The organism is Kitasatospora sp. NPDC096077, assembly GCF_040303245.1.
Lineage (GTDB): Bacteria > Actinomycetota > Actinomycetes > Streptomycetales > Streptomycetaceae > Kitasatospora.
In genome coordinates this window covers 1-44321 of sequence record NZ_JBEOSV010000072.1, presented here as the reverse complement: position 1 = coordinate 44321, position 44321 = coordinate 1, and the positions used below count along the sequence as shown (strand labels likewise).

Below are 44321 nucleotides of genomic sequence, written 5' to 3'. Positions count from 1 at the left end.
ACATGCCGGTGATCTTCGCGGGTCCCCAGACCGCGAAGATCACCGGCATGCATCACGCCACGGAGTTGATCACTTACCCAACACTTTCTCAGTCGTCCACGACGGCCCCCACCTCGACGCCGACCGGACCTTCCAGTCCGGCCTCGACTTCCTCCTCGACGGCATCGCAGCCCGCATCCCGAACTGACGCGCCGTCGGGGCCAGCGAGAGGGGGCGTGAATCAGCCACCACGTGCCGGTCCGGGCTCGGCCCGGTGGAGCAGGGGTGTCCGGCGAGTCAGCAGTGGATGTGCTGTGTCCAGGAACGTCCGGCTGCCGTCTAGGCTGGTCAGGAGCGGTGTCCGGGATCGTCCGAGTGGTGGGGCCTGGCCGGAAAACAGCTCCCTGTCCCAGGGCGGGCCGCCACTAGTATCTCGACTGCGTGGCGAGGGGGCGCCACTGCTGCCGCTCACGCTCGGGAAGCCGTGCGCCCTAGTCATCTTCGCGCCAGCGTCAGGGAATCTCCCTGGCCTGCCGCTCTGACATGTCGTCACGATTCCAGCGCTTTCCGTGTCTCGCCGAGCAGGAGCAAGGACTTGACTGAGAAGCAACCCATTCGTTCGGATCTCTCGCGCCGACGCGTGCTCGCGGCCATGGCCACCGTGGCCGTCGGTACCGGGCTCAAGCTGGGGCTCGACCTGGGTGATTCACCGGCCGCGTCGGCAGCCGGCGGCCGGTTGGGTCTGGACTTCAACACCTACCCGAACCCGAGCCCTTCGACGATCAGCGCCAACGGCTACAGCTTCGTCTGTCAGTACCTCGCCGGACCCGGTGCCCTCACCCGCAGCAGCGCACTGGCGTTCATCGGCGCCGGCATCGACGTGGTCTGCAACTGGGAGATGGCTCAGTACGCGCCGTTGAACGGCTACTCCCAGGGCGTCAGCGACGCCCAGCGGGCACAGAGCGCGGCAGCAGCGGCCGGGATGCCGACCGCGCGCCCGATCTACTTCAGCGTCGACTGGGATGTGCAGTCCGGCGACCTGGCGGCGGTCGAGGCGTACTTCGACGGCATCGCCTCGGTGATCGGCCGGGACCGTACCGGCGCCTACGGCGGCTACTACGTGATCCAGCAGTTGTTCAACACCTCTAAGATCAGCTGGGGTTGGCAGACCTACGCCTGGTCCGGCGGCAGCTGGGACTCTCGTGCCCAACTGCGCCAGGTCCAGAACAACATCCAGGTCGGCGGCACGTCCGTGGACAAGGACCAGTCCGTGACCGATGACTTCGGTCAGTGGGGCGTTTCCTCGCTCTCCCACGTCTACGCCCTCTCGCCCAGTGGAACCGGGGTGTTCCAGTGGAACGGTTCTGGAATGGGCTGGACCCAGATCGGCGGGCCGGCCGCGGACATCTTCGCGGGTGGGGCGAGCCTCTTCGCGACCAACCCGACGTCGGGGAACATCTACCGGTACAACGGGACCCCGAACAGCTGGAGCCAGGTCGGCAGCCCGGGGTACACGTTCGCGCTGTCGAACGACACCCTCTACGGCCTGACGCCCAACCGTCAGGGCGTGTTCCAGTGGAACGGTTCGGGCAGCGGCTGGACCCAGATCGGCGGACCGGCTTCCACCCTGTACTCCGGTGGCTTCGGACTGTTCGCGACCAACCCGACCACGGGAAACATCCACCGGTACAACGGATCGCCGAACAACTGGAGCCAGGTCGGCGGGCCCGGCTTCACCTTCGCCGTCTCCAACAATGCCCTGTACGGCCTCTCATCCAACCAGCAAGCCGTGTTCCAGTGGAACGGTTCCGGCACCAGCTGGACCCAGATCGGAGGGCCCGCCACCTACCTGTACGGCGGCGGACACGGGCTGCTCGCGGTCAACCCCACTGGCGGGAACGTGTTCCAGTACAACGGATCGCCGAACAACTGGAGTCAGATCGGTGGTCCCGGCTACACCTTCTGCTCGACGGGCGGTACCTGGTTCGGCCTGACGCCGAACCAGGACGCCGTGTTCGAGTGGAGCGGCAACGGCACCGCCTGGTCGCAGATCGGCACTCCCGCTGACCTCATCGTCGCGGGCTCCTGAGCCTCAGGGAGCCGGTCCCGACCTGGTCGTCGGGACCGGCGTCCCCTGGGGGGAGCGGCCGGTATCTGCAGGGTGATCAGATGTTCAATCGGCTGGAGATCAGGGTGGTGCCGCCCGGGCGACGGTGGGGTGCACAGGTGCGGGTGTGGGTGGATGGCGAGGACCTGGTGGCGGGGCGGGCCGGGGAGGGTGGGGGCAGCGCTAACAGGAGAAGGAGGGCCGGTGAGATAGTTCGCCAGGTCGCAGCACTCGGCTTCCGCGTACGGCTCCTACGCGCCATCCGAGGCGCGTAAAACAGGCGATGGAGGCCTGCCCCGGCCGCGGGCCCGGATCGGGGTCGTCGTGGTTCTGACCGTGCCAGGCCGGTCAGGGCGCCGCGCTGCGCGGCCCGCCGGGCCCTTCCTGGCCAGGGCTGTGACACACCCGCCCGGGAGTGCGTGCGCAAGGGGACGGCCTGGCGGTCGGTGCGCAGCCTGCCGGCAATGACGTGCGAGGACGCCCTGCGGGTGCTGGAGTTCGCGGACGGTCCGACGACCGCGAGGTAGTCGCCGTGGTGCACGGTCAGGTCGAAGGGCCGCAGGGCCTCGACGGGCGGGGGCCCGGATAGGTGAGGCCGACTCCCCGCATCTCCATGACGGGTGCGCCCGGACTCATGGACGGCCGCCCGCGCCGGTGGGGCGGTTGCCCACCACGACCCGGTCACCGGGCGGGAGCGCGGTGCCCGCCTCCGGGGCGACTTCGACGAAGCCGCTGCCGGTGGCGGCGGCGGCGCGGACGACGAGGCGCCGTACCGTGCCGTCGGCGCCGAGCACGCCGACGGAGGCGCGGCCGTCCGCACCGGCCGCCGTCGCGGGCGCCCGTTGGGCGATCGAGGAGAGTATTCGGCACATCACGCCAAGTCCGGGTGCTGCTTTTCATCGAATTCGCCAGAGTGCCACGATGCTCCGGATGCGAGGTTGTAGAAGTATGACCGAAAAGCGCCGATGAAATGCCTGACAATAGTGCATGAAGCGCACAATCGACGATGGCTTGAAATCAGTTCCGCGTATGCGGAGTCTTTGATACGGTCTTTCCCAGGAAATGCTACTCAAGGCATTCCGTGTACCAATGTGGAGGGGACTCGTGATAGTCAAGCGGCTCGGTTTCGTCATGGCGGCTCTTGCCGCAAGTGCGGCATTCCTCCCTGTGGCTGGCGCGTCGGCCACAGGTGCTTCCGTCCGCGACGTGGTCAACCCGCCCGGCCACTACGGGCTGTGCAACCAGAACAGCAACAAGTGCCTGGTCGTCCTGGCGAGCGGCGCCTACGGCTCGCGGGCGACCCAGACCACCGCGGGGAACTTTGCAGATCAGAGCTGGCACCTCAATGACTCGGGTGCTGTCACCGAGATCAGGAACGCCTACAGCGGCCAGTGCCTCACCGCCCAGGGGTACGACGACGGCGCCCCCGTCTTCCAGTACACCTGTACGGGACAGGATGACCAGAAGTGGTACCCCCGCAGGCTCGGCGCCAACTCCACGTGGTGGGTGAACTACCACAGCGGAAAGTGTCTCCTGGTCCAGGGGATGGAAGAGGGAAACCCTGCCAAGCAGACCACCTGCGGCTACTTCCAGGACCAGTACTGGGACATCTGATCCGTTCGGATGGGTAGCCGGAAGGCCGTAGGCGGAAAACCTTCTGGGTGAATTGCCGCAGACGGCCTGCAGTTTGCCGAGCGCGGCGGTCTGCCGCGCTCGGCAAACGTTTGACGGAAATCCTTTTCCCTGCCCCCTGGAACTTCCGTGCAGGCTTCCTTGTTGCCTCTCTTGTCCAAAGTACGGTCGCTGACCTGCCATGGACTCAGCAATGCGTCGCCACCTGTGCGCTCTCCGTCTCATCCTTGCCGGGCCGATGCTCCGGAGGCCCGGTGGCGCCCGTGTTGAACGGGCGGACCGACCGGGGGAGAGGGCGCTGCCTGAGTGAGGTGGTCGGCCTCCGCGTGGCAGTCTCGCATCCCACCCACTCGGCGCCACAAGGGACCTGAGAATCTGAACGCTAGAACCTGACAGACATCCCATGAACCGGAGAGTCAAGCGGCGAGTGCGTGGGCTTGCTGAGACCAGGCTGTCGCCTCGTCGTACGGTGTACCGGTCCTGAGGCAGTCGTGCAGGATGCCGACGAGCCGGTTGGCGAGTTGGCGAGTTGGCGCAGGGCGGCGTTGGACTCGATGCCGCGGTACCGCTGCTTCTCGTAGTAGGCCCTGGCGCCGGCGGAAACCCGAAGTGCGGAGAAGGCGTGGGCGATCAGGGCGTCGATGAACCGGTCGTTGCGGACGTGTTGCGCAGTCACGACCTTCTTCCTCCCGGAGGCACAGGTGACCGGGCTGGTGCCGGCGTAGTTCTTGCGGACCTTGGCGTTGGCGTAGCGGTGCGGGTCGAGTGACGTCGCCGCCGTCGACGTCGCTCGGACCGCACCGCCACGGTCTGGACAGGGCCCCGGCTCAGGCCGGCACATCCTCGCCGCACTCGCGCACCAGCTCGTAGGAGCGGCCGCGAAGCCGTCACCTGGACGGGCCCGGGCGCGGGGCCGTCCGTCTCCGCACGGCTCGCCGGTCAGCTCCGGCGACCGGATTCCCCGGTGCCCGGGGCGGGGCGTTCCCGCAGGCCGCGGAAGAAGGTGCGGATGTCGGCGACCAGCAGGTCCGGCTGCTCCATGGCGGCGAAGTGGCCGCCGCGGTCGAACTCCGACCAGTGCACGATGTTGTCGATGCGTTCGGCGAAGGCGCGGACCGGCAGGGTGATGTCGTGCGGGAAGACGGCCACGCCGGTGGGAACGGTGGAGGGCGCGGCCTCGGTCCAGCCGTTGCGGGCCGACTCCTTGTACAGCCGGGCCGAGGATCCGGCGGTGGCGGTGAGCCAGTACAGCATCACGTTGGTGAGGATGTGGTCCCGGCCCACCGCGGTTTCTGGGGTGTCGCCGCAGTCCGTCCACTCGCGGAACTTCTCGACGATCCAGGCGAGTTGGCCGACCGGGGAGTCGGTCAGGGCGTAGCCGAGGGTCTGTGGTCGGGTCGCCTGGACGGCGGTGTAGCCGGAGGTCTCGGCCTGGTGGCGGGTCCAGGTGTCCAGCCGTTCGCGGTCGAGGGGGCCGAGGGTGGCCGGGTCGCCGGTGGGGAAGGTGGGGGAGGTGTTGACGTGGACGCCGATCACCTGCGCGGGGGCGGCCAGGCCGAGTTCGCGGGAGATGCCCGAGCCCCAGTCGCCGCCCTGCGCGCCGTAGCGCGGGTAGCCGAGGCGGGCCATCAGCTCGGCCCAGGCGCGCGCCACCCTGCGGTAGTCCCAGTCGAGTTGGCTGGTCGGGCCGGAGAAGCCGTAGCCGGGGATGGAGGGGGCGACCACGTGGAAGGCGTCGCGCGGGTCGCCGCCGTGGGCGCGGGGGTCGGTCAGCGGGCCCAGGATGTCCAGGAACTCCGCCACGGAGCCGGGCCAGCCGTGCGTGATGATCAGCGGGGTGGCTTCGGGTTCCGGTGAACGCACGTGCAGGAAGTGCACGTTGGTGCCGTCGATGGTCGTGGTGAACTGCGGGAAGGTGTTGAGCCTGGCCTCGTGTTCGCGCCAGTCGTAGCCGGTGCGCCAGTGCTCGGCCAGGTCCTGGAGGTAGTGGAGCGGGACGCCGTAGTCCCAGTCGGTGCCGGGCGGCGAGTCGGGCCAGCGGGTGCGGGCGAGGCGCTCGCGCAGGTCGTCGAGTGCGTGCTGGGGGATCGCGACGCGGTAGGGCCGGATGGCGGGGACTTCGGCTGTGGTGGCTGCGGCGGCTGTGGCGGTCACGGTGGGGCCTTTCGTCGTTGGGTGGGGTGAGGGACGGCGATGGTCCGGTCAGGTCGGCAGGACGTGGTCGAGCAGGGCGGCCTCCAGGTCGCGCAGCGGGAAGGCCGGGTCCTCGGCGGCCAGGGTGAGGCCGCCGCGGATGCCGGCCAGCAGGAGCAGCCGGGCGCCCTCGGGGTCGGGGGTGCCGCAGGCCGTCAGTGCCTCGTCCAGGGCGTGCAGCAGGTCGGCGGAGGCGAGGTCGGCGCCTGCGGCCACCAGGACGGAGCGGGCCTCGGGGTCGGCGAGCAGGGCGGAGACGGCCCGGCTCTCCTCGACCTCCTCGGGTGCGGTGTCCAGGCCCAGCAGGGCGGAGCGGATCAGCAGCCGCAGGGTGGCGGCGGGGCTGTCGGCCGGCTGGGCGGCGAGTGCCGCGCGGGTGCGCTCGCGCCAGCCGTCGGCGATGTCGATCAGCAGGCCGTCCTTGCTGCCGAAGTAGCGCGAGGGCAGTCCGTCGGCGACGCCGGCGCGGGCGGCCACCTGGCGCAGTGTGGTGGCCCGGTAGCCCTGTTCGGCCATCAGCAGGACGGCGGCGCGCCGGATCCTGGCCCGGGTCGCCTCGCGGACCGCCGCCGAGGCCTCAGGAGTGCGGGGCATGGGGATGCGGGTTTTTTGGTTGAACCATTGTTCAATATAAACATGGGAGGGGCCGGCTCGGCCAGCGCCCGGGTCAGGGCAGGGGGCGGATGAGCGGTCCGAGGGCGGCGACGGCGGCCTCGTGGGTGATGAAGTCGGCGGAGGGGATCTGGATGAACTCCGCGCGGTCGGGGTGTTCGTAGTGGTGTTCTTCGAGGAGGCGGGCGTCGGCGTCGTAGCGCCAGTGCATGGCGATCCGCTGGCGCCTGATCCAGGTCCGTCGGGGATCGCCGTCGGGGTTCGACTCGGGCGGCAGGTGGAGGTGGTAGGTCGCCTCCGAGGCGAACCCCCAGTCGGCGACCGCGAGTTCCTCGCCGTGGACGGTGACGACCGTGGCGCGTCGGCGCGCCATCCGGTCGTAGAAGTCGGCGACCTGCTGCTGCCCGTCCAGGGTGACTCCGCGCCCGTCGGGGTCGATGTAGTGGTAGACGGGGTGCGCCACGGTCATGGCGGGGTCGTGGACCACCTCGCGCCAGCGGCCGGTGACTTCGAGCAGGGCGTGGCGGCGGTAGTTCTCCAGGATCCGTCGGTGGAGCGGGTTCTCGGTCCGGTCGAGCAGCAGGTCTGCTCCCCGCGTCAGGGCGGTGATGTCTTCCTTCGCGGTCATGATGTCTCTCCTCAGTGGTGTCGAGGGGCCCGAGGGGCGGGCGTGCGGATCAGTCGACGGTCAGGACGGCCTTGCCGCGCAGCCGGCCGCGGGCCATCTCCTCCAGGAGGGCGGCGCTGTGACTCCAGTGCGCCCGGTGTCCGATCTCCGCGCGCAGCCGACCCTGTGCGGCGAGTTCCAGCAGGTCGGCGAGGTCGTCGGCATCCTGCCGGTCGTCGGTGGCCAGGTAGACGAAGTGGTGCAGGGTCAGACCCCGGCCGCCGTCCAGCAGAGCGAAGAAGTCGAGGGTGAGGGGTTGGGCGGCGGCCTGTCCGAACCACAGGAACAGGCCGCCGGGGGCCAGTTTTCGGGCGGCGGCGGAGCCGAGGGGGCCTGCGACGGAGTCCAGCACGATGTCGAAGCTCCCCTCGTCCAGGTCCTCGATGTCGTGGGTGACGGTGGCGCCCAGTGCGGGCAGGTGGTGCCACGGCTCGCTCCTGGCGGCAACGGCGGTGACCCGGGCGCCTTCGGCGGCGGCGAGCTGGACGACGAACTGGCCGACGCCGCCGCTCATGCCGGTGGCGAGGATGGTGCGCCCTGCCAGTGGTCCGGCCTCGGCGAGGAGCCTGCGGGCCACCAGCCCGGCCAGCGGCAGTGCGGCGGCCAGGTCGCAGGACACGCCGTCCGGGACGGGGACCAGGCGCTGGGCGCGGACCGCGGCGTACTCGGCGGCCGCACCTCCGGCAGGCAGGTGCAGGACGACGCGGCTGCCCGCTCCGGGGCCGCCGCCGTCGTCGGCGGCCCGCTCGACCACGCCCACGGCGTCGATGCCGGGACGGTAGCCGGTCCCGGGACTGCTCAGGTGCAGGAAGTCGGGACGGTTGAGGGAGAAGCAGGTGATCCGGACCAGGGCCTCGTCCGGGGCGGTCTCGGGGGGATCGACCTCGCCGATCTCCACGAGGTGGCCGGCTCGACCGGTGGGGATGAGTGCGCGCACGGGAGAACCACTCCTCGAAACGGTAGTGACACTTTCGTTTCAAGCTAGCAGGTGAAACGGTAGTATCGCTACCGTTTCGTTTCTGGAGGGCAGACCATGACCACCCCGCCGCGGCCGCTGCGCAAGGACCAGCTCCGCAACCGCCGCCTCCTGCTCGACGCCGCCCGCGCCGCGTTCGCCGAGGAGGGGCCCGACCTCGCCATCGACGCCATCGCCCGCCGCGCGGGCGTGAGCCCCAGCACCTTCTACCGGCACTTCCCCACCAAGGACGCCCTGGTCGACCAGCTCCTCGAAGAACTCACCGACGGCGCACGCCGGATCGCCGCCCGGGCCGCCGAAATCCCCGACCCGTGGGAAGCGTTCCGCACCGTCTTCACCCACGGCTGCGTCCTGGAGGACACCGAGCTGCGCCTGTTCGACATCCTCTGCCGCACCAGCCCGCACGCCGCCCGGCACGGCCACCGCGCCACCGCCGACCTCATCGCCCCCGCCGCCGACCGGGCCCGTGCCGCAGGCCGGCTGCGACCGGACGTCAGCGTCGAGGACATCGCCGCCTTCATGCGCATGGCCGACTCCGCCACCGGTCTCGAACAGCGCCGCAGGACCCAGGACGTCATGCTCGCCGGAATGCACCACTCCGGATGATCCCTGAACCGCGCGCCGCCGACGGCGCGATCCCGCCGGACCGGGGGTGGGGCTAACCCCACCCCCGGTCCGCCAGCGGCCACCATGGTCCGCCGCGGCCCGCTTTCCTAGCGTGGAACCCGTCGACGACTACTGACGATTTCCGAAGGAAGGCCCCTTCATGGCACGCCGGCACGACCGCCCGACCCCCGATCCGTACGCCGCACCACACGCCGTTCCGCAGACCGTCGCGCAGGCCGGCCCCGCGATCGAACTGCTCGGGGTGCGGCGCAGTTACGGTCGAGGCGGCGAGGCCGTGCACGCGCTGCGCGGGATCGACCTGGCGCTCGCGCACGGCAGCTTCACCGCCGTGATGGGGCCCTCCGGATCCGGCAAGTCCACCTTCCTGCAGTGCGCGGCGGGCCTGGACCGCCCGGACGCGGGCCAGGTCCGGCTCGGCGGCGAGGAGCTCACCGGGCTGAGCGAGAACCGGCTCACCATGCTGCGCCGCAGTCGGATCGGCTTCGTCTTCCAGTCCTTCAACCTGCTGCCCTCGCTGAGCGTCGAACAGAACGTCCTGCTCCCGCAGCGCCTGGCGGGCGAGCGCCAGGACCGCGCCCGGGCCCGGGAGTTGCTGCAGCAGGTGGGTCTCGGTGAGCACGCCCGGCGGCGGCCCGGACAGCTGTCCGGCGGACAGCAGCAGCGGGTGGCGATCGCCCGGGCACTGATCACCCGCCCGGACGTGGTGTTCGCCGACGAGCCGACCGGCGCGCTGGACACCCGTACCGCGCACGAGGTGCTCGCCCTGCTGCGCCGGGCGGTGGACGACCTGGGGGCGACCGTGGTGATGGTGACCCACGACCCGGTGGCGGCCTCCTTCGCCGACCGGGTGCTGTTCCTGGCCGGCGGTGCGATCGTGGACGACCTGCCGTACCCGACCACGCAGGCCGTGGCGGACCGGATGGTCGCGCTCACCGCCCGTCCGGTGGGAGCGGCGGCGTGACGAACGGACTCGCCCGCGCCTCCGTGCGCTTCCGCCCCGCCTCCTTCGTGGGCACCATGGTCGCCCTGCTGGTGGGCGCCGCGGTGGTGGTGGCCTGCGGCACGCTGCTGCAGACCGGGCTGACCGCGAGCCTGCGGCCGGTCCGCTACGCCGCCGCGCCCGTGGTGGTCGCGGCGGAGCAGCGGGTGGCCATCAAGACCACGTTCGGCAAGGACGACACCGAGACGGTCGAGCAGGCCACCCCGGAGCGGGCCAGGGTGGACGCCGCGCTGGTGAGCCGGATCGCCGCCCTGCCCGGGGTCGCGGCCGCCCGTCCGGACACCGCCTTCCCCCTGCCCGCGACCGCCGGTACGTCGGCGACGGCCGGTTCGCCCGCCACGGCCGCCACCCCCGCCACGGCCGCCACCCCCGCCCTGACCGGCCGGCCCTACGCCGCGCTCGGCATCGCCGGGTCGCAGGACGTCCTGGTCGAGGGCCGTGCCCCCGGCGTGAACGAGGTCGTGCTGGACGCCGACACGGCGCGCGCCGCCCACCTTGCGCCCGGCGCGAGCCTCACTCTGACCGCCCCCGGCGGCACCGCGGGCTACCGCGTCTCCGGCCTCGCCGCCGCCCAGGCCGCCGGCCCCACCGCCTGGTTCGCCGACGCCACCGCCGACCGCCTCTCCGGCCACCCCGGCCGGATCGACGCCGTCGCCGTCCAGCCCCGCGAGGGCGTCACCGCAGCCGCCCTGGCCTCGCAGGTCCGCCAGGCGGTCGGCGCCGACGCCGAAGTCCTCACCGGCGACGAACGCGCCACCGTGGAACAGCCCGCCCTGCGCGAGGCCCGCTCCATGCTCAGCGTGCTCGGCGGCATCTTCGGCGGCTACACCACCATGACCGCGATCTTCGTGGTGATGAGCACCGTCGCCCTCGCCACCGGCCAGCGCGCCCGCGAGTTCGCCCTGCTGCGCGCCATCGGCGCCACCCCGCGTCAGATCCGCCGCACCATCGCCACCGAGGCGATGCTGGTCGCGCCCGTCGCCGGGGCGCTCGGCATCCTGCCCGGAGTCGCCCTCGCGCACTGGTGGTTCGACCAGCTGGTCGAACGCGGCGCCGTCCCCGCCGGGATCCGCCTCGACGTCGGCCCGCTGCCGATGCTGGTCGCCGTCGCGACGTGCACCCTCGCCGCGCTCACCGCCGGCTTTCTGGCCGCACGCCGCCCGTCCAGGCTGCGCCCCGGACAGGCGCTCGGCGAGGCCGCCGTCGAGCCGCCCCGCCCGGGGAAGGTCCGCACCGCCATCGGGCTGCTGTTCGCCGCGGTCGGGGTGGTGGCCGCCGCCTTCGCGTCCGCGCTGGACGGCGCCGCGGCCGCCCAGACCGCGCAGGGCGTGGTGATGTCCTTCATGCTGGCCGTCGCCCTGCTCGGCCCCCACCTGGCCCGGATCGCCGCCGCCGTGCTCGGCGCCCCGCTGCGGGTCTGTGGTGCCACCGGCTCGCTGGCCGCGGACAACTCCCGTGCCAACGCCCGCCGGATGGCCTCCGCGTTCACTCCGATCGTGCTGGTCACCGCCTTCTGCGGGACCCTGCTGGTGATCCAGAGCACCCTGAGCCACACCACCGGCGAGAACGTCCGCACCGGCACCACCGCCGACCACGTCCTCACGACCACCGGCCCCGGCCTGCCCAACGGCACCACCGAGCGGACGGCCAAGGTGCCCGGCGTGGACACCGCGGTCGGCGTGCTGCGCACCGCCGTCGTCCACCGGCAGAACGGGCAGCTCGGCTCCGCCCCGGCCCTCGGCGTGGACGGCGACCCGGCCCGGCTGCCCAAGGTGCTCGACCTGGGCGTGCGCAGCGGCTCGCTCGCCGACCTCGGCCGCGCCCCCGACACCGTCGCTCTGGACGCCGCCCTGGCCGACGTCCTGGACGTCAAGGTCGGCGACCGCGTCCCGCTCTGGCTCGGCGACGGCACCGCCGTGCGGCCCGTCCTGGTCGCCGTGTACGACCGTGGACTCGGCTTCGGCCGGGCCCTGCTGCCCCGGGCGGCCGTCGCCGCCCACGTCACCGCCGGATACGACAGCCAGGTGCTGGTCGCCGACGCGCCGGGCGCCGACCGCACGGCGGTGGCCGCCGCACTCGGCCACCTGGGCGGCGTCGAGGTGGCCGACCGGGCCGGGTTCGTCGCCCGCTCCGACAAGGACATGGAACTCAACGGCTGGGCCAACACCGTGATGGCCGCCGTCCTCGGCGGGTTCGCCGCCGTCGCCGCCGTCAACACCCTGGCGATGACGGTACTGGACCGGCGCCGCGAGGTCGCGCTGCTGCGGCTGGCCGGAACCACCCGGCGCCAGGTGCGCGGCATGATCCGCTGGGAGGCGCTGCTGGTCGCGGCCGCCGGGCTGGCGCTCGGCGCGGCGATCGCCTGGATCACGCTGGTCCCGGTCGCGCGGGGGATCGCGGGCACCGCCCCGTACGTCCCCGCGACCCTCGTCCTGCCACTGGCCGGCGCAGCCGTACTGCTCTGCCTCGGCGCGATGGGACTGCCCACCCGGGCACTGCTGCGGACCCGACCGGTGGCGGCGGGCGCGGCGCGGCAGTGAAGGCGCGGCAGCACACATGACGGGCGGTCAGCCGAGCTCTCGCACGGAGTCGGGCCCGTGGGACGGGGACCGGAAGGACACCGCCGACCTGCGCCCGGCCCCTCGCACGGGCGGGGTGCCCCGCCGATGCCGCCCCCGCTCCACGAACCGGGCGGGGGTGGCCGGGCCCGCCGCCGCAGTCGCGCGGTGGCGTTGGTGTGCTGCCAGGTGATCGGCCATCAGGGGCACCACCACGGGTCCGTCTCCTCCAACACGGCCCGGTCGCGCTTGGTGGGCCTGGCGCCGGCGGCCTACACCGGCTCCGCTCCCGGGCAGCAGACGGTGTCCTCGTCGGCGATCTTCTTGAGGCAGGCCCCGCAGAGCCACACGATCTCGGGCTCCACGGGCCCGGTCGCGGACACCTCGTTGTGACGCACCGTCAACTGCCAGGTGTCCCAGTCCTCCTCGCCCTGCGCGTCGAGCACGCCGTCGAGCACGTGGTCGAAGGTGAAGTCCTCGAACCCGGGCTTGCCCTGGGCGTGGGCGCCGGGCTTCAGGAAGTGGTCGACCAGGTAGGCCATCCACTCGGGCGAGTCGTAGAACTTCTCGTGCCCGGTCCACGCGATCGAGGCCCCGTCCTCGGTGGGCTCCCACTCGCACCGCAGGCCCGGCTGGCCCGCCGGGGGCCTGCCGTAGTCGCGGATGTCCGCGTCGTGGCCCTGTCCCGCGAAGCCGGTGCCGTCGACGTAGTAGGGACCGTTGTCGCGGTCCATGCGCCGGGTGCCGGCGAACTTCCGCAGATAGGAGATCTCCTGCTCGTTGAGCGGCGGCTCGACGGCGATCCGACCGGTGAACGTCGTGGTGTAGCCCATGCCCGGCATCGTAGCCACGCTGTCCGACACCCCGGGCCGGGGCACCTGAGGCACCCCCGTCCCAATGCCGTCCCAGCGCGCCCGATGTGCCCCTTTTGCTGGGGCGGATTCAGGACATGCCACCCCTGTTGGCCGAGGTGACGGCGGTACGGACCGACCCGGGACGGGAGGACGGGACACACGGCTCTTTCCGGATGTCCTCCGACAGGTGATCTTGGCCGTTTGTGAGTACGGGTACTCAGGACAGCGCGCCGGTGCTCTGGAACGCTGGCCCGATGACTCCTGGGGGAACGACAGGCGTACAGCTGGAAGGTGCCCGCTACGCGGCCTCCCGGGCGGCGCGTGCCGCGGTGGTGGGGGCGGGGTGCGGCGGCCTGTTGGCCTGGACGCTGCTGGGCACCGCGCGGTGCGAGGCGGCCCAGCGGGCGCACGGTGTCGACAGTTTTGCCTGCCTGGGTGGTGCCCTGCTGAGCACCTACGTGCTGCCCGTACTCGCTTTCCCGGTGGGCTGGTTGCTCCTGCGCCTGTTGGGTGTGCGCCCGGCGTGGGGCGTGGCTCTGCTCGGTGTGCCGTTCTTCCGCGCGGCCTCCTTCCTGGCGTGGCCGCTGGCCGGGCATCGGGGCGTCTTCCCGCTCACCGGGGCCGCGGCCGTGATCGTGGGTATGGCCGGCGGCTACGCGGCGAGCGCCCTGCTGGTGGCTCCGCTCCTGCGCGTCCGCTATCGCGTCGCGGCGGGGGCGGTGGTCCTGGGCACCGCGGCCCTGGCCTTCTCCACGTTCGGCTAGGAGCCGTCCGGCCGGTCGTCCATAGGGCGTGAGCCGGAGTTCCATGGCGTGAGCGGCGCGCGGCCTCCGGTGGAGGCACGGGGAAATCGGTTGCCGCGGGCCGCCGTCTCGATCATGATCGCCCGCATGGACTTTTGATGACTGCCACGTAGTACGTACCTGTCGCGCGATCGACCTCGGAGCCTGAGGAACCGGCCCCGGGGTGATGGGTCGCGCCCCTCGTGAGCATCCGTCAGAAAGCGGGAGCCGCCGAGTGAGTTCGGCATGCCCTCCTGCTGAGTCCTGAAAGCATCCACCACACATGAATACCGACCGCAAGGCCCTGTGGGCCGTGCGTCAGTCCGCCCTGCCCACCGTCGTCCGGTCCTGCCCGGACTGCCCCGGCATGCGGCACCGCGCCTCGGGGAAGATCCGCGCCAACGCGAACGGCAAGCTGCTCGACGTCTGGCTGCTGCTGAGCTGTGCGACGTGCGACCGGACCTCGAAGGTGCCCGTCCACGAGCGCGTCCACGTCTCGACGCTGGAGCCGGCCCGGCTGGTCGCGTACGAGATCAACGGCCCTTCAGCAGTACGGGAGTTGGTGATGAGCGCGTCACTCGCGGCGAAGAACCGGTACCGGCTCGACTGGACCGGGACGTGGGAACTGGAGACCCGCACGCCGCTGTACGCGCTCGACGACCCGAACCCGCTCTCGGTGCGGGTGCGCTTCGAACTGCCCGCGCCGGTCCGGGTGGAACGGCTGCTCCAGCTCGGCCTCGGCCTGAGCCGGGCCGAGGTGCGCCGTCTGGTCGCGGACGGGCGGATCCGTCTGCCGTTCGCGCCGGACGTCAAGGCGCACCAGGACTTCGAAGTCGCCATCCACGGAGCAGGTTTCGTCGGTGCGGCCAAGCACGCGAAGTCCCTCGACGCACCCGACGTACCCGACGCCGAACACCCCGGCCTGGCTCGGATCGGGTTGCCGCCCGTACCCGGCCGGGAGCTCGCACGCCGGGCCACCGCGCACGCCTAGAAGTCCGATGTAGATCCTGCCGATGGAGAGGCCGTCCCGCTCGGGGGCGGCCTCTCCTGGGCCGGGTGGTCGCGTCACCGGTTCGGGAATCCTGTGAGCGCACAGAGCCGGCCCGGATGTTCACGAGCCACGACAGCACTGCGGCCTCGCGGGCCCGATCCACTGTCGCTCAGACGTGGCAGCGGACGTTGACCAGGAGTGTGTCGCCGGGCAGAGCGGCCAGATAGCTGTGGACGTGGTCGTAGCCGGCTGCCAGAGGTGGCTCGTGCGGGCAGTCGGCGGGACTGTGGCAGGCCCCGTGCGTACCCGAGTCGCCGTCCTCGTACCACCAGCCTTCCAGGGTGAGGACATTGCGTCTCCGCGGAGCCGAGGCCGCTCTTCGTGCGACGAACTCCTCGCGGGGGACGGTTCCGACGCCGGTGATCGGGTCCGTGAAGTAAAGGAACCAGGGCTGGAAGCGCTCGGTGGGCAGCATCCTCAGGTAGTCGTTGTAGGCCCGAACGAGCGGCTGGGCGTCGAAGTCGGCGTGGGCCTGCTGGGACGAGTAGGTCCGCGACTCGGCCCTGTGACGGGCGATGTAGATCTCCAGGGGGCGGGGCGGCGGCAGTTCTGCCGCGAGTCGGTGCCATCGCCGCCACGCCGCGTCGGCCAACTCCCGCGCGTCCTCGTGCGACGCGGAGAAGTCGAGGAGTTCGCGAGGCCCGCCCGCGCACCAGCCGAAGTCGTTGGGGACCGGCACGTGCCCGGTCAGCCACCGGTTCGGGAACTCGTGGAGCAGTCTGGCGTCCCTTTCGTGCCCGGGAAGGACGTTGTACCCGCTGCCGTGCACCGTGCCGCCGGTGATGCGCCAGGAGTCCCAGATGTCCAGGTCACCGCCGCGCGTGTAGTCGCGCTCGAAGGGTGCCAACGCGTCCGCGACCGCGGCCTCCACTCGGAGGGCGTCTCGCGCAGGCAGACACACCGTGATACCCATTCCGGCCATGGCGCCATCAGATCACTCCTTCTGCGCCGTCGACCAGCGAATTTGTCCGGCCGGGTAGTTCCTCACATCGCCCCTCCGGCTGGCTCGCCCTCGCTCTGCCCGGGGTGCTCCACCGGACCGGTGGCCTCGCCGAGGGCAACGGCCCGCAACCGTGGGTCAGCGGGTCGTCAGGGGGCGGGTGGTGGCGTGTCGTCCAGGTGTGCGAGGCGGGCGATGACGTCGTCGGCCAGCTTCGCGAGGAGGCGGCCCAGTTCGTCGCGGTCATGGTCCGGCCAGTGCGCTATGGCGTCGGTGAACCAGCCGATCATGGAGGCCTTGTAGGCGTTCGCCGCCCGCCGTCCTTCCTCGGTCGGTTCGATGAGGCTGGCGCGCCGGTCCAGCGGGTCGCCGACGCGGCGGACGAGGCCGCGCCGCTCCAGCGCCTGGACCTGCCGGGTGACGTGCGGGCCGACGACCTGCATCCGTTCGGCGATCTCCCCGATCCGCAGCGGCCGGTCGGCCGCGTCCACGCTCAGGAGCACGCCGAGTGCGGGGCGGTCCAGGGCGAGTCCGGCCGCCTCGGCGGCCCGCTCGGCCAGGCGGCCGCGGGTCATGGCGTTGCTCAGCTGCGCGAGCCGGGGCAGGGCCGCCCAGACGGTGGCCGCCTGTTCGTCCGTACCGGGGTTCTGCGGCGGGTCCTCGGTCATCGGACCACCTCCTCCACTTGCATACCTACTTTAGGTATCTATATTCTGGGGCTGCACCCGCTCTCCAATGGGGTGCGGCACGTCGTCCACAAAGATACCTAAGGTACGCATCTTCGGGGGCGCCAGAAGGACGCCCAAACGAGAGGAGAGCACCTCATGAACCACTCCGTGAACCACTCCATGAACCGCTCCGCGAACCACAGCATCCTCATCTCCGGTGCGAGCATCGCCGGCCCGGCCCTCGCCTACTGGCTCGACCACTACGGCTTCGACGTCACCGTCGTCGAGCGGGCCCCGCAGATCCGCGGCGGCGGGTACGCCATCGACATCCGCGGCACCGCCCGCGAGGTCGTCGACCGCATGGGCCTGCTCCCGCAACTGCGCAGGGCCCACGTCAACACGCGCAAGCTCTCCTTCCTCGACGCCGACGGCGCGCTCATCGGCTCCGTCACCCCCGAAGCCCTCGCCGGCGGCTCCGCCGGCCTGGACCTCGAAGTACGCCGCGGCGACCTCGCCGACGCCCTCCACGCCCCGATCCGCGACCGCGTCGAGTTCCTCTTCGAGGACTCCATCGCCGCCCTGGACGACCGGGGCGGACACGTCGACGTCACCTTCGACAGCGGCGCCCACCGCACCTTCGACCTGGTCATCGGCACGGACGGCCTGCACTCCAACACCCGCAGGCTCGCCTTCGGCCCCGAGGACGCCTACCACCGCTACCTCGGCCACGTCTTCGCCGGCTTCACCGTCGCCGACGACCTCGGCCTCTCCCACGAAGCCGTCATCTGGAACACCCCCGGCCGCGCCGCCGTCCTCTACGCCCACGAACCCGGCGAGCGCATCCACGGCTTCCTCGTCCTCAAACGCGAGGACGCCCCCTACGAAGCCTTCCGCAACCCGCAGGCGCAACGCGACCTCGTCGCCGCCGCCTTCCCCGAGCGGACCTGGCACGTCCCGCGCCTGGTGGAGGCGATGCGCGGTGCCGACGACCTGTTCTTCGACGTCGTCAGCCAGATCCACATGCCCACCTGGTCCCGGGGGCGCGTCGCCCTCGCCGGCGACGCGGCCCACGCGACCTCGTTCCTGTCCGGCCAGGGCTCCAGCGTCGCCCTCGTCGGCGCCTACGTCCTCGCCGGCGAACTCGCCCGCCACAGCGACCACACGGCCGCCTTCACCGCCTACGAACGCACCGTCCGCCCCTTCGCCGAACGCAACCAGGCCCTGGCCACCACCGGCGGCACGGGCCTCATCCCCAGCACCCAGGCCAAACTCGACGCCCGCAACACGGCCCTGCGCGCCCCCACCTACCCGACGAACACCGAGGCCAGCGCGGCCCACAACGGCCTCACCCTGCCGAACTACGACCGCACCGTTCCTGAACAGTGATCAGAAGTGATCATGGAGATCGAACAGCTGATCCTGCGCCCATCCCGAACGGTCTTGGATGGGCTGGGTTGCCGCGTTCCTTCCGCGTTCAGCTCCGACGGATCGTGTCCGTGGTCCGACCACGCGGGGGCGGGTTCCCTCGTGCCTTCGGTCGCCTGGTCCGGCCTGGGCGCTCCGATGCCCGCCGGCATCGCTCTGGTGCTGGCGGGGCGGTGTCGTCCGTCGCCGGATCGGGTGTCCGAGGGCACGTCGTCCGATGGCCACCGAGGCGGCGGCGTGTCGGGTGGTCCTGCGATGGGTGCCGGTGAGGGGTTTCTGCCAGTGCTCGGCCCCCCATATCGAGGTGTAGGCGGGATCGACGGCGATCACGCCTATACCGGCCTCGGCGCACATGGACAGGAGTCGTGCGCGGAGTTTCCCGGTGGGGATTCCGTTGATGAGCTGCCGGAACTTCTTCTTCCGGCCGTGCTTCTCGCGGGTCTTGGAATCCTGGAAGTCGAGGTCCTCGATCGCGATGGCCCGCACACCCGTCGCCCGTGCCCAGGACAGGAGACGGGTGAGCGCGTGGCGGAGCTGGGCGTCGCGGTGGGAGACCGATCCGGACAGGTCGTAGTCGAAACGGCGGGGCGCGCCCATCGGGTTGCCGTGCTCGTCGAGCCGCCATGCGGCGAGGTGGTCGGCGTTGGTGTCCACCCCGATCGCACCACCGGCCCGCAGGGCGTCCAGGGGGACGACGGGCAGGTCTTTGCGGGTCCACGAGGCGTCGAGGTACCAGCGGCCGGTGGTGGTGTCGTGGTGGATGCGGTAGGCCACGGACCGGTTCGTTTCGACGCGGTCGCGCCACTGGTCGCCCCGGTGCGGGAAGGAGACGCGGGAGGCGAGGACGTACCGGCCGTGTTCGGCGTTCGCGTGGTGGGCGAGCGGGGCGGGCAGCTTGATGCTGATCTCCCCGTCGGGGGTGACCCGGATCGTCTCGTTGCCGTACCGCTTCCCGGACTCCCCGTCAGCGGTCAGGAACCAGCGGGCGGCTTCCCAGCGTTGCCGCCATTGCTGTTCGGTCAGGCCGGCGGCGTCCAGGTTGTGCCGGGTGTTGAGCAGCCTGCGGCCACCGCGCACCACGGAGACCTTCCCGGCCTCACGCTCCGCCCGGACCCGCTCGGACTCGGTTTCGAGTATCGCCAGGCGGCGGGTCTTGACGAACCATTCGTGCTTGGAGCGGTAACCGCCCGGCTTGCCCCGGGAGCCCTTCTCGCCGACCGGCAACGACAACCGGTGCCGGACCGTGCGGATGCCCGCGTCCAGGCGCTGGAGGTGCTGCCACTGGGTGCGGCGGGAAAGCCCCCACTGATCGTGAGTGCCGGAGGTGACCGATCCCGCCCAGCGGGACGACGACATCGCCGTCAGCTCCCGCTTCCGGGCCGCCCACGTCTGGCTGGAGTGGTCCGCGCCCTCCCGTACACGCCGGGCCAGATCGAGCGAGGCCAACCGGCCCATGTGCTCACCGATCAGCCGCAAAACCAGCTCGTCCCCGGACGTGAGGCCCTTCAGCCGGTCCCGGACGCTCACTCCCGACGGGCCGTGCGCGACGAACGGACGGGCGACGGCCCGAAGCGGCTTCTCCTCAGCCATGCCCGGCCGCCGCTTCAAGGGCGGCTTTCGCCCGGTTCTTCGCCGACCTGCGCCCATACAGACGGGCGCAGAACGACGTCAGTATCTCGACCGTGTCCCGCACCAGATCGTCTTCGACCTCGCCGTCGTCCAGCACGACCAGGCGACGGCCGCAAGCGGACAGGGCGGCCTCGATCAGCTCCACGTTCATCCGGCCGAGACGGTCCTTGTGCTCCACGACGACCGTGGTCACAGCCGGATCAGCCAGCAGACGACGGGCCTTCGACCGGCGACCGTCCATGCCCGAGCCGATCTCCGACTCGACGCGCACCACGCGGTGACCGGCCTTCGCCGCCCAAGCGGCGAGCCGCGCTGCCTGCCGCTCCAGGTCAGCCTTCTGATCATGAGACGAAACCCGGGCATACAGTCCGAGACCACCAACCGCTTCCGGAGCGGTGTTCGCCTCGATGTTCACCAGGATCGTGCGCGGACCGACCCGTTCCGCCGGGACCGGCAATGTCCCCTCACGGAACCAGCGGTACGCGGTACGCGGGGCAACGCCCTGCAGCCGAGCCCATTCCGTCAGGTTCACAACCAAGACCATACAACGCTAGACACCCCTGATAGACACTCATGAACACTCAATCAAAGGCAGTTCCCCACCCCCTGAACCACGGCGCCCGTCGTGCTCAGCGCAGCCGCTGCCCGGTCGGCTGGACCGTCTGCCCGGCCGTGCCGCCCCGGGGGCACTGCTCGCTGACCGACGAGGACTGCGCGGCCGGCCGGTTGAGCACCGTGATCGCCGAGCGGCCGCTTGAGCACGTGCACGCCGTCCACCACGCCCGGGTCCGCTTCGACGCCCGCGCCGAGCAGCCGTTCGTCCGGCTGCCGCAAGCGTGAGGGCCGCAGTGCCCGTGCCAGCTGCCGCGGGGGCGGCAGCAGTCTGCCGAGCGAGGCTGCGGCCATCACGAGCGTGCTCGCCGCGACCACGGTGGCCAGTGCCTGGAAGCCGGAGCCGGGGTGCGTCAGGCCTTTCAACGAGAGCACCGACGCCCCGCCCGCACCCAGCGCCCCGGCCGGCGGTAGTCCTCCGTACACGCGATCCGTTCCCTTCCGGCGTCAGGTGGCGCGCCACTGCTGCTCGCCGCGGCGCAGGGTGTCCCAGAGCGCGCGCAGGTAGACGGCGTGCTGGAACGCGTCGTAGGCCAGCTCGATGCCGAGGGTGGCGGCCAGTAGTTGGCACCGCCAGCCGGCGCGGCGCGCGGTGACCACCTTCTCCAGTACGAAGAGCAGGCCGACGGCCAGCCAGAACCGGGAGAACCGGGGCCTGCCGCGGGCCAGCATCCAGCCGGTGAAGACCAGGTAGAGCGCCAGGAAGAGCACCGACAGGCCCATGAACGCCTGCCGGCGCAGGTAGGGCGCGGTCACCGGCGTCCAGCCGTAGTCGCGCAGGTTCTCCAGCGCGCCGCGCTGCCAGCGCAGCCGCTGGTGCCAGAGCGCGGGCAGGTTGGTCATCACCTCGGTCACCACGCCGCAGCCGGGCGGGGAGAGCGTGCGGTAGCCCAGGGTGCGCACCGCCTTGGTGATCTCGTCGTCCTCGGTGAGCGAGGCGAGCGAGTAGTAGGAACTGCCGCCGCCGATCAGTCCGTCCAGCCGGGCCTGGCGGACTTCCCGCAGGGTGGCCGCCCGGAACAGGGTGGCGGTGCCGGTCAGCACGTCGGCGCGGTGGTTTCGGCGGGCGATCTCGCGGGCGTAGCGGTGGAACTCGATCCGCTGCAATGCGCCGAGCAGGCCGCCGCCCGGCTCGCCGTAGAAGATGCCGCCGACGGCGCCGACGGCGCTGTCCGTGCCGTCCATCGCGGCGGCGGCGCTGGCCAGGAAGCCCGGCCACAGGGTGGTGTCGGCGTCCTGGACCAGGACCAGGTCGTCCGGGTCCAGCCCGGCCAGCAGCGGATCGAGTGCCTGGTTGAGGGCGCCGGCCTTGCGGTGCCGGTTGTCCCGGGACTTCAGCACGGTGGCGCCGGCCGCCCGGGCGGCCTCGGCGGTCCCGTCGGTGCAGTTGTCGGCCACCACCACGATCCGCTCCGGCGGCCGCAGTTGGCCCCGCAGCGCGGCGATCGCGGCGGCGATCCGGTCGGCCTCGTCATGGGCGGGGATCAGCGCCACCACCCGGGCGGCCGGGTTGCCGGTGTGCTGTCGCGGGCGGGGGACGGCACGGGGCCGGCGCATGCGGGGGGCTCCTCGGGACTGAGTGCGGTGAGCGGGTGCCGGGCGGCACCCGCTCGTGGGTCCGGACCCGGGTAAGGTCCGGACCCGGGTAAGGTCCGGGCCTGGAAAATGGTCCGGGTAAGGGCCCGGGTCAGGGTCCGGGTCAGGCGTGGGGCTGGATCGCGATGACGTCCCGCGCGGTGGCGAAGGCCGGCTCGCCCAGCTGGATGCCGACCGGCGCCGGTCCGGCCGGGGCCGTCGCCTCGATCGCCAGGGCGGGGTAGAGCGACACCCACGCGTCGGGGGCCGGCAGCAGGTCCAACCGCACGGCGGGGCAGGTCAGGGTGCGCCGGTCGGCCGACCGCACGCCGGCGGCGGTCCGTTCGTGCTGTTCGTCGGCCCAGCGGGTGAAGGCCACCCGGTCCTCGGTGAAGACCAGTCCCGCGGGCGCGGTGAGGACCACCTCGATCGTGCCGATGGTGAGCGTCCCGGTGTTGTGGATGACGAACGGCGGGTAGATCCAGGCTTCCTGGCCCGCGACGGCGGGCCCGGACAGGGGTTTCGGGTCGATCGAGGCCCGCAGCGTGCCGTCGGCGACCCGGCCGCAGAGCTGGACCGGCGTGTGGTGGCCGATGCTCGCCGAGCCGTCGCAGTACCGGCCCGGCCGGGCGTCCGCGCGGGCGCGCACCGGGATCGTGTAGACCAGCGAGCCGGTGTCGCTGCTGGTGGTGTTGAGGTGCGGGTCGGAGCTGATCAGCAGGGTGCGGCCGGCGTCCACGATGGTGTGGTCGAGCTCGCCGCCGAGCACGCCGTGGATGGTGTCGTAGTAGGCGTAGCCGGGCTGTCCGCTGAAGAGGAAGCCGTCGGGGGCGGTGAAGCGCTGGGAGATCACCCCGGGGTTCACCGGCTGGCCGGTGGCGGAGGTGAACTTGACGGTGAGGACGCTCGGTTGGCCCGGTGCGGCGAGCGGCACGGTGTCCTGGATGACGGTGAGCGCCGTCTCGTCCCCGACCGGCGCCGGGACGACCACCGTCACCGGGAGCTTCACCACGGCGTCCTTCTGGTCGATCTCGCCGCTGTACTGGATCTCCAGGGTGGATTCGTAGAGCCCGGCCGGTGTGTCACCGGCCGTGGTGACCCGGAAGACACCGTCCAACGACCCCTGGTCGGGCAGTAGTTGCTGGCCGGCGAAGGTGCGGCTCAGTCGCCGGCCGGTGCTGCCGGGCCCGCCCTCCAGTCCCTCGTGCAGGGTCAGCACGACGGTGACGTACTGCCCGTCCACCGGGTTGGGCCCGCGGTTCTTGATCCGGGCGCCGAGGTCGAACTGCTGCCCGCGCTGCACCGCGTGCGGGTGGACGGCCTCGCCGTACAGGTCGGCGGCGGGCTGCGCGGGCGGGGTCATGTCGGCCACCGCGCTCACCCCGCGGACCCGGTTGTTGTAGGTGTCGCCGATGTAGAGGTTGCCCGTCGCGTCCAGTGCGACCCCGGACGGGTTGTAGAGCTGGGTGGCGGTGGCGGGTCCGCCGTCGGAGCCGTAGCCCGCGATGCCGTTGCCGGCCACGGTGGTGATGTTGCCCTTGGCGTCGACCTTGCGGATCCGCTGGTTGCCGTAGTCGGCGATGTACAGGTTCCCGGCCGTGTCCAGCGCCACGTCCGCGGGGTTGTAGAGCTGGGTGGCGGTGGCGGGTCCGCCGTCGGAGCCGTAGCCCGCGATGCCGTTGCCCGCAACCGTGGTGATGATTCCCTTGGCGTCGACCCTGCGGATCCGCTGGTTGCCGTAGTCGGCGATGTACAGGTTCCCGGCCGCGTCCAGCGCGATCCCGGACGGGTAGGAAAGAGTGGTGGCGGTGGCGGGCCCGCCGTCGGAGCGGTAGCCGGCGGTACCGTTGCCCGCGACCGTGGTGATGATCCCTCGGGGATCCACCTTGCGGACCCGTTGGCCGTACCACTCACTGAAGTAGAGACTGCCGTCGGCCGCGACCAGCACACTGTGCGGGTAGTAGATCGGAGTGGCGGTGGCGGGTCCGCCGTCCGAGACGTACCCGGCGGTGCCGTTGCCCGCCACGGTGGTGATGATGCCCTTGGTGTCGACCTTGCGGATCCGCTGGTTGTTGTAGTCGGCGATGTAGACGTTGCCCGCCCCGTCGACGGCCACACCGTTGGGACCGTAGAGCTGGGTGGCGGTGGCCGGTCCACCGTCGGAGCCGTAACCCGCGACGCCGTTGCCGGCGACCGTGGTGATGATCCCGCCGGGGGTCACCTTGCGGATCCGCTGGTTGTTGTAGTCGGCGATGTAGAGGTTGCCCACGCCGTCGACGGCCACGCCGTAGGGGGTGTAGAGCTGGGTGGCGGTGGCGGGCCCGCCGTCGGAGCCGTAGCCCGCGACGCCGGTGCCCGCCACCGTGGCGATGGCGCCCTGCTGCAGGCCGTCGGGCTGCGGTCCGCGTCCGGAACTCGAATCGTCTGCCATCTGTGCTTCTCCCGTCGTCGGGCACGGCACACCGCGCGCGGACGGGCCGCACGGGTGGAATGGGGCGGGTCCAGAGCCCCCCGAGCCTAACCAGCGCACTCCCAGGGCCTTCCAGCCCAGTACCGGACAGGACGACGAGTGTCCGGATCGCCGCCCCGGGCCGCGACAGCAGGCACGCACGGGGACTGCGACCACCAGTGGTACGACCGACAACCCGCCCTCCAAACGGAACCCGCCAGCGGCGTCCACCAGTTGGGACGGCCCCGGCGCACCGGCTGGCCGGAACCCGGCACCGCCGTCCCGGCAGTTGAACACGCGGGCCCACCGGTCCAGTTGACTTGCCGCATGGCTGGAACCAGCCGTGCCCGCGGAGCCGGACGGCCCGCTATCATCCGGTGGAGTGAGCACGCCACACGCGATCACGCCCGCGGCGCCGCAGGTCCGCGAGGTCCCCGACGCGCACCTCAACCGCGCCCTCGACCTCGCCTCCGTGGTCTTCCACGAGACCTACGACAAGGAGGAGCGCGAGCGGTACCGAAAGACACTGAGACGCTGCGACCGGCTCGGCGCCTACACGCAGGACCAACTGGTGGGCCTGCTCGCCGCCCACCGCCTGCAACTCTCCGTCCCCGGCGGCCAACTGCCCTGCGCCGGGCTGACCTTCGTCTGCGTGGCGCCCACCCATCGACGCCGCGGCGTCCTCTCGGCGCTGATGGCGCAGCTGTGGCGCGACTGCGCCGCCCAAGGCCGCCCGCTCGCCGCGCTGTGGGCCTCCGAGGCCGCCATCTACGGCCGCTACGGCTTCGGCGCGGCCACGCACCTGTCCACCATGGAGATCGACTCCACCCGGCCACTGGCCCTGCGCATCACGCCCGATCCCGGGCCGCTGCGCCTGCTGGACGTCGGGCAGGCACTCGCACTGCTCGGCCCCCGCTACGAGGCGAGCCGCTCCCGACGGGCCGGGCGCCCGGCCCGCGACCGCCTCTGGTGGCGCGAACTGGTCCTGGCGGAGGAGGACGAGGACGACGACGAGCTCAGCCCCCCGCGCATCGTGGTGTCGGGGTCGGGAGGGGACCCGTGCGCCGGCTACGCGATCTACCGCACCCGCGGCGGCGACGACGACGGCACCCCCGGGCTCGTCCAGGTCTACGAACTGGAGGCCGACACCGCCCCCGTGACGGCGGCCCTGTGGAGCTACCTCGCCTCCATCGACCTCACCGGCAGGGTACGGGCCTGGGGCCGTCCGGCCGACGACCCGCTGCCGCTCATCGCCGCCGACCCCGACCAGGTACGGGTCACCCGGCAGTTCCCGGCACTGTGGCTGCGCCTGGTGGACCTGCGGGCGGCCCTGACCGCCCGGGCCTGGGCCCGACCCGTCGACCTCGTCCTGGAGGTGCGCGACGGGATGATCCCCGCCAACCACGGCCGGTTCCGGCTGACCACCGACCCGGCCGGCCCACCGGACGGCAACCGGTGCGAACCGACCACCGACCCGGCGGACCTCGCACTCGACATCCGCGACCTGGCCGCCTGCTACCTCGGCGGCACCCGGCTGCGGCACCTCGCCCGCGCCGGGCTCGTCACCGAGCACACGGCAGGGGCACTCCAGCAGCTCGACGCCGCGCTGCACACCGAGTTCCTGCCGTTCACCCACGACGAGTTCTGACCGGGCGCCGCCTCGCCGACGTCCTGACCTCCGGGAGTTCGCTCTGCCCACCGGTCCTGCTGCGGCTGACCCAGGTGCTGCACGACGGCGCCCACCGGGTGGTTCGCCCCGGCTGCGCGCACTGCGGCACGGTGCGGACCGACCTCCGGCAGCTACGGCCCGAGGGACGGCGCTGCGCGACCTGCGACGCCAAGAGCCGCCGCGCTCAACCCACGCGATGACGTAGAAGCTCAACCGCCACGGAATCCCGGTCCGCGCGGCCCGATACTCCGCCCTCGCCGCCGACCTCCCCAGCCCCATCCTCGCCGACCTGACCGGCATGCACCGCCACACCGCGATCCGCTGGGTCATCTACGCCCGACGCGACTGGGCCGACGGCAGTGGTGAACCGGTGGGTGCGGGAGCTCCCAGCCAGCGGGGCGCCGGCTCCGAGCTCGTGGGAGGACTACGCACGAGCAGGTCTTCAGTCGGGCTCAACTCCTGGGTGGTTCCAGCGGGTTCGGCCACTACGGATCCGAGCGCACCATCGACGTGCACGTCATGAACCTGCGTCGGAGGATCGAACCCGACCCCGGCGCCCGGTGCGCCTGCTGACCGTCTTCGGAGTCGGTTACAAGCTCACCGACGGCACGGGCGGACGCCGCCATGCGCTGTAGGGTGCCGCTGCGCAAGAGCCTGCTGGTCCGGCTGCTGGCCGCCTCGATCCTGGTCGCCGTCTGCTCGGTGGCGGCCACCGCCTGGCCGGCGGTGGACACCACGTCACGGGAGATACAGCAGGAACGGGTCCAGATCCTCTCCGAAGACGCCGGCATCTACGAGGCCCTGCTCGGCTACGCGGCGACCCACCGGACCTGGGACGATGCCAGCCCCTGGCCGGATCCGCCGCCCCGCCCGCCTCGCCGGTCCCGTCCAAGGCATCGGCGGTGATCGATCCGCTCGCCGTCGACCAGACCCTGGCCCCGGGCGCTGGCACCACCCGGATCGACCCGCGCGCGGTGGGACCGTTCGCCTCACCCCCGAGGAGCGTGCTCAGCTGCGGTCGGAGGCCGCCGCGACCGCCGACTGCCTGCGCGGGCGAGGATTCGCCGCCGAGACCGGCACCGACCCGGGCGACCGGCCGAACGTGACCGTCGCCGGGCTCGCCCCCGACGACGGCAACGCCACCGCCTGTGCCCTCCCGCAGCTGTCCCGGATCGGTGACCCGTACTTCCCCGACGACGGCAACACCGGCTACGACGTGGCGGACTACGACGTCCGGATCGCCTACGACCCGGCGCGGCCCGACCTGTTGAAGGGGGACACCACCATCACCGCCCGGGCCCTGCGGTCGCTGGACCGCCTCTCGCTGGACCTCAAGGGCTTCTTCGACGCCTGGGCCCACGGCACGACGATCCCCCCGAAGGAGTACCTCTACCCCGGCACCCTGGCCGACGGCCCGGCGAGGCCGTCCTCGGGGTGATCGTCCAAGCCGGCCCTCCCGAGCTGCACGCGTGAGACCCTGACGACAGTCGGGCAACGACAGGACCGGCACAACCGGCACGAGCGGGTACGCCGTGCGGGCGTCGCCGGCCCCGTTCCCCGCTGTCCTCGCCGACGGCGACGGCGACGCCGACGACGGGCGGCATCACGGGCTCCCGTACCCGATCAGGGACGGGTCCGATGCGCCGAGGTCGGCGGCAGCTACTTGATCTCCACGAAGATCACATGAGCCGGGGTGTCACCGATGTTCTCGCCGACATGCGAGTGCTCGACCATCCACCCCGCCTCGAAGGGGGCGCGGTCCACCTCGATCACCCTGTCGCCGATCGTCATACGCCGGTGGAAGGCACTCAGCGTGATCAGCACACTGTCGGGGTGGTGGTGGTGTCGGGTGCGCGCGCCCGGGGTGTCCCGGAACTCCACGACCCGGACCTTCTCGTTCTCGAAGATGACCTGGTAGAACTCGGGGTCGGTCACGGTGGGATGCCTGCTGTCGTCCATGGCAGGTACTCGATTCCGTAGACGGACTGTTCCGGTGGGAAGGTCGCTGCTGGCTTCGACACCAGGCCTTCGACACCGGGCCGGCCACACTGCCGGAACAGGATGTCTACGAATCTTCTACCTGCCCCGACGACTGCCCGCAATGCGAGTCGTCCCCTCCGCCAGGCTGATCACATGGACGATCCTGGCCGGGTGGCCGGTTTCCAAGGTGCCCGAGTACGCGGCGAAGTTCTTGGCCCCGGTCCAGCTCGCCAGGGTCGTTCCGCACGCGGGGCGGCGTCGGCCGGCTGTGCGCCGAACACGGCACCTGCGGTGACGGTGAGGCCGGCGAGATCGGCGGCGGCCAGGACGGCCCCGCTCTTGAGGACATACTGCTGCACGGTTTCCTCCGGGGAATCAGGGGCTGTCAGGTGAACGAGAACCGCCCTGCGGCCTCGGCGGGTGTGGTCCCCTGACCCCGTCCGGGCACGTCGTGGACGGCGTGTGCACCCTCGGAGCGCAGTTGGTCAGCCCCGCAGTGCCGGGCCATGAGTGCGGCGTAGGCGCGGACGTCGTCGGCGGTGATGTCGGTACGGCCTCGCTCCTCGTGCTGCTGGAGGAGGACGCTGAGGCCCGGGTTGAACCGCAGCACGGTCACCGGGGCGTCGAAGCGCCTGGCGATGGCGATGAGGCGGGTGCGCGCCTGGGGGGTGACGTTCGTGGACTCGGCGACCGCGCTTCGTCCGGTGGAGAGCCGGACGACGATCCTCCGGTCGCGCTCTTCGAAGATCCGGGAGTGCGCCGCGTGGGAGTGCGCTTCGGCAGGTGCGGTACCGAAGAGCTCGGCGCGGATCTCGTCGCTGGATGCCACGGCTTCCTCGTCGATCTGTCCGCGAGCTGTCAGGGCTCGCACGAAGCTGGTTTTGCCCGAAGCCGGTGGGCCGACGAGGACCACGAGTCCCGTTGGCACGCGGACCGGTCCGGAGCCGCCCAGCGTGTGCGGCCGGAGGTAGCGGTCGCCCGCGTATTCCAGGGCCTCCTCCGGAGAACCGGTGGGCAGCCCGCTGGGCAGGACGTCGTCCTTGTAGCTGTCGCTGCCGGCCAGGTACAGCGCGAAGCCCCAGGTGTGCAGCACGCCGGTGAAGCGCAGACGACACAGGGGGAGCGTGTGCCGACCGGACAACTCGGCTGCCACGTAAGCGAATCCGGCGCGGAAGCGGACCGTGATGCCGTTCACCTGCGGCCATCGCCGGTGGGCATGGCGGTTCAGGCGTCGGCGCAGGTGGTGCTGCATCGATTCCGGGGGGTTCGTCGGCACGGTCTCCATCCTGCCGGGTGCTGACCTTCCACGGAGCAGCACTCGGTCCGTTCCTCCGGATCTTGGTGGATCAGCGCGTCGCCGTGCCGGCGATGAACTCCTCCCAGGTGCCGACGGTTTCGGCCGGGGGTGCCGTGATGGCCGGGACGGTGCGGGGACGTCGGGCATCAACCCCGTCTACGGCCGGCGGAAGGCCGGCACCGAACGCGCGGTGGTCGACACGTTCGGGCTCGCCCGGACGAGCCTCCTGAAGCCGGGCATGCTGCTCGGGCCCGGAGAGTACGTCGGGCCGCTGCCGCCCCGCTACGGTGCCTCGCCGCGTGCCAGGGCCGGTCACCGGTTGAGGCTGGCCGGGAACCGTGCTGACGCAAGAGGCCACGGCATCGTCAACGCGGCCGACCCGGCACCGTCGCCCGCAACGACAGCCAGGCCGAACGACCCAAGCCGTCCCCGACGAGCGCCAGAACGAGGCCCGCTTCGGGCCTAACTCCCAACGATGGTGAAGTCACCCGGCCTTCCCCAAGGCGCAACCCTCCTCGAGGCTCGTGTAGGCGACGGATCCGTCACCAGTGGGCAACTGAAGGCCGAGGGCGTTGATGTTGTGGCCGCAGAGACCGAGGGGCGGATCTGCCCGGACGGCGCCCTGGGCGGTACCGGCGCAGACCGTGAGCATGGCCGTACTTGCCGCAACGACCAGGAGATGGTGGGCGAGCTTATGCACGGGAAGTCCTCTCTATCGGTGCACCAGGGCGCGCGCCACTGGGCGCTCCTGACATGTCCTGCGGCTACGGTTCGTACACCCTGGGGACCGGATGGCCACCCCTGCGGACGAATCGCTTCACCCAAGGGGATGAGAGGTGCTGACGGGCAGTTGCGGACGCCCACCGAGGCCGTCCCCCAGGGTCCGCTCTCGGTTCATGAAGGATCAGACGCCGACGCATGCCGTCGGCACATCGCACGGTTCGAGTGACGTTCCCCGCCAGTCCTTGGCCACCGCCCAACCGGAGACGCTCCCTAGGTTGAATCCGACAAATATCAGAGAATGCCCACTCATTCGTCATGCACGAAACCTGCGGACGCGGCCTGCCGAGGAACACTCGTCGCCGCCCCGGTTCCGTTGTGACGTCCTGGCGTCGGCTGGGCGCTGTCGTGGCTCTGGGCCCTTGTCACCGTGCCGTCGACGCCTGCGCCCGCGCAGCCGCCGGAACGTCATGCACGCAAATGGGCCGCCCGGTTCGTGTGGGCGGCCCATCCGGGAGCGCCGGCCGTCAGATGCGGTCGGCGACGATCAGGAGGTAGTGGAAGCTGCCTTCGCGGTAGGCGGTGAGGAAGGACTCCTCGATTCCGGTGGCGAGGTCGGATTCGGCCCGCAGCTCCCAGTAGGGGATGGCCTGGGCGGTGAGGTCCATGACCGCGATGGGGACGAGTCCGTTCGCCGCGAGGGCTTTGAAGTAGGCGCTGCGCGGGTGGATGTTGCAGGTGTAGTGGCTGTCGATCCGGCTGACGGCCTGGGATCGGCCGCCGGTCACGTCGTTGGAGCAGCCGGTGATGCACACGTACCGGCCGCCCGGGGCCAGGATGCGGGCGAACTCGGCGTACAGCTGGTCGAGTTCGACGTACATGGTGGTCTCGTTGGTCCACACGGCCTGCCGGGAGGCGTCGGGCAGGCCGGTGTCGAGCATGTTGCGGAAGTGGAAGCGGACCCGGTCGGCGACGCGGTGCTGTTCGGCCTGCGCGTTGGCGAAGTCGACCTGGTAGCGCGAGATGGACACGCCGTCGACGTGGCAGCCGAAGCGCCGGTGGGCCATGACGGAGGTGCCGCCGCGGCCGGATCCCGCGTCGAGGACGTGCGCGTCGCGGGGGAGCGGTCCGAGGTGGTCGAGCAGGAGGTCGGCCTGTGCGCTCTCCAGGCGGTGGAGTTCGCGGACGATCGCCTGTTCCCGCTCCTGGGGAGCGGTGTCCAGGACGGCGGGGTCGTAGGGACCGATGCCGTAGTGGTGGTGGTACAGGCCGTCGATGTGGCCGAGTTCGAGGTTGACGCCGTCGTTCCGGTGGGTGTCCCAGTACCGGGCGACGGCGCGCTGGTAGTCGGTGTGCAGCACCTCGGTGGTGCGGGTGGGCGTGGTGGTCATGTCCTGTCCTCGGGGTGGATGGCCGCTCCGGGAACCCTCCCGGAGCGGTAGCGCGGGCTGGAGCGGTGCCAGGCGAGGCTGCCGGCGCACCAGGCGAGCACGCCGTCCAGGAACCGGCGCAGCTCCGGTCCTGCGCCGGCTGCGAGTTCCTCGGACCGGGCGTGGAAGCGGTCCATGAGTTCGTTGTGGAGGTCCGCACTGATGCGCAGGGCCTCCTGGGCGGTGCAGGAGTGTTCCTCGGCGACGGCGCGCGGGAGGTTGAAGTCCTGCCCGGCGGCGTGGTTCTCGACGTCGAGCGAGTAGATGTCGTTGGCCACGCAGCTGGCCAGGGCGGCGGTGCCGACGGCCTGCCTGACCCTCGGATCGGCCCAGTCGGCCGGGGGGAGGCGGTAGGTGCCGAGGGCGTCGATGACGGTCAGGCAGGGCAGGAAGCTGTTGGCCTGCCGGTTGACCAGGTACTCCCAGACGCGGGGCTGGTGGCGGGCGGCGCGCCAGGAGGCTTCCTGGGCCAGGGCGGAGAACAGCGTCAGGAGGCTGTGGCGGGTCCGGTCGAGCTGGATGGGGGAGGTGATCGCCGCCAGGTGCCCGACGGCGGATCTGAGCCCGATCAGGACGGGGTCGGTGCGGGTGGCGTGTTCGAAGCGCTCCTCGTAGCGGGCCGGTAGGCGGACCCTGTCGAGGGTGGCCGAAGCGGTGGCCAGGCGGGTGCCGGTGAGGGCGGGCACGGCTCCGAGCGACGGGTCGTCGCAGTAGTGGTCGTCCAGGGCCCAGATGGCGAGGGCGCAGCGCGCCGGCACGGTGAGGAGGTCGAGGTCGTCGCTCTCGGGGTAGCACAGGACGGCGAGGTTGCCGAAGTCCGCGGCGCGGACCCGTTCGAGCTGTCCGTGGTAGAGGCCGACCTGGTCGGCCCAGTTCAGGAGCCGTTCGTTGATGCGCGCGGCGAGCAGTGGATCCTCGCGCCGGGGCGGGGGGCAGTCGAGCCGCAGGGACGCGATGTCGCAGGCCGCGTCGGCGACGCGGACGTGCGGTGCGAAGCGTCGGGCGGCCGAGGTGCCGATCCCGGTGGGGCCGTTGAGCGGGCTCACGGCGAGTCCGCGGGGCCGTTGTAGTGGCCGACCTCGACGTTCTCCAGGATGCCGAGGGCGCTGGGCAGGAGCGAGGCCACGGAGTAGTAGTTGCTGACGAGGTAGGAGAGCGTGGCGCGGTCGTCGATGCCCATGAAGCGGACGGACAGGCCCGGCTCGTACTCGTCGGTGAGGCCCCGCTGGTGGAGGCCGACGACGCCGCCGTTGTCCTCGCCGGTGCGCAGCGCGAGGATCGAGCTGGTGAGGTTGCCGGAGATGGGGATCTTGTTGCACGGCAGGAAGGGGATTCCCCGCCATGCGACGACGTGGTGACCGTTGAACTCGGTGCCCGGCGGGTAGATTCCGGCGCGGGTGCACTCCCGGGCGAAGGCGGCGATGGTGCGGCGGTGGGCGAGCAGGTACTTCGTCTGGCGCCGCATCGAGATCAGCTCGTCGAGGTCGTCCGGCGTCGGCGGGCCGCTGCGGGTCGAAATCCGTTGGCGGGCGTCGGCGTTGTGGAGCAGCCCGTAGTCCGGGTGGTTGACGAGGTCGTGCTCCTGGCGCTCGCGCAGGGCCTCGATGGTCAGCCTGAGCTGTTGCTCGGTCTGGTCCTGCGGGCCGTTGTAGAGGTCGCTGACGCGGGTGTTGATCCGCAGGACGGTCTGGGCGACGCTGAGCGGGTACTCGCGCGGGGCGGCCTCGTAGTCGACGAACGCGGCGGGGAGCAGCGCTTCCCCGTCGTGGCCCGAGGCGATGGCGATGTCCGCCTCGCCGCGTCGGGTCACCGGCGGCCGGGGACGGGTGCGGAAGTCGTCGACGTGAATGTCCAACTCCGCCATCGAGGAGCGGAGTTGTTTGAACCGGCGGCGCGGGAGGACGAGGATCGTGCAGGCGGTCGTGGCCCGGTAGGTGAACTCCCACGCGCCTTTTCGGGTGAGGTGCTGGTCGCCGAAGTAGGAACCGTCGGCGAGGAGACCGTGCGAGACGGAGTCGGTGTACGCGCCGGCGCCGGTCCGGTCGACCTTTCCGCTCGCGACGAGCACCAGTTGGTCCGCCTTGGCATCGGCCTGGGCAATCACGGTGCCGGGTTCGGCCTCGTGCTGCTCGAAGGCGGAGGCCAGGGCCGCGAGGACCGCGTCGTCGGCGATGCCCTCGAACAGGGGTATCTCCCTGAGGGTTTGGGGGATGACCCGGGTGGTGAGGCCGGCGGTGTCGAACTTCACCTTGCCGTCGCCGATCGTGTAGGCGAGGCGCCGGTTGACCCGGTAGGTGCCGCCGGGGACGTCGATCCAGGGCAGGATGCGCAGCAGCCAGCGGGAGGAGATCCCCTGCATCTGGGGGACGGTCTTGGCTGTGTGGGCGAGGTTCCGGGCGGCCTGGATGCCCAGGGCCGAGGGCTCGTCCGGACGGACAACCGGCGGGGGTATGGATTCCGACATCGGCCGACTTCCCTTCTCGAAGGCATGGTTGAGGCACTCGTCGAGAAATGGGGAGGGAACTCTGAGCGCATGGTGCGCGCAATGGTTCGTCGAACTCCCGTATGGACGAGATGCGATGATCGTTAGTCAAGGTTGAGCGACAGCAACTCGCAACGGGAGATGGGCCATTCGGCGTAGCGAGACGTCCCGCGTGGCGCTGCTTTCGAGCACGCACGGGAGTTCGTCCGCGGCGGCGCGGCTCGGTAGGCGGACAACGCCGTGCACGCCGACGGCTCTACGTCCGAACTCGCGCCGAGCCGCGGGAAGTCGGGCGGACGGATAGTGTGAGCGCATCCTCCGCCTCGGGGTGCGTGGCCGATCCTGGGCCACGCGACGGCGGCTGTGACCGCGCCGCAGGCGTGCGCCGATGCGGACACGGTGCGGCACCGTGGGGTGGCCGGGTCGGTGCGCTCGCCCTGGCCACTGCCGGACCGTCGGCACACCCCAGCCGTGACGGCCGCGCGCCAGAGACGAGCGCTCGGCGTGCCCGTTTCGGAACCGAGGTTTGTCGGCCAGGGGCCGACTGGATCGGCGGCAGGGGTCGCCGGAATCCTCCTGCCGCCATCCGGCCGCAGGAGGGCCCACTCGATGCCCCCCAAGGGGTGGTTGCCCGGCGGTCGGGGACGCGACGGCGATCAGGGCGGGGAATGCAGCAGGAATCCGGTTCGGAAGCGAACCGCATAGCCATTCAAAGGAATCGCCCATGTCTCCCGTGCGTCGCCGCTATCTGCTCCCGGTCTTTCTCGCCGCCGTCGCGGGAGTGCTCCAAGTCCTCGCCGGACCGTCCGTCGTCTCGGCCTACGCCGATGCCATCGCCCCGTGCAACGACGAGGACATCGTCGCCACGAACGGTTGCCGGGAGTGGCCCTTCTGCACCTACCCCAACCCGGCGGATCGCCATTCCTACATCCAGTGCAACGCCGAAGGCCGGCCGCGCATCGTGGCCTGTCCGCCCCTGTTGGTCTGGGATGACGAGGCGAAGCAGTGCGACTTCTCGTTCGGCGCGAGCCAACGGCCACACCGGGAGGGATCGACGGACGCGGCGACGCCGGCACGAGCCGGTCGCCTGCCCCTCAGCCAGGCCTGATCGGCCCGTTGCCGTCGAGCACCAGCACGGCAACACTGTCGGGTCGAGGCCGGGCCGGCCGTTCCGCCGGCGCTCCACCGTCCCGCGAGTTCAGCCGAGTAGGGGGACTGACGTGAGATCACCGACCGCCCGGTCCGGGGCTGGCGTCCTGACGGTGCTGAAGGCACTGGGGCGGGCTGCCCGGAGCGTCGGGGGCGCGCCGACCGAGGCTCTGCTGTGTCGGCGAGTCCGGCAGTTCTATAGGTCGGCCTCGGTGAGGTGGCGAGGGTCCAGGCTGTGGACGAGGGCTTCTTCGAGCCGGCGGTCGCCGCGGAGTCGTTCCAGGGTGGCGGTCTGGCCGCGAAGTCAACGGAGACTGAGCCGACGCTGCTGGGACCGGTCTCCAGCGTGCTCTGCTGGTTGATCAGCAGGTGCAGGTTGGCGGTCTCGGGCCGGCGTCGGCGTTGGTGCTACAGCCAGGCGAGGGCGGCCTGCAGGGTGAGCTCGTCCAGAGGGCGGAGGCGGTCGTAGGTGACGAGTGGGCGGTTGCCGAGGTCGTCAGGCACAAGGCGGTGGATCGCACCGGACCGGTCGGTGTGGAGGACTGCTAGGGCGAGGATCAGCCGGCCCGTAGCGCTCGTTACCACGGAAACGGAGGACCGGACGTCCGCGGATTCCAGAGGCTGGATGACACCGGTCTCCTGCCCAGGCCCCGCAGACGTGCCACAAACACGGAACCCAAACAAGTTCGCAACTGCTGGCGGTCGGCCCGTGGGCCCCGGAGGAGGGCACCGGGTGGCAGCCTCCTTCGGGACCTGGCCACTGGGATCATGCGCCGTCGAGTTGCTCCCACCGCTTGGTAGCCTCGTCCGCCAGTGCTGGCATGTACTCAGGCTTGTTCGCATTCGCCTGCAGACCCCCGAGGAGGGTGGGGAGAGCCGCAACGACCGCGTTGGTCGCGGTTTTTTCATCAACTCCCAACTTGCTTGCAATCTGGGCAATCGGTACCTGCGCCAGGAGATCGTCGAAGCTCGACATGGGTCCCTGCTCCTTTGTCCGAATCCTTTGATCCTGGCCACCACGCTGACACCTGAGGATCACGACTGCCTCGCCACACACCGGCAGTTCGTCCGAGCGGATCATGCACTCGGCCAACCGACCCAATTCGTCGCCGACCTGCACCTCCTTCGGGTGTCCGGTCGCACCGTTTCCGTGCCCTCCGAGATCAGTTCCCCGGCTGTGGTTGATCGCCGGGGTCTCGGGTGGCCTGGTACGGAGTCGCCGGGTCCCCGGGCGCTGTGCTGCCGGCTGCCCCGACGTTCGGGCTCATGCCGGTTGCCGATCCTGGCTCCACAGGTGGTCCAGGCAGCCGATGCCGGGGGCGCCGACGGCCTGTGGCCGGCTGGTGAGGGTGGGGCAGGCGTGAGAGAGGTCCAGGCCCGGTACGCGGTAGCGCACCGCCATCTGCCGCGGGTACCACCATTCGAGTGCATTGGCGAGGATGGACAGCTGTGCTTCGAGGAAGGCGACGACCGACTCGTCGTGCCCGCGGGCGGCGAGAGCGTCCGTCGACCGGCGCGCCTCGGCGTAGGCCCGGTCCGCGAGTTCGGCGACCCGCTCCGCGCCCTGCTGAAGGGTGCCACCGGCCTCGCGGGCGAAGATCCGCACCCAGTTGGACTTCGACCCCGAGGCCAGGTCGCTGTAGCCGGAGTAGAGCTCGTTGTGTGCGGACAGGACCAGGGTGATCAGCGACTCGATCCGCAGGACCTCGGGGTGCCGCACGTGCCCGGTGGTGACGGAGGGGAACAAAGGTAGGACGACTGCGGCGATGAGGAGCTCCCCCATGGTCTCCAGCCGGTTCCCGACGGCCTCCTCCAAGCCGGGCTCACGGCCTCCGGTTTCGAGTCGCTCCACCCGGACCTCCGCCCGGAACCAGGTGAGGAACGACTCGATCATCAGACCGCGCTTGTCGTTGCCCTCGACCCCGGGAAGCCGGCGCAGCGCGCGCAGGAAGGCCTGAGAGAGGACGTCCGGGACCGCATCGGAGATCTCGGGGTCAACCACACGCTCCGCCACCGCCCGCGGATCGATCGTCGGGGAGCCGCCGGTGAGGTGGTGATGCAGGATCGGCCGATGCGCGTCGCCGGTCTGCGGGTTGTCCGCCATCATGCCGATGGCGAACACGGAGCCGACCTCGACCAGGTCATCGATGCCGGCGGTCGGGGAGAAGCAGGCGACCATCTCGGCCAGGTCCTGGCCCTCGTACGTCATCAGGTATCCGGGATCGTCGAGGACACCCTCGGCATCGAGGCCCTCGCGCAGGCGCCGCGCGATCCGGTCGCCGGCGGGGTGGCGCCCGAGGCTGCCGGGGCTGTACAGGGGCGGGATGCGGTAGGGCAGGGCGCTGGTCGGGCCGTCGATCGACGGGGCCGGGGCGGTCTGCGACATGGTGATCGTCCTCTCCTCGATACGGGACATCGGTCGTCGTCCGTATAGGAACGATCGGGGATGGAGAGCGGAATCGGCGACGGCTCGGCAACGACGCCATCACATCGGGTACGGCTGCTGGGCCGGCCGGCGGGGCGAAGTCGCCCCGATTGCGGAAAGTGTTCGCGTTCACGACAGTGGGTGAGGGGGCTTCTCCAGGAAAAAGGGTGAGAGCCATGCGTGCGTCGCACAAGGCAGCCGGGATCGCCGCCGCTGCCGCCCTGGCCGTGGGCGGCATCGCGTGTCAGGTCGCCGCCGCCGACACCCCGGTGACCGTACGCGTGAACCACTTCGAGGCCGACTGCGCGGTCACCTGGGCGAAGGACGGGGTTTCGCTCCGGCCGACCATCCCCGGGACAGGCCCGTCCTCCTACGCCCTCACCGATGGCGAGGGGACGGTGACCTTCGACCTCGGTTCGCTGAACAACCCCGTCGCGCTCGCGAACAGCATCAACGCCAGGGGCACGTTCCACGGCGGCTTCCTGCTCGTCGACCGGGCCGGTCACTTCGTGGAGGCCGTGGACGGCGAGGGCACTCTTCCCACCGGCGAGCCCGCGCTCTACGTGCGCACGGACGCCGATCCGGTCGCCCGTCCGACGCCGGTCGTCACCTACGCGGAGGTCCCGCTCCTCGTGCCCACGGTCTCGCCCCTCGATCCGTTCGAACTGACAGTGCGGGTCCCGCAGGCGAAGTTCGACATCACCCCCGAGTTCGCGAAGGTACTCAACGACACCTTCGGCACCGGCAGCGCCCAGCCCGGCACGCCGTGGGCCACCTGTTCGGGCAGCATCACCACCTGACCGTGCCGGGAACGCGGATCGCCCCACCACCCACACCAGCTGGCCGACAGTCCGTCGAGGGCCCCGCACACCATGATGGGGAATCGACGGTTCATACCGATCGGACGTCGCAGCCGCGCACCGGCCGGGTCAGGTCAGGTCCCAGGTCTCCTGAGGGAGGGTGAGGAGATAGCAGAGGGTGTGGCGCAGGGCGTTCTCCAGGCTGTCCGGAGTGATCGGGGCGGGGCCCTGGGGGAGGGTGCCGATGGAGGTCGGGAAGGGTTCGGTGTCGGTGAAGGCGGTCATGACGTCGGCGGCCAGGCGGCCCACGCTGGGCGCGGCGCCGGGCTGTGCGCGGTCGAGCACCGAGGTCATGATGCGTTCGAACACGTCCGGTTCGAGCAGTCGAGTGCCGAACAGTCGCACGCCGAGGTCGCCGATGCGGGTGCCGCTGTCGCGGGCGATGGCGGCCTCGCCGCAGAGATCCAGCAGGCGGGCCATGGGGAGTGCGGCGTCGCCGGCGGTGATCCAGTGCTCGCCCTGGAGGCGTTCGGAGCGGACCAGGGCGGCGAGCGCGGCCGCGGCGGTGTCCTGCGGGACGAAGTCGATCCGGGTGCCCGGGGCGCAGGGCAGGAAGGGGAGTTGGCCGGTGAGGGCGGAGCCGACGACGTGGTGGAAGGCTTGCAGTCGGGCGGTCCGACCGGAGGCGGAGTCGCCGATGACGGTGGACAGGCGGGCGATCGCGTACGGGAGGCCGGATGTCCGTACGAGGGTTTCGCCGGTGGCTTTGGACTCGGCGTAGGCGTCGAGCAGGGAGCCGCGGCCGGCCCGGGCGATGAACGCGGTCGAGCCGTGTACGAGCCCGGCGGTGGCGTCCTCGGCGAAGCGCAGGACGTGACCGGTGCCGCGGACGTTGACGTTGTGCAGGTGTGTTCGGGAGGCGGTGAAGTTGACCGACGCCGCGCAGTGCACGACGACGTCGACCCGGGCGGCGAGGCTGCGGTAGTCGGCGGGGTGGAGGCCGAGCCAGGGGCGGGTGACGTCGCCGCGCAGCTGCTGCCCGGTGATCGGCTTGTGGTGGGTGAGGGAGATGACCTCGGTGTCGGCGAGTTCGCGGAGCAGCGCGGAGCCGACGACACCGGACGCTCCGGTCAGCAGGACGGTCGGGGCTGTCATGGGCCTTCCTCCTGGCGCGGGTTGCCGGTCCGGACGACGGCGGTCGTCCCGTCGCAGGTCGTTTCGACGCGGTAGCGGCGCTGCGGGTGGTCTGTGAGGTGGGCGGTGCGCAGGTCGGTGTCCGTCTCGACGGTGCCGGGGTGGGCCGCTGCCAGGCGGGCGACGTGTTCCTTGACGGCGATGGTGGCCAGCCGCCGGGCCGTGCCGACGCCGATCGGGAGCCGGTAGAGGGCGGCGACGGTGCCGGGCGGGACGTCCGCTTGTTCCACCGCGGTACGGGTGAGGACGGTGGTCCCGTCGTCGGTCGCCGAGCACAGGAGTTCCGGCACGGCGACGCGATCGCGTAGGTAGGCCCGGCGGCGGGGGCCGGGTACGGCTGTGAGGCCGGCCGTGCCGACTGGGCGCAGGAGGGCGAGCGTGACGGTGAGTGCGGCCAGTACCCGTTGTCCGTCGCACAGTTGGAGGTCGACCGTGGTCAGGTGGCCGTCGGTGCCGGTGCGGCCCCGGTAGCGGGCTTCGACCTCGACGTCGCCGGTGGTCGGCAGCGGGTCGACCAGGGCCAGGCGGTCGAGCCGGTGGGGGAGGCCGATGGTGCCCGGCTCGATCGTGCGGTCCCACTGGTCCGGACAGGCACCGGGGATGACGTGCAGTGCCCCGTCGAGCAGTCCGTGGTGCAGGGCCCCGGGCGGGACCGTGCCACGTTCGGCGCGCAGGATTCCACTGGAGCCCTGTGCGCCGAGTCGCCAGGAGGTGAGGTACTGGAAGGCGGGGCCGTGGAAGAGGTCGGCGGTCTCGTACGGGCACGGTCGGGCGGCGGCGTCGACGAGCGGGGCGAACCTGGCCGGCCGGGACGGCGGCGTGAATCCGAGCGTGGCGTCGGCGACCGGGGCGAATCGGGACAGCGCCGGGTCGGCGGCGTCCCACCACACCGCCAGCTCCGAGGTGACCCGTTCGCCGTCGCCCGCACAGCGCAGCCGCAGGCGGACCGGGCCAGGCACCGGGAGCCAGCGCTGGACCTGGAGGTCGGCGACCGTGCGGACCGCACGGCCCTCCCGTTGCTCCGCAGCCCGGGCCAGGAGGTCGGCCATGGCTGTGAGGGGGACGGTGGGGACGGTCCAGGACGGGCGGTGATCGCGCAGCCAGCTGGCGGTGGCCGGGTCGAGTACGGTTTCGGTCACCGTCTCCGGGCCCGTCCGGTCTTCGACGCCGACCACGTGGGCGAGCGCGCGGTTCTGGAGGCCGAGGAACCGCTCGTGCAGGGCACTGGTCCGGCGGTGCAGGTCGACGATGTCGTCGAGCAGCCCGGGTACGGCGGCCGCGAGCGCAGGGGCTTCCGCCGGCCAGTGGGACTGCGGTGGCCTCGGCATGACCTGGGCACCCGCCGGGGCGTCGTCAGGCCGGGACACCGCGGGCCACCTCCTGGAGCCGAAGGGCGGCCTGTCCTGCGGCGAGCACGATGCGCGGGTCCGGCGCAGCGCGCCGCAGCTCGTCGACGAACGCGCGGGCGCCGGTGTCGAGCGGGAGCGACTCGATGCCGCCGAGGTCGAGGAGGTCCCGCAGCCCGGCCGTGACCATGCCGCCCTGCCAGGGCCCCCACAGCAGGGAGCGGACGACGGCGTCCGGCCGGTGGGCCTGTTCGGCGGCGAGCACGTGGTTGAGGGTCTCGTTCGCCATGGCGTAGTCGCACTGGCCGTGGTTTCCGGTGGCGCTCACCACGGAGGAGAAGGCGCACAGCAGCCGCAGCGGGTCGGTGCGGGTCGCCGTGAGCAGGTGGTGGAGGCCGATGGCCTTGGTGTCGAGGACGTCGGCGAACTGCTCGTCGGTCTTCCGCCCGATCGGGGCGTCGGCGAGGATCCCGGCCAGGTGCAGCAGCCCGGTGACCGGACCCCAGCGAGCACGGGCCCCAGCGAGGGCCCGGGCCACCGCCTGCTCGTCGCGGACGTCGGTGGCGGCGTAGTCGGCCTCGCAGCCGGTCTGCCGGATCGCGGCCAGGCACTGCGCGATCCGCGGGTCCTCGGGCGCCGTCCGGCCGAGGAGGAGGAACCGGGCGCGGTGGTGCCGGGCGAGTTCGAGCACGCAGGCCCGGCCGATCCCGTGGGCCGCGCCGGTCGCGACGATCAGGGGCGCCTCCCCCAGGAGCCGGGACAGGTCGGCGGTCGGGGCCAGGGGCGTCTCGACGAGGCGCAGGGCGGACCGGCTGCCGTCGGGGCCGAGGAGGAGGTCGACGTCCGGGCCGCCGTTCAGCAGTTCCCCGACGAGCGCGGAGGCCACCTCGGCGTCGGTCCGGCCGCCCCGGTGGCAGCCCACCGCCTTGACGGACGCGTTCGGCCGTTCGCACCGGAGGGTGCGGGGCAGTGCGGCCAGCCCGCCGAGCCAGGCCCGCGACCGGTCCGGCCGGTCGTGTCCGCCGGTGTCCTGGACGGTGACGAACACCCCGCCGCAGTCCCCGAGTTGTCCGGTGGCGGAGCGGGCGAGGCGGAACGCCTCGCGCTGGACGGCGAGCGCTTCGCCGGGGCCGGTGACCTCGGCCAGACCACCGAGGAACACCACCCCGGTGGCGTCCTCGGGCAGCTCGGTGCCGACCACGGCCGCGACACCGGCCCGCCGCAGCCGACCGGCCACCTCCTCGGCCACCGCCGCACCGTCCGGAGTGATCAGCACGGGCCCTGCCCCCAGACCCGGCAGCGGCATCCCGGCGGGCGTGACGGGCACCGCTTCGAGGGTGTGCCGCCGGACCTCGACGGGGGCCTGCCGCAGTGGGCCGGCCGGTGCCGCGCCCTCGATCAGCGACCAGACGTGCTCGACGACCTCACCGATCGTGCGCAGGACGGCCAGCGAACCGAAGTGCTGTGCGCCGAGCGCCTCCAGCTGCGGGAAGGACGGGCGCAGCGCGGCCAGGATGCGCGCGCGAGTGATCGAGTCCAGGCCCAGGTCGGCTTCGAGTTCCATGTGCGGGGCGAGCAGTTCGACCGGGTAGCCGGTCTTGTCCGCGACGGTCGCCAGGACCAGGGCCTCCAGCGCGTGACGGGACTCGGGCACCGCCACCGGCGCGTCGGCGGCCTCGACCGGGGGCTCGCGGCGCGGTGCCGGGAGGAGCCCGGCGGGGGAGGGGGTCGAGGGCCGTTCGTCCGCGGCGGAGCCCGGGGAGGATCCGACACCCGGTCCCGTGGTGTTCGCGCCGGATGAACCGGTGGCCAGGGCGGTGAGGGCTTCCAGGGTCCGCTGCGCCGTGTCGAGGTAGGCCGCGTGGGCGCGGGCGGTCTCGCGCTGTGCCTCGGCCAGGGCTCGGCCCAGATCCCCGTTCAGGGGTGACGGCCCCCCGGCCGGAGCAGGCGCTGAGGCCGGGCCGGGCAGCCTGGGGGCCGGTGCCTGGGCGCGGACCGGCGGCGGGGCCGCGGCGGGTGGCGGTACCGGGAAGCGGGAGTTCACCGGATAGCGCCGTCCGTACGGGGCGGCGTCGATCAGGACGGTGCTGCCGGGCCTGGGGGCGGCGTCGGCCGGTGCGAGCGGCTGGTCGTCGTCCAGGACGGCGAGGTCGACCGGCAGGCCGGCGGCGGCCAGTTCGGCGAGCCCGCGGTACAGCTGTCCGATCGCCTCCGGTCCGGAGCGGTCCAGCGCGATGGCGCGGTACGGGCGGTCGCCCAGGATCTTCCGGACGATGCCGCTCAGGGTCCGGCCCGGGCCGGTCTCGACGAAGGTCCGCACGCCGTCCGCGTACATCGCCTCGATCATCTCCCGGAACCTCACCGGTGCGGCGACCTGGGCCGAGAGCCGCCGGCGGACCAGGTCGGGTTCGACCGGGTAGCGGTCGGCGTCGGTGTTGCCGTACACGTCCACCAGCGGGGCCCGCACGGTGTGCTGCGCCAGGAACTCCAGGAGGAGGTCGGCCGCCGAGTCCAGCAGAGGGGTGTGGAAGGCGACGTCCGACGGCAGCAGGGCCCCGGCGACGCCCTCCCGCTCGGCCTGCGCCGCCAGCCGGGAAACGGCGTCCGCGGGGCCGGCGACCACGACCTGCTGCGGTGCGTTGTCCACCGCGATCCACGCCTGGCCGCCGGCGCAGCGGTCCAGCAGTTCCTGCGCCCGGGGCTGTCCGGCGGACAGCGCCAGCATGGCCCCGGGCACCTTCGTGGCCTCGTCGACGAGCGCGCCGCGGCCCCGCGCGACCCGCATCAGGGTGTCCTCGTTCAGGGCCCGCGCGGCGAACAGGGCGATCAGCTCGCCGAAGCTGTGCCCGGCCACGCAGTCCGGTCGTACCCCGAGCGTGTCGAGGACGGCGAGCAGGGCCGCGCTGTACCCGGCGATGGCGGGCTGGGCCGTCCTCGTGTGGTTGAGGCGTTCCTGCTGGGCGTTGCGTTCGGCTGCGGTCAGGCCCGGCTCCGGGAAGACGGTGTCGGTGAGTCCTCCGGCGCCGTGCCGCTGCCAGAGGGCCCGGGCCTGGGGGAAGCGCAGGGCGAGTGCCGTACCCATCCCGACGTACTGGGTGCCCTGGCCGGGGAACAGGAAGGCGAGACGGCCGACGGACGGTCGGCCGACGCCGTAGTGGAGCCCCGAGTGCTCGGCGAAGGGCGTGGCCGGGGCGGCGGCGATTCGCTCGGCGGCCTGGGCCAGTTGGCGGGCGAGGTCGTCGGCGGAGGTGACGACCAGGCACAGCCGGGCCTCGTCGGCGGCCCGGAAGTCCTCGGCCGCCTGCCGGGCGGCTCCGGCGAGCCCGATCTCGGCGGCCGCGGCGGCGAGTTCGCGGCTGCGGGTCACCAGCTGGTCGGGTGTGGCGGCGGAGAGGGCGACTAGGGCGCGTATTCGGTCGTGATCAAGTGGTGCTTCTGGTGAGGTCTTTGATCCAGATCATTGCGCCGCGAAGGTGGAGGCCGGCGAGGTAGC

At 71.8% G+C, this 44321-nt stretch carries 36 protein-coding genes and 2 pseudogenes; 16 read left to right on the top strand and 22 right to left on the bottom strand.

The annotated features are described in order from the left end of the window. Positions 1–187, top strand: a pseudogene (locus ABTZ03_RS37005) (hypothetical protein); the annotation flags it as partial. Between the two features lie 444 nt (positions 188–631). Then, a complete protein-coding gene (locus tag ABTZ03_RS37000; protein ID WP_350517577.1) occupies positions 632–2068 on the top strand; it encodes a glycoside hydrolase domain-containing protein in 1437 nt (478 codons plus the stop codon). 650 nt (positions 2069–2718) lie between these two features. On the opposite strand, the gene ABTZ03_RS36995 is transcribed toward ABTZ03_RS37000, so the two are convergent. Beyond that, the gene (locus tag ABTZ03_RS36995; RefSeq protein ID WP_350517576.1) at positions 2719–2958 is read right to left on the bottom strand and encodes a hypothetical protein; all 240 of its coding nucleotides are present in this window, start codon (positions 2956–2958) and stop codon (positions 2719–2721) included. Between the two features lie 334 nt (positions 2959–3292). Between ABTZ03_RS36995 and ABTZ03_RS36990 the strand changes: the two genes are divergently transcribed. Then, a complete protein-coding gene (locus tag ABTZ03_RS36990) occupies positions 3293–3700 on the top strand; it encodes an RICIN domain-containing protein (protein ID WP_350517575.1) in 408 nt (135 codons plus the stop codon). Between the two features lie 957 nt (positions 3701–4657). Here the strand turns inward: ABTZ03_RS36990 and ABTZ03_RS36985 are convergent. The 4 genes from ABTZ03_RS36985 to ABTZ03_RS36970 form a co-directional block, all read right to left on the bottom strand. After that, a complete protein-coding gene (locus ABTZ03_RS36985; protein WP_502894712.1) occupies positions 4658–5872 on the bottom strand; it encodes an epoxide hydrolase family protein in 1215 nt (404 codons plus the stop codon). Positions 5873–5920: 48 nt separating this feature from the next. Then, a complete protein-coding gene (locus ABTZ03_RS36980) occupies positions 5921–6505 on the bottom strand; it encodes a TetR/AcrR family transcriptional regulator (RefSeq protein ID WP_350517574.1) in 585 nt (194 codons plus the stop codon). A gap of 73 nt (positions 6506–6578) precedes the next feature. Beyond that, positions 6579–7151, bottom strand: a complete 573-nt coding sequence (locus ABTZ03_RS36975) for a hypothetical protein (RefSeq protein WP_350517573.1) — start codon at positions 7149–7151, stop codon at positions 6579–6581. A gap of 49 nt (positions 7152–7200) precedes the next feature. Further along, positions 7201–8127, bottom strand: a complete 927-nt coding sequence (locus tag ABTZ03_RS36970) for a zinc-binding dehydrogenase (RefSeq protein WP_350517572.1) — start codon at positions 8125–8127, stop codon at positions 7201–7203. Between the two features lie 96 nt (positions 8128–8223). Here ABTZ03_RS36970 and ABTZ03_RS36965 point away from each other — a divergent pair, with 96 nt between their 5' ends. The 3 genes from ABTZ03_RS36965 (at position 8224) to ABTZ03_RS36955 (ending at position 12333) form a co-directional block, all read left to right on the top strand. After that, positions 8224–8772 carry a TetR/AcrR family transcriptional regulator gene (locus ABTZ03_RS36965; protein ID WP_350517571.1) on the top strand — a complete coding sequence of 183 codons (549 nt, stop codon included), beginning with the start codon at positions 8224–8226 and terminating at the stop codon, positions 8770–8772. 160 nt (positions 8773–8932) lie between these two features. Beyond that, on the top strand, positions 8933–9754 hold the full coding sequence (locus ABTZ03_RS36960) for an ABC transporter ATP-binding protein (RefSeq protein WP_350517570.1): 822 nt from the start codon (positions 8933–8935) through the stop codon (positions 9752–9754). Beyond that, a complete protein-coding gene (locus ABTZ03_RS36955; protein ID WP_350517569.1) occupies positions 9751–12333 on the top strand; it encodes an ABC transporter permease in 2583 nt (860 codons plus the stop codon). The genes ABTZ03_RS36960 and ABTZ03_RS36955 overlap by 4 nt, the downstream gene beginning before the upstream one ends. Positions 12334–12623: 290 nt before the next feature. On the opposite strand, the gene ABTZ03_RS36950 is transcribed toward ABTZ03_RS36955, so the two are convergent. Next, a complete protein-coding gene (locus ABTZ03_RS36950; protein ID WP_350517568.1) occupies positions 12624–13184 on the bottom strand; it encodes a hypothetical protein in 561 nt (186 codons plus the stop codon). A 275-nt stretch (positions 13185–13459) separates the two neighbouring features. Here ABTZ03_RS36950 and ABTZ03_RS36945 point away from each other — a divergent pair, with 275 nt between their 5' ends. Together ABTZ03_RS36945 and ABTZ03_RS36940 are read left to right on the top strand one after the other, a co-directional pair. Then, positions 13460–13969: a hypothetical protein gene (locus tag ABTZ03_RS36945; RefSeq protein WP_350517567.1), complete on the top strand. Its 510-nt coding sequence runs from the start codon at positions 13460–13462 to the stop codon at positions 13967–13969. 301 nt (positions 13970–14270) lie between these two features. Continuing rightward, positions 14271–14978, top strand: coding sequence for a DUF1062 domain-containing protein (locus tag ABTZ03_RS36940; protein WP_350517566.1), 708 nt, complete (start codon positions 14271–14273; stop codon positions 14976–14978). 169 nt (positions 14979–15147) lie between these two features. Here ABTZ03_RS36940 and ABTZ03_RS36935 read toward each other — a convergent pair whose 3' ends face one another. Further along, positions 15148–15909, bottom strand: coding sequence for a hypothetical protein (locus ABTZ03_RS36935; RefSeq protein ID WP_350517565.1), 762 nt, complete (start codon positions 15907–15909; stop codon positions 15148–15150). 218 nt (positions 15910–16127) lie between these two features. Further along, a complete protein-coding gene (locus ABTZ03_RS36930) occupies positions 16128–16646 on the bottom strand; it encodes a MarR family winged helix-turn-helix transcriptional regulator (RefSeq protein ID WP_502894711.1) in 519 nt (172 codons plus the stop codon). Between the two features lie 156 nt (positions 16647–16802). On the opposite strand from ABTZ03_RS36930, the gene ABTZ03_RS36925 reads away from it, so the two are divergent. Continuing rightward, complete coding sequence (locus ABTZ03_RS36925; RefSeq protein ID WP_350517564.1) at positions 16803–18032, top strand: FAD-dependent monooxygenase; 1230 nt, start codon at positions 16803–16805, stop codon at positions 18030–18032. Here the strand turns inward: ABTZ03_RS36925 and ABTZ03_RS36920 are convergent, their stop codons facing one another. Together ABTZ03_RS36920 and ABTZ03_RS36915 are read right to left on the bottom strand one after the other, a co-directional pair. Next, positions 18033–19661, bottom strand: a complete 1629-nt coding sequence (locus ABTZ03_RS36920) for an IS200/IS605 family accessory protein TnpB-related protein (RefSeq protein ID WP_350517563.1) — start codon at positions 19659–19661, stop codon at positions 18033–18035. Beyond that, positions 19654–20232, bottom strand: coding sequence for an IS607 family transposase (locus ABTZ03_RS36915; protein ID WP_350517562.1), 579 nt, complete (start codon positions 20230–20232; stop codon positions 19654–19656). The genes ABTZ03_RS36920 and ABTZ03_RS36915 overlap by 8 nt, the downstream gene beginning before the upstream one ends. Before the next feature lie 41 nt (positions 20233–20273). Here ABTZ03_RS36915 and ABTZ03_RS36910 point away from each other — a divergent pair, with 41 nt between their 5' ends. Continuing rightward, positions 20274–20540: a hypothetical protein gene (locus tag ABTZ03_RS36910; protein WP_350517561.1), complete on the top strand. Its 267-nt coding sequence runs from the start codon at positions 20274–20276 to the stop codon at positions 20538–20540. 219 nt (positions 20541–20759) lie between these two features. Here the strand turns inward: ABTZ03_RS36910 and ABTZ03_RS36905 are convergent, their stop codons facing one another. After that, positions 20760–21869, bottom strand: a complete 1110-nt coding sequence (locus ABTZ03_RS36905) for a glycosyltransferase family 2 protein (RefSeq protein ID WP_350517560.1) — start codon at positions 21867–21869, stop codon at positions 20760–20762. A gap of 142 nt (positions 21870–22011) precedes the next feature. Further along, positions 22012–24318 carry an NHL repeat-containing protein gene (locus ABTZ03_RS36900; protein WP_350517559.1) on the bottom strand — a complete coding sequence of 769 codons (2307 nt, stop codon included), beginning with the start codon at positions 24316–24318 and terminating at the stop codon, positions 22012–22014. A gap of 400 nt (positions 24319–24718) precedes the next feature. On the opposite strand from ABTZ03_RS36900, the gene ABTZ03_RS36895 reads away from it, so the two are divergent. The 4 genes and pseudogenes from ABTZ03_RS36895 (at position 24719) to ABTZ03_RS36880 (ending at position 27443) form a co-directional block, all read left to right on the top strand. Then, on the top strand, positions 24719–25984 hold the full coding sequence (locus ABTZ03_RS36895) for a GNAT family N-acetyltransferase (protein WP_350517558.1): 1266 nt from the start codon (positions 24719–24721) through the stop codon (positions 25982–25984). A gap of 453 nt (positions 25985–26437) precedes the next feature. Beyond that, positions 26438–26640 (top strand): annotated as a pseudogene (locus ABTZ03_RS36890) (winged helix-turn-helix domain-containing protein); the annotation flags it as partial. Continuing rightward, complete coding sequence (locus tag ABTZ03_RS36885; RefSeq protein WP_502894710.1) at positions 26630–26911, top strand: hypothetical protein; 282 nt, start codon at positions 26630–26632, stop codon at positions 26909–26911. The pseudogene ABTZ03_RS36890 and the gene ABTZ03_RS36885, both read left to right, overlap by 11 nt. 196 nt (positions 26912–27107) lie before the next feature. After that, positions 27108–27443, top strand: coding sequence for a hypothetical protein (locus ABTZ03_RS36880; RefSeq protein ID WP_350517580.1), 336 nt, complete (start codon positions 27108–27110; stop codon positions 27441–27443). A 221-nt stretch (positions 27444–27664) separates the two neighbouring features. On the opposite strand, the gene ABTZ03_RS36875 is transcribed toward ABTZ03_RS36880, so the two are convergent. The 5 genes from ABTZ03_RS36875 to ABTZ03_RS36855 all read right to left on the bottom strand — a co-directional run bounded on the left by ABTZ03_RS36875 (position 27665) and on the right by ABTZ03_RS36855 (position 33896). Then, complete coding sequence (locus ABTZ03_RS36875) at positions 27665–27964, bottom strand: cupin domain-containing protein (protein ID WP_350517557.1); 300 nt, start codon at positions 27962–27964, stop codon at positions 27665–27667. Between the two features lie 406 nt (positions 27965–28370). Continuing rightward, complete coding sequence (locus tag ABTZ03_RS36870; RefSeq protein WP_350517556.1) at positions 28371–29270, bottom strand: AAA family ATPase; 900 nt, start codon at positions 29268–29270, stop codon at positions 28371–28373. A gap of 1259 nt (positions 29271–30529) precedes the next feature. Further along, positions 30530–31393 (bottom strand): geranyl diphosphate 2-C-methyltransferase, encoded by an 864-nt coding sequence (locus ABTZ03_RS36865; RefSeq protein ID WP_350517555.1) that lies wholly within the window; start codon positions 31391–31393, stop codon positions 30530–30532. Then, entirely contained in the window at positions 31390–32478 is a 1089-nt protein-coding gene (locus tag ABTZ03_RS36860; protein ID WP_350517554.1) for a terpene synthase family protein, read from the bottom strand. The genes ABTZ03_RS36865 and ABTZ03_RS36860 overlap by 4 nt, the downstream gene beginning before the upstream one ends. Then, on the bottom strand, positions 32475–33896 hold the full coding sequence (locus ABTZ03_RS36855; RefSeq protein WP_350517553.1) for a family 2B encapsulin nanocompartment shell protein: 1422 nt from the start codon (positions 33894–33896) through the stop codon (positions 32475–32477). The genes ABTZ03_RS36860 and ABTZ03_RS36855 overlap by 4 nt, the downstream gene beginning before the upstream one ends. A 742-nt stretch (positions 33897–34638) precedes the next feature. On the opposite strand from ABTZ03_RS36855, the gene ABTZ03_RS36850 reads away from it, so the two are divergent. Then, the gene (locus ABTZ03_RS36850) at positions 34639–35022 is read left to right on the top strand and encodes a carbohydrate-binding module family 14 protein (protein WP_350517552.1); all 384 of its coding nucleotides are present in this window, start codon (positions 34639–34641) and stop codon (positions 35020–35022) included. A gap of 807 nt (positions 35023–35829) precedes the next feature. On the opposite strand, the gene ABTZ03_RS36845 is transcribed toward ABTZ03_RS36850, so the two are convergent. After that, a complete protein-coding gene (locus ABTZ03_RS36845; protein ID WP_350517551.1) occupies positions 35830–36039 on the bottom strand; it encodes a DUF937 domain-containing protein in 210 nt (69 codons plus the stop codon). Positions 36040–36327: 288 nt separating this feature from the next. Next, complete coding sequence (locus tag ABTZ03_RS36840) at positions 36328–37449, bottom strand: terpene synthase family protein (protein ID WP_350517550.1); 1122 nt, start codon at positions 37447–37449, stop codon at positions 36328–36330. A gap of 215 nt (positions 37450–37664) precedes the next feature. Here ABTZ03_RS36840 and ABTZ03_RS36835 point away from each other — a divergent pair, with 215 nt between their 5' ends. Next, positions 37665–38288 (top strand): hypothetical protein, encoded by a 624-nt coding sequence (locus ABTZ03_RS36835; protein ID WP_350517549.1) that lies wholly within the window; start codon positions 37665–37667, stop codon positions 38286–38288. A gap of 129 nt (positions 38289–38417) precedes the next feature. On the opposite strand, the gene ABTZ03_RS36830 is transcribed toward ABTZ03_RS36835, so the two are convergent. The 3 genes from ABTZ03_RS36830 to ABTZ03_RS36820 are packed head-to-tail and all read right to left on the bottom strand — an operon-like array spanning position 38418 to position 44195. After that, positions 38418–39443, bottom strand: a complete 1026-nt coding sequence (locus ABTZ03_RS36830) for an SDR family oxidoreductase (RefSeq protein WP_350517548.1) — start codon at positions 39441–39443, stop codon at positions 38418–38420. Next, complete coding sequence (locus ABTZ03_RS36825; protein ID WP_350517547.1) at positions 39440–40849, bottom strand: polyketide synthase dehydratase domain-containing protein; 1410 nt, start codon at positions 40847–40849, stop codon at positions 39440–39442. Before ABTZ03_RS36825 ends, ABTZ03_RS36830 begins: the two co-directional genes overlap by 4 nt. Further along, complete coding sequence (locus ABTZ03_RS36820; RefSeq protein WP_350517546.1) at positions 40836–44195, bottom strand: SDR family NAD(P)-dependent oxidoreductase; 3360 nt, start codon at positions 44193–44195, stop codon at positions 40836–40838. The genes ABTZ03_RS36825 and ABTZ03_RS36820 overlap by 14 nt, the downstream gene beginning before the upstream one ends. Positions 44196–44321 lie beyond the last annotated feature (126 nt).

Excerpts from the sequence above, each read along its gene's own strand:
- ABTZ03_RS37000 (WP_350517577.1), top strand. The coding sequence starts at position 632 with ATGGCCACCGTGGCCGTCGGTACCGGGCTCAAGCTGGGGCTCGACCTG.
- ABTZ03_RS36995 (WP_350517576.1), bottom strand. The coding sequence starts at position 2,958 with ATGTGCCGAATACTCTCCTCGATCGCCCAACGGGCGCCCGCGACGGCG.
- ABTZ03_RS36980 (WP_350517574.1), bottom strand. The coding sequence starts at position 6,505 with ATGCCCCGCACTCCTGAGGCCTCGGCGGCGGTCCGCGAGGCGACCCGG.
- ABTZ03_RS36975 (WP_350517573.1), bottom strand. The coding sequence starts at position 7,151 with ATGACCGCGAAGGAAGACATCACCGCCCTGACGCGGGGAGCAGACCTG.
- ABTZ03_RS36965 (WP_350517571.1), top strand. The coding sequence starts at position 8,224 with ATGACCACCCCGCCGCGGCCGCTGCGCAAGGACCAGCTCCGCAACCGC.
- ABTZ03_RS36960 (WP_350517570.1), top strand. The coding sequence starts at position 8,933 with ATGGCACGCCGGCACGACCGCCCGACCCCCGATCCGTACGCCGCACCA.
- ABTZ03_RS36950 (WP_350517568.1), bottom strand. The coding sequence starts at position 13,184 with ATGGGCTACACCACGACGTTCACCGGTCGGATCGCCGTCGAGCCGCCG.
- ABTZ03_RS36945 (WP_350517567.1), top strand. The coding sequence starts at position 13,460 with ATGACTCCTGGGGGAACGACAGGCGTACAGCTGGAAGGTGCCCGCTAC.
- ABTZ03_RS36940 (WP_350517566.1), top strand. The coding sequence starts at position 14,271 with ATGAATACCGACCGCAAGGCCCTGTGGGCCGTGCGTCAGTCCGCCCTG.
- ABTZ03_RS36930 (WP_502894711.1), bottom strand. The coding sequence starts at position 16,646 with ATGACCGAGGACCCGCCGCAGAACCCCGGTACGGACGAACAGGCGGCC.
- ABTZ03_RS36925 (WP_350517564.1), top strand. The coding sequence starts at position 16,803 with ATGAACCACTCCGTGAACCACTCCATGAACCGCTCCGCGAACCACAGC.
- ABTZ03_RS36920 (WP_350517563.1), bottom strand. The coding sequence starts at position 19,661 with ATGGCTGAGGAGAAGCCGCTTCGGGCCGTCGCCCGTCCGTTCGTCGCG.
- ABTZ03_RS36910 (WP_350517561.1), top strand. The coding sequence starts at position 20,274 with ATGAACACTCAATCAAAGGCAGTTCCCCACCCCCTGAACCACGGCGCC.
- ABTZ03_RS36905 (WP_350517560.1), bottom strand. The coding sequence starts at position 21,869 with ATGCGCCGGCCCCGTGCCGTCCCCCGCCCGCGACAGCACACCGGCAAC.
- ABTZ03_RS36900 (WP_350517559.1), bottom strand. The coding sequence starts at position 24,318 with ATGGCAGACGATTCGAGTTCCGGACGCGGACCGCAGCCCGACGGCCTG.
- ABTZ03_RS36885 (WP_502894710.1), top strand. The coding sequence starts at position 26,630 with ATGCGCTGTAGGGTGCCGCTGCGCAAGAGCCTGCTGGTCCGGCTGCTG.
- ABTZ03_RS36875 (WP_350517557.1), bottom strand. The coding sequence starts at position 27,964 with ATGGACGACAGCAGGCATCCCACCGTGACCGACCCCGAGTTCTACCAG.
- ABTZ03_RS36870 (WP_350517556.1), bottom strand. The coding sequence starts at position 29,270 with ATGGAGACCGTGCCGACGAACCCCCCGGAATCGATGCAGCACCACCTG.
- ABTZ03_RS36865 (WP_350517555.1), bottom strand. The coding sequence starts at position 31,393 with ATGACCACCACGCCCACCCGCACCACCGAGGTGCTGCACACCGACTAC.
- ABTZ03_RS36855 (WP_350517553.1), bottom strand. The coding sequence starts at position 33,896 with ATGTCGGAATCCATACCCCCGCCGGTTGTCCGTCCGGACGAGCCCTCG.
- ABTZ03_RS36850 (WP_350517552.1), top strand. The coding sequence starts at position 34,639 with ATGTCTCCCGTGCGTCGCCGCTATCTGCTCCCGGTCTTTCTCGCCGCC.
- ABTZ03_RS36845 (WP_350517551.1), bottom strand. The coding sequence starts at position 36,039 with ATGTCGAGCTTCGACGATCTCCTGGCGCAGGTACCGATTGCCCAGATT.
- ABTZ03_RS36840 (WP_350517550.1), bottom strand. The coding sequence starts at position 37,449 with ATGTCGCAGACCGCCCCGGCCCCGTCGATCGACGGCCCGACCAGCGCC.
- ABTZ03_RS36835 (WP_350517549.1), top strand. The coding sequence starts at position 37,665 with ATGCGTGCGTCGCACAAGGCAGCCGGGATCGCCGCCGCTGCCGCCCTG.
- ABTZ03_RS36830 (WP_350517548.1), bottom strand. The coding sequence starts at position 39,443 with ATGACAGCCCCGACCGTCCTGCTGACCGGAGCGTCCGGTGTCGTCGGC.